37 protein-coding genes and 1 pseudogene (1 of these 38 cut by a window edge) are annotated in these 41,633 nt (G+C 64.6%); 14 read left to right on the forward strand and 24 right to left on the reverse strand.

All coding sequences use genetic code 11. From position 1 onward, the window contains the following. The 5 genes from clpB to rluD all read right to left on the reverse strand — a co-directional run. On the reverse strand, positions 1–1,987 hold the 5' portion of the coding sequence (gene clpB, locus AB7849_RS12855) for an ATP-dependent chaperone ClpB (protein WP_092703045.1). 611 nt of this gene lie to the left of the window's left edge; only the first 1,987 of its 2,598 coding nucleotides appear in the window; the start codon lies at positions 1,985–1,987; its stop codon lies beyond the left edge, outside the window. A 274-nt stretch (positions 1,988–2,261) separates the two neighbouring features. Then, positions 2,262–2,756, reverse strand: coding sequence for a hypothetical protein (locus tag AB7849_RS12860; protein ID WP_008210994.1), 495 nt, complete (start codon positions 2,754–2,756; stop codon positions 2,262–2,264). A 1-nt stretch (position 2,757) separates the two neighbouring features. Continuing rightward, positions 2,758–3,330: a hypothetical protein gene (locus tag AB7849_RS12865; RefSeq protein ID WP_008210992.1), complete on the reverse strand. Its 573-nt coding sequence runs from the start codon at positions 3,328–3,330 to the stop codon at positions 2,758–2,760. A 552-nt stretch (positions 3,331–3,882) separates the two neighbouring features. Beyond that, positions 3,883–4,632 carry a peptidoglycan editing factor PgeF gene (pgeF, locus tag AB7849_RS12870; protein ID WP_008210990.1) on the reverse strand — a complete coding sequence of 250 codons (750 nt, stop codon included), beginning with the start codon at positions 4,630–4,632 and terminating at the stop codon, positions 3,883–3,885. Positions 4,633–4,648: 16 nt separating this feature from the next. Continuing rightward, positions 4,649–5,623 carry a 23S rRNA pseudouridine(1911/1915/1917) synthase RluD gene (gene rluD / locus AB7849_RS12875; protein ID WP_008210989.1) on the reverse strand — a complete coding sequence of 325 codons (975 nt, stop codon included), beginning with the start codon at positions 5,621–5,623 and terminating at the stop codon, positions 4,649–4,651. A 71-nt stretch (positions 5,624–5,694) separates the two neighbouring features. On the opposite strand from rluD, the gene AB7849_RS12880 reads away from it, so the two are divergent. Next, on the forward strand, positions 5,695–6,546 hold the full coding sequence (locus tag AB7849_RS12880) for an outer membrane protein assembly factor BamD (protein WP_092702792.1): 852 nt from the start codon (positions 5,695–5,697) through the stop codon (positions 6,544–6,546). Positions 6,547–7,029: 483 nt separating this feature from the next. Here AB7849_RS12880 and AB7849_RS12885 read toward each other — a convergent pair whose 3' ends face one another. The 5 genes from AB7849_RS12885 to AB7849_RS12905 all read right to left on the reverse strand — a co-directional run bounded on the left by AB7849_RS12885 (position 7,030) and on the right by AB7849_RS12905 (position 12,722). Beyond that, positions 7,030–8,655, reverse strand: a complete 1,626-nt coding sequence (locus AB7849_RS12885) for an NAD+ synthase (protein WP_008211355.1) — start codon at positions 8,653–8,655, stop codon at positions 7,030–7,032. A 135-nt stretch (positions 8,656–8,790) separates the two neighbouring features. Then, a complete protein-coding gene (gene bioA, locus AB7849_RS12890) occupies positions 8,791–10,086 on the reverse strand; it encodes an adenosylmethionine--8-amino-7-oxononanoate transaminase (RefSeq protein WP_008211357.1) in 1,296 nt (431 codons plus the stop codon). Between the two features lie 233 nt (positions 10,087–10,319). Further along, on the reverse strand, positions 10,320–11,192 hold the full coding sequence (sucD, locus tag AB7849_RS12895) for a succinate--CoA ligase subunit alpha (RefSeq protein WP_008211359.1): 873 nt from the start codon (positions 11,190–11,192) through the stop codon (positions 10,320–10,322). Positions 11,193–11,206: 14 nt separating this feature from the next. Next, a complete protein-coding gene (gene sucC, locus AB7849_RS12900; protein ID WP_008211361.1) occupies positions 11,207–12,367 on the reverse strand; it encodes an ADP-forming succinate--CoA ligase subunit beta in 1,161 nt (386 codons plus the stop codon). 175 nt (positions 12,368–12,542) lie between these two features. Then, entirely contained in the window at positions 12,543–12,722 is a 180-nt protein-coding gene (locus AB7849_RS12905; protein ID WP_037099745.1) for a hypothetical protein, read from the reverse strand. Between AB7849_RS12905 and AB7849_RS12910 the strand changes: the two genes are divergently transcribed. Continuing rightward, entirely contained in the window at positions 12,721–14,310 is a 1,590-nt protein-coding gene (locus AB7849_RS12910; RefSeq protein WP_008211365.1) for a sensor histidine kinase, read from the forward strand. The genes AB7849_RS12905 and AB7849_RS12910 overlap by 2 nt on opposite strands. A 795-nt stretch (positions 14,311–15,105) precedes the next feature. Here AB7849_RS12910 and AB7849_RS12915 read toward each other — a convergent pair. After that, the gene (locus AB7849_RS12915; RefSeq protein ID WP_008211367.1) at positions 15,106–16,494 is read right to left on the reverse strand and encodes a sugar porter family MFS transporter; all 1,389 of its coding nucleotides are present in this window, start codon (positions 16,492–16,494) and stop codon (positions 15,106–15,108) included. Between the two features lie 50 nt (positions 16,495–16,544). Here AB7849_RS12915 and AB7849_RS12920 point away from each other — a divergent pair, with 50 nt between their 5' ends. Further along, positions 16,545–16,748, forward strand: coding sequence for a hypothetical protein (locus tag AB7849_RS12920; protein WP_157618076.1), 204 nt, complete (start codon positions 16,545–16,547; stop codon positions 16,746–16,748). A gap of 68 nt (positions 16,749–16,816) precedes the next feature. Here the strand turns inward: AB7849_RS12920 and AB7849_RS12925 are convergent, their stop codons facing one another. Then, entirely contained in the window at positions 16,817–19,387 is a 2,571-nt protein-coding gene (locus AB7849_RS12925; RefSeq protein WP_008211369.1) for a glycoside hydrolase family 3 protein, read from the reverse strand. A 139-nt stretch (positions 19,388–19,526) separates the two neighbouring features. Further along, a complete protein-coding gene (locus tag AB7849_RS12930; protein WP_008211371.1) occupies positions 19,527–20,555 on the reverse strand; it encodes a LacI family DNA-binding transcriptional regulator in 1,029 nt (342 codons plus the stop codon). Positions 20,556–20,881: 326 nt separating this feature from the next. Between AB7849_RS12930 and AB7849_RS12935 the strand changes: the two genes are divergently transcribed. The 3 genes from AB7849_RS12935 to tsaA all read left to right on the forward strand — a co-directional run bounded on the left by AB7849_RS12935 (position 20,882) and on the right by tsaA (position 25,041). After that, positions 20,882–23,314 (forward strand): TonB-dependent receptor, encoded by a 2,433-nt coding sequence (locus tag AB7849_RS12935; RefSeq protein WP_369501130.1) that lies wholly within the window; start codon positions 20,882–20,884, stop codon positions 23,312–23,314. 299 nt (positions 23,315–23,613) lie between these two features. Continuing rightward, positions 23,614–24,405 (forward strand): META and DUF4377 domain-containing protein, encoded by a 792-nt coding sequence (locus AB7849_RS12940; RefSeq protein ID WP_008211377.1) that lies wholly within the window; start codon positions 23,614–23,616, stop codon positions 24,403–24,405. Positions 24,406–24,459: 54 nt separating this feature from the next. Then, on the forward strand, positions 24,460–25,041 hold the full coding sequence (tsaA, locus tag AB7849_RS12945; protein ID WP_369501131.1) for a tRNA (N6-threonylcarbamoyladenosine(37)-N6)-methyltransferase TrmO: 582 nt from the start codon (positions 24,460–24,462) through the stop codon (positions 25,039–25,041). Between the two features lie 17 nt (positions 25,042–25,058). Here tsaA and AB7849_RS12950 read toward each other — a convergent pair whose 3' ends face one another. Further along, positions 25,059–25,439, reverse strand: coding sequence for a YciI family protein (locus AB7849_RS12950; RefSeq protein ID WP_008210401.1), 381 nt, complete (start codon positions 25,437–25,439; stop codon positions 25,059–25,061). Positions 25,440–25,593: 154 nt separating this feature from the next. Next, entirely contained in the window at positions 25,594–26,427 is an 834-nt protein-coding gene (gene rsgA / locus AB7849_RS12955; protein ID WP_008210402.1) for a GTPase RsgA, read from the reverse strand. Positions 26,428–26,730: 303 nt separating this feature from the next. Here rsgA and AB7849_RS12960 point away from each other — a divergent pair, with 303 nt between their 5' ends. Further along, on the forward strand, positions 26,731–27,222 hold the full coding sequence (locus tag AB7849_RS12960; protein WP_008210403.1) for a low molecular weight protein-tyrosine-phosphatase: 492 nt from the start codon (positions 26,731–26,733) through the stop codon (positions 27,220–27,222). A gap of 46 nt (positions 27,223–27,268) precedes the next feature. On the opposite strand, the gene AB7849_RS12965 is transcribed toward AB7849_RS12960, so the two are convergent. Beyond that, entirely contained in the window at positions 27,269–28,195 is a 927-nt protein-coding gene (locus AB7849_RS12965; protein ID WP_008207473.1) for a M14 family metallopeptidase, read from the reverse strand. 382 nt (positions 28,196–28,577) lie between these two features. On the opposite strand from AB7849_RS12965, the gene AB7849_RS12970 reads away from it, so the two are divergent. After that, a complete protein-coding gene (locus tag AB7849_RS12970) occupies positions 28,578–29,333 on the forward strand; it encodes a TetR/AcrR family transcriptional regulator (RefSeq protein ID WP_008207471.1) in 756 nt (251 codons plus the stop codon). Between the two features lie 139 nt (positions 29,334–29,472). After that, the gene (locus tag AB7849_RS12975) at positions 29,473–30,855 is read left to right on the forward strand and encodes an outer membrane protein transport protein (RefSeq protein ID WP_008207469.1); all 1,383 of its coding nucleotides are present in this window, start codon (positions 29,473–29,475) and stop codon (positions 30,853–30,855) included. A gap of 114 nt (positions 30,856–30,969) precedes the next feature. Here the strand turns inward: AB7849_RS12975 and AB7849_RS12980 are convergent, their stop codons facing one another. Beyond that, a complete protein-coding gene (locus AB7849_RS12980; protein WP_008207467.1) occupies positions 30,970–31,581 on the reverse strand; it encodes an OmpH family outer membrane protein in 612 nt (203 codons plus the stop codon). Between the two features lie 174 nt (positions 31,582–31,755). Then, positions 31,756–32,244: a hypothetical protein gene (locus AB7849_RS12985; RefSeq protein WP_037097833.1), complete on the reverse strand. Its 489-nt coding sequence runs from the start codon at positions 32,242–32,244 to the stop codon at positions 31,756–31,758. 162 nt (positions 32,245–32,406) lie between these two features. Between AB7849_RS12985 and AB7849_RS12990 the strand changes: the two genes are divergently transcribed. Next, the gene (locus AB7849_RS12990) at positions 32,407–32,688 is read left to right on the forward strand and encodes a helix-turn-helix domain-containing protein (protein WP_008207462.1); all 282 of its coding nucleotides are present in this window, start codon (positions 32,407–32,409) and stop codon (positions 32,686–32,688) included. 42 nt (positions 32,689–32,730) lie between these two features. After that, positions 32,731–33,630: an SDR family oxidoreductase gene (locus tag AB7849_RS12995; RefSeq protein WP_008207459.1), complete on the forward strand. Its 900-nt coding sequence runs from the start codon at positions 32,731–32,733 to the stop codon at positions 33,628–33,630. Positions 33,631–33,760: 130 nt separating this feature from the next. On the opposite strand, the gene AB7849_RS13000 is transcribed toward AB7849_RS12995, so the two are convergent. Then, positions 33,761–34,504 carry an SDR family oxidoreductase gene (locus AB7849_RS13000; RefSeq protein ID WP_008207456.1) on the reverse strand — a complete coding sequence of 248 codons (744 nt, stop codon included), beginning with the start codon at positions 34,502–34,504 and terminating at the stop codon, positions 33,761–33,763. Between the two features lie 102 nt (positions 34,505–34,606). Between AB7849_RS13000 and AB7849_RS13005 the strand changes: the two genes are divergently transcribed. After that, positions 34,607–35,509 (forward strand): AraC family transcriptional regulator, encoded by a 903-nt coding sequence (locus AB7849_RS13005; protein WP_008207455.1) that lies wholly within the window; start codon positions 34,607–34,609, stop codon positions 35,507–35,509. A 125-nt stretch (positions 35,510–35,634) separates the two neighbouring features. Beyond that, positions 35,635–36,174, forward strand: coding sequence for a hypothetical protein (locus AB7849_RS13010; protein ID WP_369501133.1), 540 nt, complete (start codon positions 35,635–35,637; stop codon positions 36,172–36,174). A gap of 112 nt (positions 36,175–36,286) precedes the next feature. On the opposite strand, the gene AB7849_RS13015 is transcribed toward AB7849_RS13010, so the two are convergent. The 3 genes from AB7849_RS13015 to AB7849_RS13025 all read right to left on the reverse strand — a co-directional run bounded on the left by AB7849_RS13015 (position 36,287) and on the right by AB7849_RS13025 (position 39,942). Continuing rightward, positions 36,287–37,249 (reverse strand): hypothetical protein, encoded by a 963-nt coding sequence (locus AB7849_RS13015; RefSeq protein ID WP_369501134.1) that lies wholly within the window; start codon positions 37,247–37,249, stop codon positions 36,287–36,289. A 186-nt stretch (positions 37,250–37,435) separates the two neighbouring features. Then, a complete protein-coding gene (locus tag AB7849_RS13020) occupies positions 37,436–37,651 on the reverse strand; it encodes a DUF4287 domain-containing protein (protein ID WP_008207449.1) in 216 nt (71 codons plus the stop codon). 80 nt (positions 37,652–37,731) lie between these two features. After that, positions 37,732–39,942 (reverse strand): M3 family metallopeptidase, encoded by a 2,211-nt coding sequence (locus AB7849_RS13025; RefSeq protein ID WP_369501135.1) that lies wholly within the window; start codon positions 39,940–39,942, stop codon positions 37,732–37,734. 231 nt (positions 39,943–40,173) lie between these two features. On the opposite strand from AB7849_RS13025, the gene AB7849_RS13030 reads away from it, so the two are divergent. After that, the gene (locus AB7849_RS13030) at positions 40,174–40,365 is read left to right on the forward strand and encodes a CsbD family protein (RefSeq protein WP_008207441.1); all 192 of its coding nucleotides are present in this window, start codon (positions 40,174–40,176) and stop codon (positions 40,363–40,365) included. Between the two features lie 106 nt (positions 40,366–40,471). On the opposite strand, the gene AB7849_RS13035 is transcribed toward AB7849_RS13030, so the two are convergent. Both AB7849_RS13035 and AB7849_RS13040 read right to left on the reverse strand, forming a co-directional pair. Then, positions 40,472–41,320, reverse strand: a complete 849-nt coding sequence (locus AB7849_RS13035; protein ID WP_139201706.1) for a hypothetical protein — start codon at positions 41,318–41,320, stop codon at positions 40,472–40,474. A 93-nt stretch (positions 41,321–41,413) separates the two neighbouring features. Then, a pseudogene (locus AB7849_RS13040) lies at positions 41,414–41,633 on the reverse strand (hypothetical protein); the annotation flags it as partial.

Consider the following 41,633-nt stretch of genomic DNA (forward strand, 5'->3'; position numbering starts at 1 on the left):
TCAGGTAGCCGCCTTCCTCGTAGCCGACATAGCCCGGAGGCGCGCCGACCAGACGGCTCACCGAGTGCTTCTCCATGAATTCGCTCATGTCGATGCGCACCATCGCGTCGGTGGTGTCGAACATGAATTCGGCCAGCGCCTTGCACAGCTCGGTCTTGCCCACGCCGGTGGGGCCGAGGAACAGGAACGAGCCGTTGGGCCGGTTCGGATCGGACAGGCCCGCGCGCGAGCGGCGGATCGCGTCGGAGACGGCCTTCACCGCCTCGTCCTGGCCGACCACGCGCTTGTGCAGTTCGTCCTCCATCTTCAGCAGTTTCTCGCGCTCGCCTTCCAGCATCTTGCTGACCGGAATCCCGGTCCAGCGCGCGACCACCTCGGCAATTTCCTCGGCGGTGACGCGGGTCTGGACCAGCTTGAAATCCTGCGTCTCGGCCGCCTGCGCCGCGGCAAGCTGCTTCTCCAGTTCCGGCAGCTTGCCGTACTGGATCTCGCTCATCTTGGCGTAGTCCTGCCGGCGCTGCGCGGCTTCCAGGTCCTGCCGCGCCTGCTCGATCTGCTCCTTCACCTTGGTGGTGCCCTGCAGCGCGGCCTTCTCCGATTTCCACACCTCGTTCAAGTCGGAGAACTCGCGTTCCAGCTTGGCGATATCGGCTTCCAGGTCGGCCAGGCGCTTCTTCGAGGCTTCGTCGGTTTCCTTCTTCAGCATCTCGCGCTGGATCTTCAGCTGGATCAACCGGCGCTCCAGCCGATCGAGTTCCTCCGGCTTGGAATCGATCTCCATGCGGATGCGCGAGGCGGCCTCGTCCATCAGGTCGATCGCCTTGTCCGGCAACTGGCGATCGGCGATGTAACGGTTGGACAAGGTGGCCGCGGCGACGATCGCCGGGTCGGTGATCTCCACGCCGTGATGCAACGCGTAGCGCTCCTTCAGCCCGCGCAGGATGGCGATGGTGTCCTCCACGCTCGGCTCGCCCACGAACACCTTCTGGAAGCGGCGTTCCAGCGCGGCATCCTTCTCGATGTACTGGCGGTACTCGTCCAGCGTGGTGGCGCCGATGCAGTGCAGCTCGCCACGCGCCAGCGCCGGCTTGAGCATGTTGCCCGCGTCCATCGCGCCCTCGCCCTTGCCGGCACCGACCATGGTGTGCAGTTCATCGATGAACAGGATCACCCGGCCTTCCTGCTTGGAAAGGTCGTTGAGCACCGCCTTCAGGCGCTCCTCAAACTCGCCGCGGAACTTGGCGCCGGCGATCAGCGCGCCCATGTCCAGCGCCAGCACGCGGCGGTCACGCAGGCCTTCCGGCACCTCGCCCTTGACGATGCGCTGGGCCAGGCCCTCGACGATGGCGGTCTTGCCCACGCCGGGCTCGCCGATCAACACCGGGTTGTTCTTGGTGCGCCGCTGCAACACCTGGATGGTGCGGCGGATTTCCTCGTCGCGGCCGATCACTGGATCGAGCTTGCTCGACTCGGCGCGTGCGGTGAGGTCGATGCAGTATTTCTCCAGCGCCTGGCGCTGTTCCTCGGCACCTTCGCTCTGCACCTTCTCGCCGCCGCGCAGCTTGTCGATGGCCGCTTCGAGGTTTGCCTTGTTCGCACCCGCCGACTTCAGCGCCGCGCCCAGCTCGCCCTTGTCGTCCAGCGCCGCCAGCACGAACAACTCGCTGGCGATGAACTGGTCGCCGCGCTGCTGCGCCAGCTTGTCGGTGAGGTTGAGCAGCCGATTGAGGTCATTGCCCAGGTTGATGTTGCCCTCCTGCCCGCTGACCCGCGGCAGGCGCTCAAGCAACTCGTTCACGCGCTGCGTCAGCATCGGCACGTTGACCTGCGCCTGCGCCAGCAGCGGCCCGGTGGAGCCACCCTGCTGCGCCAGCAACGCCGCCATCACGTGCACCGGTTCGAGCATGTTGTTGTCGCGGCCCACGGCCAGCGACTGCGCGTCGGCCAGCGCCTGTTGGAAACGCGAGGTAAGTTTGTCCATCCGCATGTCTTCGATCCCCACAATGGATTTGGCGGACGCGCCGCCACTGCCAGCAAAGATGCGGACGACGCTTGATGATTCAAGCAGAGTGGGTGACCTTGAAATGTCAAGGCTGCGGTTTCAGCGGCGCGAACACCCTGCGCAGCTTGCAGGGCGCCTTGAAGATCCCTCAATCTGCGCCATTCTGGTGAGCATCGATCTCACGAGCAAACGCTGGTTGACGTGCTCTTGCAAGGCTCACGACCGGTGCGCTGCAGCCTCGTCTACGGTCCTGCCTCCGCTATTGATCGTCAGGTCGGGCACAAGTCGTTTCGACGTCATACCCGAGATAGTAGTAGCCGCTCCACACCAAATGGCTGCCACGCGTCACCGTGAAACGAATGCCTTCACTGGTCGTGCAATGGCCGAACGAAAGGGGCTCCGCCGGGACCCTGCCGACGATACCAATACCCAGATCGGAGGGCGAATCGAGCTTCACGACGTAAAATGCATTGCCGCTTGCGGCATTCACATCACGCCGATCAGGCAGCAACGCCGGGCAATGATCCTGACCCACGGCCTTGCGCAGCACGATGCCATGGATACGCTGCTGGCCATGTTCGAAATCCACCAGCGAAAAATCGCGCGGCGCGTGGACGCCATGGTCAGGAAGTGCAAGACAGTTCCCCACAAGCCACCCGTATATGGGCATGGCTTCGGCCGCAGGAGCTTCGTGCGACAGGCACGCACAAGAGGCGAGCAGGGCAGCAGCCAGGATCAAAAATACGCTTTTCATGTCACTTCCCGTTATACGACCAGTGAGGCCGGTCGGTTTTCAGTTTTTTGACCCCGTAGGATGCACCCACTTCCTGCAACAGGGTGTTTGTGTCGGGATTTGACTGATAAGGCACATCGATCACGGTTCCGTCCTTTTTCCGAATCCTGATCGTACCCGTCCAGGTGATGGTCATATCGATCGCTTGACCATTGATGTGATTACTGATCAAGGATGGCGGATTGAAACTGGCCGGGGGAACGGCCAACCCGAAACCATCGACCATTTCCTTGGCACCGGCCTTGCTGCGCTTCAAATCGCCGTGATCCCACTCGATGTCCACACCTTGCATGGGGGCAGGATCGCCCGGTGCGCACTTCCCTTGGGAAATCATCCATGCCCAATGGAACAGATACGCCCGCTTCGGGTTCCGTCTGATGGCCGCGATGATTACCGTGGCGCCGGCAGCCTTCAACGCCTGGATGAAAGCCTCGACTTTCGCCTTGAAGTCGGCATCGAGAGCATTGACGTCTGCGCTGTTCGTGGCATGTGCGTTGGCCCACGCCACCCAATAACGTCCGCTTTTTTGCGCCATGTGTTTGCCTCCATGCGTCGAGCACTGAATGAATGATCCCTTCGGATTCATGCCTTTGGCGGAGCACGCAAGATCCTGCTGCGAGCCCGTCGATACCGTATGGAATGTAGCGGAGCAAACGCACAAGAGCCGAGAACACCGTCAGGGTCTGCAACCTGCTCCCGAATTTTCACGGCAATGGGTCGCGGTAGCGGCTTAGCCGCAAGCACAACCTACCTGGGGTTATGCCCTTCCGGCAGCAAGCGCACTGCTGCTGAACCCCATGAGCAGCCATGAAGCGTGGACGACAGGACCACACAGAAAGGCCACGCAAAGTAAAGATGGCTCGGCCACCGGCAAGCGGACGAAACCGCTTTGCCGCTGGCGAAAGCGTCCGAGCTGTACCAACCAGTTCAAACCACGAAGTCACTGGATGACCCGCTGCGCCCGCCCCTTCGGGGCCGCCTGCTTCGCAGGCGTTCTACGCGCCTCTCCGGTCTTCGCCGGAAGGACGAGCCAGGCTCGTTGTTTTCGTGATGCACCACGGCTACACAAAACCGCATCAAGCGATGACTATGCGTCCGCGAGCCAGATCAAACTGGCAAAGCGCCCACTGCGCGCGCCCTCGCGTCGATACGAATAAAACCGTTCATCGGCCAGCGTATCGAAGCCGCCGCCATGCATTCGCGTGATGCCAGCCGCTGCCAGCCGTTGCCGCGCCAGCGCAGCCAGGTCGCAATGCCAGTGTCCCGGGCGTGTCGCCACGAAACAGGCGGAAGCGGCGGCTTCGTGGTCGACGAAGGCGGCGCGCACTTCCTCGCCCACTTCATACGAAGTCGTGCCGATGCACGGCCCCAGCCACGCCAGCAATCGCGCGGGTGCCACCTGCATCTGCTCGATGGTGGCCTCCAGTACGCCGGCGGCCAAGCCGCGCCAGCCGGCATGCGCGGCACCAATGGTGCTGCCGTCGTCGGCGCAGAACAGTACCGGCAGGCAGTCGGCAGTGAGGATGCTCAGCACCGTGCCGGGGATGCGCGAGACCGCGGCGTCGGCTTGCGGCGGTTCGGCGCTGGGCAGCGGGCCAAGTTCGGCCACCGTGGTGCCGTGCACCTGCTGCAGCCAGCGTGGCGCAGCCGGCAGGCCCAGTGCCTGCTGCAGCACGTCGCGATTGCTGCTCACCGCGTCCGGGCGATCGCCGCTGTTGCGACCGAGGTTGAAGCGGCCGAATGGCGGGTCCGATACGCCGGGGCCATCGCGCGTGGTCACCGCCGCGTGCACCTGGCGTGGCGCGGGCCAGTCGGGGAACAGCCAGGCATCCGTCATGGCAGGCATCGGCACATCAATCCTCGTCGGCGCCGTTGGCGGCCAGGTCGTCGCGCAAGGCGACCATCAACGCCTCGAAATCGGCCGGAGGCGCCGCTTCGAACGACAGCAGTTCGCCGCTCACCGGATGGGTGAATGACAGCCGCTCCGCATGCAACGCCTGGCGGCGGAATCCACGCAGCGCGTCGGTCAATTCCGGCGTGGCGCGCTTGGGCAGGCGCAAGCCGCCGCCGTACAGCGGATCGCCCACCAGCGGGTGGTGGATATGCGCCATGTGCACGCGAATCTGGTGGGTTCGGCCGGTTTCCAGATTGCACTGAAGCAACGTGTGCGCCCGGAAACGCTCGCGCAGCCGGTAATGGGTGACGGCGCGCTTGCCGTCCTCCTCGTCGCGCACGGCCTGGCGCAGCCGATCGCCCATGTGACGGCCGATCGGTTCGTCCACCGTGCCGCCGGCCACCAGGGTGCCCAGCACCACCGCCGCGTACTGCCGCTCCACGTCGTGGCGCGACAGCATGTCGACCAGCGCGGTCATCGCCGGCAGCGTCTTGGCCACCACCATCAGGCCGGAGGTGTCCTTGTCGAGCCGATGCACGATGCCGGCGCGCGGCAGTTCGGCCAGTATCGGGTCGTGGTGCAGCAGAGCGTTGAGCAGGGTACCGGTCGGGTTGCCGGCGCCCGGGTGCACGACCAGGCCGGCCGGCTTGTCCAGCACCAGCACGTGCTCGTCCTCGTGCACGATGGTCAGCGCGATGGCTTCCGGCTGGCTGGCCACCTCGGCCTCCAGCTCCGCCTCCAGGCGCACCTGTTCGCCGCCGTGCAGCAACTGGCGGGGGGGCGCTACCGCGCCATCCAGCGTCACCGCCCCGGCCTTGACCCACGCGGTAAGGCGCGAGCGCGAGTAATCGGGGAACATCTCGGCCAGGGTCTGGTCGAATCTCCGACCCGCGGCCGACAGGGGCACCTCTGCCTCGTGACGGATGACGGTCATGCCCGCCTCCCCGGCTCACGGCCGGTTTCGGCTATCATCCCTTTTCGATCAAACATCTGAATACCTTACTCATGCGCGTAACCAAGCTGTCGGCCACTCTGCGGCCCGCCCTGAAAGTGCTCGTGATGCTCATTCTCGTGATGGGAATGAGCGGATGTGCGATGTTCCGCCACAAGCAGACCATTGACACGATGTCGCTGCCGCAGCTTTATGCCAAATCGCACAATGCGCTTGAGCACGGCGACTACGGCGCGGCCGAGAAAGACTACCAGCGTCTGATCGCCCGTTTCCCGTCCGGCCCGTACAACGAGCAGGCCCAGCTCGACCTGGCCTATGCACAGTACAAGGACAACCAGCCGGACGACGCCTATTCCACGGTCGACCGCTTCATCAAGACCTTCCCCATGCACAAGCATGTGGATTATGCCTATTACCTGCGCGGCCTGATCAATTTCGACCGCACCGGTGGCGTGGTCGAGCGCTGGTTCGGCCGCAACGGCGCGCAGTCGCGTCGTGACCAGGGCTACAACCTGAAGTCGTTCGACGATTTCGCCGAGTTGACCCGCCGTTTCCCCGACAGCGCCTACGCCGCCGACGCCCGTCAGCGCATGATCTACCTGCGCAACGTGCTGGCGAAGTTCGAAATCAACGTGGCCGAGTTCTACCTGCGCCACAAGGCCTTCGTGGCCTCGGCCGACCGCGCCCAGTACGTGATCGAGCATTACCAGCAGTCGCCGCAGGCCGGCGATGCCCTGGCCATCCTGTGCCGCAGCTACCTGATGCTGGGCCAGAAAGCGCAGGCCGAGCAGGTGCGCAAGGTGCTGGCGATGAACTATCCGGATCACCCGTACCTGACGGACCCGAAGTGGCCGCATGCCCCGTCCACGCTGCGCAAGATGATTCCGTTCTCCGGGCATCATTGACGCTCCATTCCGTTCAGGAATCAACCACAAAAAGCCGGCGAAACATCGCCGGCTTTTTTGTGGCTTATCGGATCCCTCCACACGACAAGGCCCTGTAGCGAATCTCGAAAAATTCCGGGGGTACGTCATTCCGGCGAAAGTTCACTGCTGTCCGGAACAATTTTGCGAAGGCATGACGGCAGCCGAATCCGTCATTCCAGCGAAAGCTGGAATCCAGTCGAACATGCGTGCGAAGCACACAAAAACAAGAAGTTGAGTGTGCTTCGCACAGCATCTTAACTGGATCCCAGCTTTCGCTGGGATGACGAGACGGGGTGTGGCCGATAACTCTGAAATTTGAGTCTCATGCGAACTCAATGGTTGCAAAGTTGTACGGCTCGGGGCTTTCTACGCATGGCGCATTTTTATTCCGGACAGCAGTGAGCGAAAGCTGGAATGACGTAGATCGAGAGGTTTTTCGAGATGCCCTGCCCCGCTGCCCGGCTAGCGCCAGCCGGAGGTGATGGGATAGCGCCGCTCGCGCCCGAACGCGCGGGTGGTGACGCGGGGGCCCGGCGCCGACTGGCGGCGCTTGAACTCGTTGACCAGCACCAGCCGCACCACACGATGCACCGTCTCGGCAGCAAAGCCGGCGGCGATGATCTCCGCCTGCGATTGCTCGGTTTCGATGAAACGGCCGAGGATCGCGTCCAGCTCGTCGTAGGGCGGCAGCGAGTCCTGGTCGGTCTGGTCTGCACGCAGTTCGGCCGAGGGCGGGCGTTCGATCACCGCGACCGGAATCGCCTCCACCCCGCCCGGCTGCGCATTGCGCCAACGCGAGAGCCTGTATACCGCGGTCTTGTAGACATCCTTCAGCGGTGCATAGGCACCGCACATGTCACCGTACAGCGTGCAGTAGCCCACCGCCATCTCGCTCTTGTTGCCGGTGGCCAACAGCAGCTTGCCGTGCTTGTTCGACAGCGCCATCAGCATCGTGCCGCGGGTGCGTGACTGCAGGTTTTCCTCGGTGGTGTCCGCGCCCTTGCCGGCAAAAGCCGGGGTCAACGCACCGATGAAGGCATCGACGGTCGGCTCGATGTCGATGACGTGGTAATCCACACCCAGATCTTCGGCCTGCTTGCGTGCGCCATCCAGCGACAATTTCGAGGTGTAGCGCGTCGGCATCATCACCGCGGTGACACGCTCGGCGCCCAACGCATCCACCGCCAGCGCCAGGGTCAGCGCCGAGTCGATGCCGCCGGACAGGCCCAGCAGCACGCCGGGAAAACCGTTCTTGTCGATGTAGTCGCGGGTGCCGCGCACCAGCGCGGCGTACAGGACTGCCTCGCGCGACGTATCGGCAGCCTCCGGCCAGCCTTCGGCCTGCAGCGTGCACGTGGCCGGATCGAAGCTGGCCCACAACAGCGCATCGACGAAGGCCGGCGCGCGTGCGGCGATGGAGCCGTCGCCATTCACCAACAGCGAAGCCCCGTCGTAGACCACCTCGTCCTGACCGCCGACTAGGTTGAGATAGGCGATCGCACAGCCGGTCTCCTTCGCGCGCGAGCTCAGGATCGCCTCGCGCTCGTCCTGCTTGGTATCGTCCCAGGGCGACGCGTTGATGACCACAATCAACTCCGCGCCGGCCCGCGCCACCGCGGCAGCCGGTTCGGAACGCCACACGTCCTCGCAGATCAGCAGGCCGATGCGAACGTCATTCAACGTGGTCACCGCGCTGGCGTGGCCCGGGCGGAAATAGCGCTTGTCGTCGAACACGCCGTAATTGGGCAGCGCCTGCTTGTGCGCAATCTGCGCCACGCGCCCCTCGCGCAACAGCGCGGCGGCGTTGAACACCTCGCCTTCGCTGTGCGGAAAACCGACCAGCGCAGCCAGGCCGTTCGTGCTCGCGGCCAGGCCATCGAGTTCATGCTGGCAGGCGGCGAGGAAGCTGGGTCGCAGCAGCAGGTCTTCCGGCGGGTAACCGCTCAGGGTCAGCTCGGGAAAGGCGACCAGCGCCGCACCACCGGCGCGTGCCTCGTCCATCAATTCGCGTGCCCTGGCCGCGTTCGCGGCAACGGCGCCGACCGGAAAATCGTGTTGTGCCAGCGCGAAGCGAAAGGTGTTTGCCATGGGGGACAAGGGGGATGGAAGAGGAAGCCCATTCTAATCGCGCCATCGCGCGTGTGGAGCCCGCCCGCGGGCGAGGCTTTTGCCATGGCGCTGCTGCGAGCAGAAAGCACAAAGCATCGCTCGCAAGCGGGCTTCCTACAGCACGCGCAGGTCGTCGGGCTGCAGACTGGCCACCACGGCGAGCATGCCGTCGCACAACTGTTGCAATTCGTCATCGCTGATGACATACGGCGGCATCACGTACACCAGCTTGCCGAACGGGCGAATCCAGATCCCCTGCGCCAGCATGCGCTGCTGGATGCGTTCCAGTCGCACCGGCGCGCGCAGCTCGATCACGCCGATGGCGCCGAGCACGCGCACGTCGGCAACCTGCGACAGCTCGCGCGCCGGGGCGAGGCGCTCGGCCAGCAGGCGCTCGATCCGCCCAACCTGCTGCTGCCAATCGCCAGCCAGCAACAGGCGGGTCGAGGCCAGCGCCACCGCACAAGCCAGCGGATTGGCCATGAAGGTGGGACCGTGCATGAACACGCCGGGCTCGCCCGCACCGATCGTCTCGGCGATATCGCGCCGGGTCAGCGTGGCGGCCAGGGTCATGTAACCGCCGGTGAGCGCCTTGCCCAGGCACAGGACGTCCGGCGTGATACCGGCCCACTCGCTGGCGAACAGCTTGCCGCTGCGACCGAAGCCGGTGGCGATCTCGTCGCAGATCAGCAGCACCTCATACTCGCGGCACAGCCGCGCCAGCTCCGCCAGGTATTGCGGATGGTAGAAGCGCATGCCGCCCGCGCCCTGCACCACCGGCTCGATGATGAAGGCGGCCAACTCGTCGGCGCGCTCGGCGAACAGGCGCTCCAGCGGGACGATGTCGGCCGCGTCCCACGTCGCGCCAAACGGCGTGCGCGGCGCCGGCACGAACAGGCGTTGTGGCAGTGCGGAGCCAAACAGCCCATGCATGCCGGTCACCGGATCGCATACCGACATCGCGTTCCAGGTGTCGCCGTGATAACCCGAGCGCACGGTGGCGATATTGCCTTTGCCCGAACGTCCCTTGGCGACCCAATACTGGACCGCCATCTTCAGCGCCACTTCGACCGATACCGAACCGGAATCGGCATAGAAGACCGCATCCAGCCCCTGCGGCACGATATCCAGCAACAACTTGCCCAGCGCGATCGCCGGCTCATGGGTGAGCCCGCCGAACATCACGTGCGACATGTTGCCAAGCTGGTCGGTCACCGCCTGGTTCAGCACGGGATGGTTGTAGCCGTGGATTGCGCACCACCACGAGGCCATGCCATCGATCAGGCGGGTGCCATCGGCCAGTTCCAGCATCACGCCCTCGGCACGCGTGACCTTGAGCGCCGGCACCGGGTTGGGCAATGCGCTGTACGGGTGCCAGAGATGAGTTTGGTCGAAGGGGTCGGTGAGCATCGATATTCCTCAACCACAGGCAAGCTTTTCCCTTCTCCCTCCGGCGACCTTGGGAGTCCCCTTGTGGGTGAGAAGGTGCTGGCAGGCGGATGAGGGTACGGACGAAGCGATCACGACGAACGTCGGCGCAAGCCCGAACCCTCACCCCAACCCCTCTCCCAAAGGGAGAGGGGCTTCAAACAAAGGCCGCGACGGAGCGCGGCCTTTGTCTCCAGCGCAATGAATCGCGCCGCTTACTTCATCAGCTTGGCAAGCGTCTTGCCCAGATCGGCCGGCGACTTCACCGTGGTGACACCGGCCTTCTCCAGCGCGGCGAACTTGGCTTCCGCCGTGCCCTTGCCCCCGGAGATGATCGCACCGGCATGGCCCATGCGCTTGCCGGCCGGAGCCGAGGCACCGGCGATGAACGAGACCACCGGCTTCTTCACGTACTCGGAAATGAATTCCGCCGCGTCTTCCTCGGCCGAACCACCGATCTCGCCGACCATGATGATGCCTTCGGTCTGCGGGTCGTCCTGGAACAGCTTCAGGCAGTCGATGAAGTTCAGGCCGTTGATCGGATCGCCACCGATGCCGATGCAGGTGGACTGGCCCAGGCCTTCGTTGGTGGTCTGGAACACGGCTTCATAGGTCAGCGTGCCCGAACGCGACACGATGCCGACCTTGCCCGGCTTGTGGATGTGGCCCGGCATGATGCCGATCTTGCATTCGCCCGGGGTGATCACGCCGGGGCAGTTCGGCCCGATCAGCACGGTTTCCGGATGCTGCTGCAGCACATTCTTCACGCGCAGCATGTCCAGCACCGGAATGCCCTCGGTGATCGCCACGATCACCTTGATGCCGGCATCGATGGCTTCGAGGATGGAGTCGGCCGCGAACGGCGGCGGCACGAAGATGACCGAGGCGTCGGCGCCGGTCTCGGCGACGGCTTCGGCGACTTCGTTGAAGACCGGCAGGCCGATGTGCTGGCTGCCGCCCTTGCCCGGCGTGACGCCACCGACGACCTGGGTGCCGTAATCCAGCGCCTGCTGCGCGTGGAAGGTGCCCTGCTGGCCGGTGAAGCCCTGCACCAGCACCTTGGTGTTCTTGTTGATGAGAACTGACATGACTTAGTAGCTCCTCACTTCGCGGCGGCCACGGCTTTCTGCGCCGCGTCGTTGAGATCGTCGGCTGGCGTGATCGCCAGGCCGGAATTGGCCAGCAGCTCGCGCCCCTGATCGACATTGGTGCCCTGCAGGCGCACCACCACCGGAATGGTCAGGCCCACTTCCTTCACCGCGGCGATGATGCCTTCGGCGATCAGGTCGCAGCGCACGATGCCACCGAAGATGTTCACCAGAATGCACTTCACCTTGTCCGAGGACAGGATCAGCTTGAACGCCTCGGTCACGCGCTCCTTGGTGGCGCCGCCGCCCACGTCGAGGAAGTTGGCCGGCTCGCCGCCCGCCAGCTTGATCACGTCCATGGTGGCCATGGCCAGGCCCGCGCCGTTGACCATGCAGCCGATGCTGCCGTCCATCGTCACGTAGTTGAGGTTGTTCTGCACCGCCGCGGCTTCGGCCGCGTCTTCCTGGGTCAGGTCGCGCATCGCGGCCAGGTCGGCGTGGCGGAACTCGGCGTTGTCGTCGGAGTTCACCTTGCCGTCCAGCGCGGCGAGGCTGCCGTCGGCGAGGATCGCCAGCGGGTTCAGCTCGACCAGCGACAGGTCCTTCTCGTTGAACAGCTTGTACAGGCCCAGCATGATTTTGGTCAGCTGGTTCACCTGCTTCGGGTTCAGGTCCATCGCGAAGCCGAGCTGGCGGCACTGGTACGGCTGCAAACCTTCGACGAAATCCACCACGACGGTGTGGATGTCTTCCGGGGTTTCCCTGGCGACCTGCTCGATGTCCACGCCGCCGTGCTTGGAGGCGATGAACGAGACGGCCTTGGAATCGCGGTCGACCAGCACCGACAGGTACAGCTCCTTGGCGATGTCGGTGGCGTCGGTCACCAGCACCAGGTTCACCGGCAGCGCGCGGCCGGCCGACTGGTAGGTGGCCATGCGGGTGCCCAGCATGCCCTTGGCGGCGGCGTGCACTTCGTCGAAGCTCTTGCAGAACTTGACGCCGCCGGCCTTGCCGCGGCCACCGGCGTGGATCTGCGCCTTGACCATCCATTGGGAACCGCCCAGCGCCTTGGCGGCGTCGACGGCGGCGTCGGGGGAGTTGGCGACCTTGCCCGGCGGTACGGTGATGCCGTACTGCGCGAACAATTCTTTGGCCTGGTACTCGTGGAAATTCATTCGATACCTCGAGCGAACGGGGGAAAGGGACGGCCTCGCGCAAATGACGCACGGCGCGGGCTGGGAAATCGGACGGCGGTTCGAGACGCGCTGCCGGCGTGCAATGCGCCGCAGCCATGAGTCAACATGACGGGAACCGCGCAATACGGCCGCCTATTTTCGTGGAAGTGGGCCGTTATGGAAAGGGGCCATAGGTCGAAAGCGCCGTTTTGCCCCCGAAACGGGCCTGCCCCATGGCTTCGGGCCGGCGCATGGCGGCCGTGGCGCCGCTGCCGATACACTCGGCCACGACCTTGCCACCGAGTGCGCCATCCGTGTCCAGCCGCACGCCGCCCGACCCGACCAGCCCAGCCATGACCGGCACGGTCCGGCACGAATGGCTGTTCCTCAACTATTTCCGGCTGGCGCAGGCACTGGTCTACGTGGGCCTGTCCTTCAGCCCGCCCGGCATGGGCTGGCCACGCCTGGAAACCCCGGGCATCGCGCGGATCGTGGCATTGGCCTATCTCGGCTTTGCCGTGCTGGCACTGCTGTCGGCGCGCCGCAACTCGCCGCGCATGCAATGGATGGTCTCGGTTGCGCTGGCGGTGGACGTGGCCGCCGCGCTGCTGGCGCTGAGCACCATGAGCAACGCGCGCATCGGCATCGAGATGATGCTGGCGGTAAACCTGGCCACCGGCGCCCTGCTGCTGCCGCTGCGGCTGGCCGCGTTCTTCGCTGCCCTCGCCACGCTGGGGCTGCTCGGCCATACCCTGCTGGAACTGCCCCACGGCAGCGGCACCAACGACTTCCACCTGCTCGAATCCAGCCTGTTCGGACTGGCCTACTTCGCCATCGTCGCGCTCTGCCACGTGCTCAGCCGCCAGTTGCAGGCCACCGAGGCGCTGGCCGAGCAGCGCAGCATCGACCTGGCCAACCTGGCCCAGGTCAACGAGCTGATCATCCGCCGCATGAAGACCGGCGTGCTGCTGGTGGACGATGCCAACCGCATTCACCAGATCAACGAATCGGCCTGGATGCTGCTGGGCAACCCCTCCGCCGACCAGCGCGACCTGGGCCGGCTGGCGCCGGAGCTGTCGCGCCGGCTGTACCACTGGATGACCTCGGGCAAGCTCGACGAAACCGCCACCCAACTGGCCGACGGCGTGCCCGAGGTGGTGCCGCGCTTCACCCGGCTGGCGCCGAACGACGACTCGCTGGTGCTGATCTTCCTCGACGACACCTCGCTGGTCTCGCGCCGCGCCGAGGAGCTCACGCTCAGCTCGCTGGGCCGGCTGTCCGCCTCGATCGCCCACGAAATCCGCAACCCGTTGGCGGCGATCCGCTATTCGGCGCAATTGCTCGCCGAATCGGACGACATGAACGCCACCGACCAGCGCATGGTGGAAATCATCAACAACCACTGCGTGCGACTGAACGAGATCATCGAGAACATCCTGCAACTGTCACGGCGTGAGCGCTCTCGCCCGGAGACGCTGGATCTGGGCCACTGGGCCAGCGACTTCGTGGCCGAGTACCTGCAGGGCAACGACATCGGCAGCGACTCGCTGCGCGCGATCAACAGCAGCGGCCAGGTCATCGCCGTGGCCGACCCGCAGCAACTGCAGCAGGTGGCATGGAACCTGGTGCAGAACGCGTTGCGCTACGGCCGCATGCCAGGCGAACCGGCGCGGGTGATGGTGGTGGCCCGGCTGGGCGAACACGGCGTGCCGATCCTGGAAGTCATCGACCGCGGCCCCGGCATCCCGCCAAAAGTCGCCGCGCAGATCTTCGAACCGTTCTACACCACCCACGAATACGGCACCGGCCTGGGCCTCTACCTCGCCCGCCAGATGAGCGAAGCCAACCAGGCCGGACTGGAATACGTGCGCGTCGCCGGCGGCGGCAGCTGCTTCCGGCTGGTGCTTACGCCGCCGGCGCGGGTGGGCGAAACCGCGGCGTAGGTGCTCTCGCGCTCGTCATTCCTGCGCAGGCAGGAATCGCTTTGGCAACCACATCGCCTTCACCGAAATGCCCTCGGTAACGTTCCGCCACCTGCGGTACCGGGGATTCCGTCCGCCTGCCGGCGGCCGGGTTCGTTTTCTCGCTTGTCCGAGAAAGCGGAACCAAAAGAGGGACACCCTGCGGGCCTGATCCTTCGCCGTGCGCCGCTCTCGAAGGGGATGAAAGAGCCGCACACCCAAGCGTCGAGTTCAATCCCACGAGCCTGCCCTTCCTAGCCCTCAGTTATCGGTGACGGCGCGGCGTGGCCGCTGGTGTAACAGGAAGAGCCACCTCTATTCCAAAAAGCCTCGACCGATCAGGCTTGTAGGGTCGGCGGGTCCCATCAGGCCATTTCTCTGGGTTACGTCTCTTGACTCCGGGCATCCTGCCCTACGCCCTTCGGGCCAGCTTCGCTGTTCGCCACTGCTCCTGCAGTGGCGTGGGCCAGCAAAGAGAGGTAACTCGGGCGCCGGCAGGCGTCCGAAAGCCCGCCGCAGGCGAGCCAGCCATCGACTACGCAGGTACGAGCGAGAGCCCGCCCCAGGCGAGCACAGTGACGATCACGCCAGTACGAGCGAAAGTCCACCGCAGGCGAGCCAGTTTGCGACTACGCAAATTCGAAGCCGACCCGAGTCAGTACAACAATCCAAACGAGAAATGAACCCGCCCGTCGGCTGCGTGGACAGAACCCTCGGCACCCGAGGTGACGGCACGTAACCAAAGGCATTTCAGTCAAGGCGATCCGCCCAAAAGATCTACCGCCCGATGCGCCGCAGGCGCTTCCCCGCCATCAGGTTGCGCTCGATCTGCTCCAGCGTGACGCCGCGCGTCTCCGGCACCAGCCAGAACGTGAACAGCAGGAACACCCCGTTCAAGCCGGCATACAGCCAGAACGTGCGCGCGTCGCCGATGCCGTTGAGCAGGCTCAGGAAGGTGGCGCCCACGATCATGTTCGCCACCCAGTTGGTGAAGGTGGAGACGGCGATGCCGAAGTCGCGCCCCTTCAGCGGCTGTACTTCCGAGCACAGCGTCCAGATCAGCGGGCCGGCCGACATCGCGAAGCCGGCGATGAATACCAGCAGCATCGCCACGGTGAACAACTGCTCGCCGTGCGTGGCGATGCCCAGATGCATCATGGTGCCGACCACGCCCAGCCCCAGCGCCATGGTGGCGAAACCCGCATACAGAATCGGCTTGCGCCCCAGCCGGTCGACCAGGCCAAAGGCAATGAAGGTGGCCAGCACGTTGACCAGGCCCACCACCGCGGTAAACCACATCTGCGCCTCGGTGTCGTAACCCATGCCCTGGAAAATCCGTGGCGCGTAGTACATCACCACGTTCATGCCGGTGAACTGCTGCACCACTTGCAGCAACACGCCCAGGCCGACGGAACGGCGGAAATTGGCGTTCTGGAAAAACATGTGCCAGCCGCGCTGCGGGTTCTTCAGCTGCTCCTCGATGTCGGCCACTTCGCGTGCCACGTGATCATCATCGCCACGCAAGCGCCGCAGCACCTCCACGGCCTCGTCGCGCCGGCCGCGCATCATCAGCCAGCGCGGGCTGCACGGCAGCAGGAACAGGCCCAGCAGGAACAGCACGCCGGGAATCGCGATGATGCCCAGCATCCAGCGCCAGTTGCCGCTGTAGCTGAGTGCGGTATCGGACAGGAACGCGACCAGGATGCCGCTGGTGATCATCAGCTGGTACAGCGAGATCATCGCGCCGCGGGTCTTCTCCGGCGCCACTTCGGCCAGATACAGCGGCGCGGTGAACGTCGCCACGCCGATGGCCAGGCCCAGCACCACGCGCGCCGCGATCAGACTGTCCGGCGACCACGCCAGACTGCACAGCAACGAGCCCAGCACGAACAGCACGCCACCCAGGATCAACGAGCGCTTGCGTCCCAGCGTGGCCGACAACCAGCCGGCGCCGAGTGCGCCGATGGCTGCCCCCAGCATCATCGAGCTGACGATCCACTCGACCATCCGGTCGCTGATGCCGAACTCCTTCTGGATGAACGGCGTGGCGCCGGAAATCACCCCGATGTCGAGGCCGAACATCAACCCCGCCAGCGCAGCGAGGATGCAGGTGACGACGACGGTATTGCGTCGTGGCACGACAAGCGGTGCAGCGATGGCGTTCATGGATTCTCCCCAAAGCCGGACGGCATCATGGCCGCCCGTGCGTGTTGTCGATGCGCGATCCGATGATCGCGCCCGTGGCATTCATCAAAGATCCCGGCGTCGTCTCCCGCAACGTCGGGGCCCACGTTCAAAGCGACACCCCTAAGTCAAGCGATTTTCTTGCTCGTCATTCCAGCGAAAGCTGGAATCCAGCGACTCTGACTTTGTGGCGCAAGGCGCTGGATCCCAGCTTTCGCTGGGATGGCGACGCTTAACTTCGGAGCACTCACTGGCGTCCAATACCACCGCGGCACTTCAACCGAAGCACCGGCCTCACGAAAAATCATGACTTCGGACAATGCAGCACGTGGTCCGCATTCGTACCCAACGCCACGTGCGTGATCGAAATCGTGTCGCGTGCGGCCGTTTCCAGGCGGAACGGCACGTCGATGCGGGCCATGTTGGCACCGGCGTCGTGGAAGCATTTCAGCGACATGCCCACGCGCAGCCACTGGCCTTTCGGCAGCGCGGCCAGCGCGGCATCCACCGGCACGCTCGCACCGCATGTCCGGCCGCAATCCATGCCGAGCGTGACGCGTCCTGGCGCCAGCGCATCGATCTTGATCGTGGCCACCAGTTGCACGTCGCCATTGGTCTGGCGATCAAGGTTCAGCGGCTTGATAGCGTGCAATGCGAACGTGGCCGCACCGGTGCCGGACCAGGCGAGGCGCCGCGCATCTTCCTGCCGCTGGTAGTCCTCGGCGGCAACTTTCAGGCTGCCGTCAGGCGTTGCGGCGGGCATGGCCGTCACGTCGACAGGCGAACCACTGGCGCCCGACAGCGTCAACGCCAACCCGCCTGCCGGCTTGCCGCGCTGCAGATACACGCCCGGCGCAGCCACATTGGCGGGCAAGCCGGAAACTTCGGACAGCTTGCCGAGGTCACCATTGTCCTCGTAGGTCAGGCCATAGCCGAACGCGAACTGCGGGTGGTAATCCTTCTGGCCCACGTTGAGCGGCGTCTGCACCGCCGTACGCGGCCAGGAATACGCCAGCTTGCCGTGGAAGTCGTACTGCACCTTGCCACTGGCATTGCGCAGCAACACGTCGGCCACCCCGGCGCCTTCGGAACCGGGTAACCATGCGGCGACGAACGCATTGGAGGCGTTGATTTCCGGGTTCACCCACAGCGGGCGCCCGGACAGAAATACCGACACCACCGGAATGCCCTGCGCACGCAGACGGCGGATCAAATCGAGATCGGTGGGATCGCCCGGCGCGAACGCCAGCGTCGGCACGTCGCCCTGGAATTCGGCGTAGGGATTCTCGCCGTAGACCACGATCGCCACGTCCGGCTTGTGCGTGTACTTGCCGTCCACCGACAGCTCGGCGCTGCCTCCGGCGGCCTTGACCTGGGCGTCGATGCCGCTCCAGATCGATTCGCCATGCGGGAAGTCGGCATTGGTGGTGCCGGTGCCCTGCCAGGTCAGCGTCCAGCCGCCGCTTTGCTTGGGAATGCTGTTCGCGCCATCGCCGGCCACCAGGATGTGCTGCTTCGGATCCAGCGGCAGCAGGTGGTGTTCGTTCTTCAGCAGTACCAGCGACTCGCGCACCGCGCGACGCGCCAGCGCGCGATGTGCCGCACTGCCGATCAGGTTGAACTTGCCGCCCAGCGGCTGCGCCGACGGCGCGCCCTGGTCGAACAGGCCGAGCCGGAACTTCACCCGCAGGATGCGCGCGACCGCATCGTCCAGCCGCGCCATCGGAATCACGCCAGACTTCACTTCCGCCAGCGTGTGTTCGTACAGGCCGCGCCAGCTGTCCGGCGCCATGTACATGTCCAGGCCGGCATTGATCGCCTGCGGGCAATCGACGTTGCTGCATCCGGGAATCTGGCCATGACCGTTCCAGTCGCCGACGACGAAGCCCTGGAAATCCATCCGATCCTTCAGCACGTCGGTGAGCAACGCCTTGTTGCCGGTCATCTTCACGCCGTTCCAGCTCGAGAACGATGCCATCACCGTCTGCACGCCCGCGGTAATCGCCGGCGGATAGCCGGCGTTGGCCACATCGCGCAAGGTCTTCTCGCTGATCTCGGCGTCGCCCTGGTCCTTGCCATCCTTGGTGGAACCATCGCCAAGAAAATGTTTGGCGGTGGCGATGACATGCGAACTGTCCAGAAACTGCGGCGTGCCCGGCTTGCCCTGCAGCCCTTCGACGGCGGCGCCGGCGTAACTGGCAACGACTTTCGGGCTCTCCGAATAGCCTTCGTAGGTGCGGCCCCAACGGTCATCCCGCGGCACCGTGATGGTGGGCGCGAAGGTCCAGTTGATGCCTGCCGCGCGTGCTTCCTGCGCGGTCGCCGTACCGATCTCGCGCACCAGTTCGGGATCGCGCGTGGCGCCCATCGCGGAGTTCTGCGGGAAAATGGTGGAGCCGAGCACGTCGTTGTCGCCATGCACCGCATCGACGCCGAACAGCACCGGGATGGCCACGCCACCGTGGCTGGTATCCATCGAGGCGCGATAGTACGCATCGGACAGCGCCAGCCATTTCGCCGGGCCGGCCAGCCGTGCGCCGCTAGGCTTGGAATTGCCACCGGCGAGGATCGAACCGAGCCGGTACTTGCGCACGTCGTCCGGCGTCACGCTGCCGATGTCGGCCTGGATCACCTGGCCGACCTTGTCGCGCAACGACATCTTCGAAAGCAGCGTTTGCACCCGCTGCTCCAGCGCGGCATCGCGCGCCAGCGGCCAGCGCACCTTCGGCCACAGCGCCGGATGCACCGTGGTATCGAACCTGACCACCTGCCGCGCGGCATCGGCATGGGCCAGGCCCAGCACGCCAGCCGACAAACCCACGACCAGCGCCACGGCACATAGCGGCACGCCCGCATCACGAAAGACAAACCGCACGGCAACTCTCCTCACAAACTTGTGCACGACGGCGCAGGCGAGCGCCGATACGAAGGGTGATGATCGAGTATTCGCAGAAAATGACAGCGCTGTCAAATTGACGGGAAATCGATCACCGAAGGACGCCAACCGCATGTCGTCACGCCTTGCGTGCACGGGCGCGCAGCGGCGCCGCGCCGGTCGAGCGACGCAATTGCAGGGTGAACGGCACCGACACCATGTCGCCTTCGGCATCGTTGTCGATCGTGCGCAACAACTGTTGCGTGGCGATGCGCCCCATGTCCTGACTGGGCTGGCATACCGTGGTCAGCGCCGGCCAGACCTGGCGCGACAGCGGCGTGTCATCGAAGCCGCAGACCGATACGTCGCCCGGTATCGACAGGCCATGCTCTGCCGCCGCCCACATCACGCCGGCCGCGGTATCGTCGTTGCCGGCAAACACCGCCGTCGGCCGACGCCGCAGCGCGAACAACTGGCGCGCCGCGACCACGCCGGAATCGAACGAGAACAGGCCCTCGACCACCAGTGCCGGGTCGAACGGCAGCCCCGCCTGCTCCAGCCCGTCGCGATAGCCCAGCAGACGCCAGCTGCTGGCCCCGTGCGAATGATGGCCGGTGATGTGCGCGATGCGCCGGTGCCCCAACGTCACCAGATGCCGCACCATTTCGCGCGCCGCCGAACGCTCGTCCAGCGTGGCGCCCACGCCCCGGCTGCGGCTCTTCGGCGAGATGCGCGCATGCGGCGTGCCGCGTGACTGCAGCAGCGCCAGCAACTTCGCGTGATCGGCGATCGGCGGTGTCAGCACCAGGCCGTCCGGACGGAACTGCGAGACCAGTGCATCCACCCGCTCCAGGAAGTCCGGCGCGCTGGACAACAGCGGTCGTACCATCATGCTGTAGCGATGCTCGTCGCAGGCATCGAGCACGCCGTTCTGCACCTCCATCACGTAGTATGGCGACGGGTTGTCGTACAGCAGCGCGATCAGGAACGACCGATTGCTGGCCAGGCTGCGCGCCGACGGATTGGGCCGGTAACCCAGCGCCCTCACCGCGGCCAGGGTCCGCTCGCGCAAGGCCTCGCGCACGTTCGGCTCGTTGTTGAGCACCCGCGATACCGTCTTTGGCGAAACCCCCGCCTGGCGTGCCACATCCTCGATGCGTGTCCTCATGGAACTCCCGTATTGTCCTGCCGGCCCTGCCCGGGCCGATGATCATCAATGCCTCGCTGGCCGGGCCCCTTCGGCGCCGCGAGGGGTTTCACGCCGGCCCGCCGTCACCCGCGTCCACGACATCCGGCACTGACGCCGGGACTTATGCCCAAATATCCTCAGCGCCCGGCCCGCGCCATCGCTGACGAAAATGACAGCGCTATCAATTTAAATTGACAGCGCTGTCATCTTGCGGTAAACCGGCATCGTCGGCAACTGATTCCGACGTGCCAACATCGGCACCACCAGTTTCATTACCAATTTCATTCCATGGGGAGAGACCTGAAATGAAGTACCGTTACTCAGCGCTTTGCGGCGCCATTCTCGCTGTGCTCGCGACAGGCAACGTGCTTGCCGGCGAGCCGGCGACGACCGCCCAGCAGGACCCTGCTGCGCCAGCCACCCAGGCTGGCCAGAAGACCATCAAGAACCTCGGCGCGATCGAAGTCACCGCAACCAAGCGCACGACTCCGCTCGAGAAAACCCCCATCGCGATCAGCGCCATCGGCGCCGACACGCTGGACAAGAGCCGCGTGATGACCGTGCAGGACATCACCCAGATGGTGCCCGGCCTGGCCGCCACCACCGAGGGTGACCATGGCGTCATCACGCTCACCCTTCGCGGCATCGGCAACGACAGCGCCAAGACTGAATACGCCGATCCGGAAGTGGCCACCTTCGTCGACGGCGTCTACGCGCCACGCGCCGAAGCCGCCGCCAGCCTGTTGCTGGACATCGACCACGTCGACGTGATGCGCGGTCCGCAGGGCACCTTGTGGGGGCGCAACTCCACCGTCGGCGCGATCAACTTCGTGACCACCAAACCCGATCTCACCGGCGGCTTCTACGGCAATGCCGAAATGAGTGCCGGCAACTACAACCAGATCGGCACGCGCGCCGCGGTGAACCTGCCGATCAGCAGCACCTTCGCCCTGCGCGTGGCGGTGGCCCAGCAACAGCACGACGGTTACGAGAACTACCAGAACCCGGTCGGGCAGATTCCGTCGGTGGCCCAGCAGCAGGCCAACTACATCGCCAGCGGCGGCAGTGCGGCGACGTTCCAGCCGATCAACACCAACCTGTACATCACCCGCGGCCAGAAGTACGGCGCGCAGGACCAGTCCGCTGCCCGCGTCAGCGCGTTGTGGCAACCCAATGCCGACTTCACCTGGAACCTCTCGTACGAGTACTTCCGTGATCGCGGCACGCCTAGCATGAACCTGATGCAGAATCCGCGTCCCGGCCAGGAATTCTGGTCGGCGCTGATCGACACCGCACCGTATCTCGATCGCACCTCCAGCACGGTGCGCAGCCACATCGACTGGAACCTCAGCGACTACCTGACCCTGAGCTACGTGGCCGGCTACAGCAAATACAGCGGCAAGAGCGACTATGACCAGGATGCCGGCGCCGTACTGCCCACCAGTTTCAGCAGTGGCGGCATCTTCCAGGAAGACCGCACCAACTCGTCCAACTACCGCAACAGCAGTCAGGAAATCGACCTGAAGTCGCGCGGCGAGCACACCATCGACTGGATCCTGGGCCTGTACTACGCGCAGGAAAACAACAACATCCGTTTCGACATCCCGCAAATGCACGGGACCGAACTCGGCAGCGTGAACTGGCAGGGTTCGTTCATCCAGCCGAAGGAAACGGTGAAGTCCGACGCCGTCTTCGGGCAGGCCACCTGGCACATCACCGATTCGCTGCGCTTCACCGCCGGCGCGCGTTACAGCAAGGACAAGAAAACCAACCAGGGCGGCGTCAACTGGGGCTGGGCCTACGACCCCAGCGTGCCGCAATTGCCGATTTCCACCGGTGACGTTCCCGCACCGCCGGCATGGGCCATCTCGCAGCACAACGACGGCAAATACAACAAGGGTCATGCCACCTGGCTGGGCCGACTGGACCTCGACGTCGGCCAGCACGGGCTGCTGTACGCCAGCGTGTCCACCGGCTACAAGTCCGGCGGTCTGCAGGATGGTGGCACGCCGTATGCAGCCGAGACACTGACCAACTACGAAGTCGGTTCAAAGTTCTCGTTCCTCGACGGCCACGTCACCTGGAACAGCGCGATCTACTACGAGCGGTTCAAGAACTTCCAGCTCTCCGCGCCGATCACCTACCCGGACGGCAACCAGGGCCTGGGCTTCTCCAACGTCAAGGGCACCACCAAGGTATTCGGCATCGAATCCGAGCTGGCTGCGCGGATCGGCGACAACGACCGCTTCGACCTGGTGTTCTCCGCGATCCCGAAGAAGAAGCTCGGCACCCTGCTCTACGCCGGCAGCAACGACTACGCCGGCTTGCCTGCCTGTGCGCCTGCATCGGGCATCAGCAACTGCATCGACATCACCGGCAACACGCTGGCACACGCCCCGAGCGTGGACGTGACCGCGGTGTACGAACATGATTTCCACCTCGGCAACGGCGGCACCCTCACACCACGCCTGAGCGTGCACCATGAAAGCATGAGCTGGCTCAGCCCGTTGAACCTGGGTGAAGGCGACCAGCAGAAGGCGTATACCCGCGGCGACTTCACGCTGCGTTACGAGGAGCCGCAGGACAAGTGGTGGGTGGGCCTGTACGTGCAGAACATCGCCAACGACAAGGTGCGCACCAACGCCGCCCGGTTCATCGGCAACGACGGCAAGTTTGTCTATGTCTCGCAGTACCTCGCGCCGCGTACCTACGGCGTGAACCTGGGCATCTGGTTCTGATCGGAAGCCCCGATGTTCGACCCGCGCGGGGCAACCCGCGCGGCATCACGGGAAGCCCCCTCCCCTCCCTTGGCTTCCCGCGATACCGGACCGGCCCCCGCCGGTCCGTCCCGCCGATCGTCGACCTGCCGGGAACCCCGCCCGCAAAAGTCGCCATCGGCACCCCGCATGCCCATGGGCACGCACTGGCCCCCACCTCGGTGGGGGCTTTTTTTTCATGCGTCGCGCTCACCTCGCGTTCGGCCAGCAGCAACGTTGGCAGCGTATGCTGTTCGCCTGCGCCGAATGGAGGATGTGCCATGACCCGTCGCCTGACCTGGCTGCCGCTGGCCGTGCTGGCCTGCCTGCCGATGTTCGCCCACGCTGCTCGTGCCACTGATCCCGCACGCACGCTTGGCCAGTATCACTGGCAACTGAGCGCCGCCACCGATCACGCCGGCCAACGCCTCGACGCCTTGTTCGCGCATCCGCAAAAACCGCTGCAACTGGACTTCGCCGATGGCCGCATGCGCATCAGCCATGCCTGCAACGCGATCAGCGGCAGCTACCATGTCGACGGCAACAAGCTCGACATCGGCCCGCTCACCCACACCATGATGTTCTGCGCCGACAAGCCGCTGATGGCGATGGAGCGCGATGCCAGCCAGCGCCTGCACGGCGAGCTTTCGTTCAAGCTGCAACGCGCCGGCGCACAACCGCAATTGAACCTGACCACTGCCGCTGGCGACACGCTGTCGTTCACCGGCCAGCCCACGCCGGAAACCCGCTACGGCAGCAGCGGCACCACCGAATTCCTGGAAGTGGCGCCGCAGACGGTGCCGTGCGCCAGCCAGGCCATGGCCGGCAAGCAGTGCCTGTCGGTGCGCGAACGCCACTACGCCAGCAATGGCCTGAAAGCCGGCACGCCCGGCCCATGGCATCCGCTGGAACAACCCATCGACGGCTATACCCACCACGCCGGCGTGCGCAACGTGTTGCGCGTGAAGCGCTATGCGATCAAGCATCCGGCAGCAGGCGCCCCGAGCAGCGCCTACGTGCTGGACATGGTAGTGGAATCGGCGCTGCCGACGGCAGATGCCGCGAAACACTGAAGGCCGGCTCACGATCCGCCACAGCCGCACTCGCAGGTGGGGCCCGATAAACGCATGCCGCAACGCGACGCTGCGACAATGACGGCTTCCGAACCACCGCCGCATACCATGCCCGATCCCGCCGACGCCCTCAGCTGCCACCCCATCGCCTTCGCCCGCTCGCCCTATGCGCGGCGCATCGATGCGCCACACCAACCCACGGTGGTGCAAGGTACGGAGACCGGCCACGCCGCCGATGCGCTGATCGTTTTCGTCGACGGCATCCCGACCGAAGCCTTCCGCGACCTGGCCGGTTTCGAGCGCATCTGGCTGCTGTTCGCCTTCCACCGCAGCGAAGGCTGGAAGGCCGAAGTGAAACCGCCGCGCGGTGGCGGCAAGCGCAGCGTGCTGGCCACGCGTTCACCGCACCGGCCCAACGCCATCGGCCTGTCCGCCGTGGAACTGGTGGCGGTGGAAGAGCGTGCACTGCGCGTGCGCGGCATGGACCTGCTCGACGGCACGCCGATCCTCGACATCAAACCGTACGTGCCCTACGCCGATGCGTTCCCGCAATCGCGCGCCGGCTGGATCGACGCCATCGACGCCACGCAAGGCCGGCAATCCGCGCCCGGTCCGCGGCGACCGCGCACGCGCTGAGCGCCGGCAGCGAGTCGTTACCTGGCTGCGCCCACGCGCTGGCGCACCGCATCCATGTCGCGTATCGGCCGCAGTTCGATGCAGCCGGTGCGTGCCCACGGAAATTCCAGCGCCATGCGCATCGCTTCGTCCATGTCCGCCGCCTCGATCAGGTTGAAGCCGGCCAGGTATTCCTTGGTCTCGGCGAACGGTCCGTCGGTGATTTGGGTGCGTTCGCCGCGCACGCGCACGGACCGCGCGGTGGACGCCGGCTCCAGTTGCTGCGAATCGTGCAATTGCCCCTGCCCGCGCAACTCGTCGGCATGCGCCAGGCAACCGCGCATGCGTGTGTCGAATTCACCCGCAGGTAGCGCCTCCAGCAAACTGTCGTCGACGTAGATCATCATCAGGAATTTCATGGTGTCTGCCTGCCTCGCACGAAAAGCGTTCTGCTCGATACACCGCCATGCCCCGACAGAATCGCCGAGGGCCCCCAAGGATACGACGCACGCAGGCGGTCGCACGCACGCAGGACGCAAATACGGAAGAAACGTTCACACTCGGCATCACCATTCAGCATCCATCCATGGCCCGCATCGTGACAAGACCGGCCGCGTCCGTTTGCATGGGCGCATCCACGGCCCGGTAAAGCGCGTGCATGGCAAGGGTGTCGATGATCCATGCGCCCGAACGGGTGGAAAGCATCGACGCCGCGGCACCTGCGTGTCGTTGCCGTGCCATCTGTTGCGGGAGTGCCGCAGTCGCATCGTCAAGCCAATGGCGCATCAATGCCGCCTTGCCCACGCCAGGCGACCCGACCATCGTCAAGGTGTTGCCCGGCGCCAGCCACGCATCGAGCTGCGCCACGCTCGCCGGCTCGGTAGCATTCACCAGCACTACGGACGCCTGAGGCAACAGGCGTTGCGCGGTGGCCAGCCAGGCCGATGCATCGGGACAGCGATCGGCCTTGGTCATCACCACCACCGGAGTCACGCCCGCGGCGAACGCCCGCGCGAGATGGCGTTCCACGCGCATCACATTGAAATCCTCGTCGCACGAAGTGACCACGAGCAATGTGTCGAGGTTCGCTACCACCGGATTACCAGGGCCTGCATCGCCAAACAACGCATGGGCGAACAGGGACTGGCGTGGCAGTACGCGCAGCAGGCGGCCACTGTGGTGTTCAAGCAACAGCCAGTCGCCGATGATCACGTGCAACTCGCCACCAGGCGAATGCCGTGGCCGTGGCATGTCCTGCCGTCCGCACGAGGACGCCACTACGAAGTGGTCGCCGTACTCGGCTACCACCCGCGCCGGGTAGCCGGCCTCGAAATCGTCCAGGTTCAGATCGTGCGCATAGCGCGGCTGCCAGCCAAGCTGGTGGAGGGAACATATCGGAAAAGGCATGAAAACACCCGGATGCAGACAGTGAAGCGACGGCCAATGCATGGCCGCACAAGGCGCCGGGGTGCGAGACAAACTTGAGGAAGCGCGCCAGCATGAAGCTGGCAGAGCGATCAGGCGCGCGTCGACCCGGCGGAGGTGGCTGCTACAACATTCATGGCTGTATTCCTCCTTCTGGCTGGGTGAACGGGATGCGCAGGTTAACCGTGCCGGCAACTGCACGCAAGCACATGTGACCGCTGGAAACCGGGCTTCGAGAAAACCCTGGCTTGCTGCTAGCGTGCAGGTTTTCCGCAGCACGGCTCCATGCGCATGCCCATCGACACGCACCCGCCCTCGGTATTGTTCGTCTGCACCGGCAACATCTGTCGCTCGCCGACGGCCCACGCGCTGCTGCTGCACAAGGCCGCCGCGCGCGGCATGCACGTGCACGCGGACAGCGCGGCGATCAGCGACGAGGAACTGGGCAACCCGCCGGACCGGCGTGCACTGGCCGAACTGCGCCGCCGCGGCGTGAGCATGCCGCAGCATCGTGCGCGCAAGGTGAAGCCGGACGACTTCTTGCGCTTCGATCTGCTGCTGGGCATGACGTCGACCCATGTGCGCGCACTCAGGCAACTGTTGCCGCAGCATGCGGACAAGGCCGACCTGCTGATGCGCTACGCCGACGGCCACGAGGCGATCGACGTGCCCGATCCCTGGTACGGCGGCACGCAGGATTTCATTGCCGCTTTCGACATGATCGACGCCGGCGTGGAGGGCTTGCTCGCACACTGGGCAGCGACGCGCGCCGGCTGAGTACCGGTCGCGCGCGGCCGCCCCTGCGGGGCTTTCGCCGGCCCCGTCAGGCCCGCCGATGCGCCAGCGCGAAGTCGATCGCCGCACACACCGCCGCCACCTGCGCGGCGTTGCATTGTTCCGGCGTGGCATGGGGGCTGTCGGGATAGACCTCGGTGGTGGTCTTGTAGCGTGCCGCGGTAATGCTGGCGCAAAGTCCGAGTGAGGTCAGCGCGTATTTGATCACGCCCGGTGCCACCACCGGCGAACCGATGATCTCGCCATGCGCATCGGCCGGCGCGATGTGGGTGACTTTCGCCACCGCCTCGATCACCGCCTGCTGGAACGCCGGCTGCGGGTGTTCGCTGTCGTCGACCAGGTAGAAACCGTCGGGAATCTCGCCCGGCTCGTACGCCACGCCATCGCGCGCAGCCAATGCCGGACGGAATTCGGTCTCGTCGGTGTCGGTGGTCTCGTGCAGGTCGATATGCATCAGCACGCGATCGCGGAACGGGGCGACCAGACGCATCAGTGATGCCGATTCCTGCGCCGGGCTGTCGGCGTGGAACGAACGGTTCGGGTCCAGCGCGTCCGGATTCCAGCGGTGGACGCGCTCGTAACCCCATGGGCTCACACACGGCACCATCAGCAAATTCGCCTTGCCCGCATAGTCGGCCGCATGCCGATCGATGAACTGCAGCGCGCCGTGCACGCCACTGGTTTCGTAACCGTGTACGCCGCCGGTTACCAGCATGATCGGCAACGCGTCGTCCCAGTGACGGCTCTTCAGCGCGAATTGCGGGTAGCTGTCGGGCGCGTAATCCAGACGACCGTATTCCACCACGTCGAAGCGCGCACTCAGGCCGTCGATCGCACCCAGCACATCGTCGGCGTAGCTGCGTTGACGGTGCTGGCGCGAACGCCAGGCGGCCACTTCCGCCGCGCCCCAGGGAATACCGGGCGTGCCGATCGGATAGGGGGCTTGGGTCGTCATCGTGTCACCTCGCTTCAGAGTCTTGGCATCAATCAAACGTGGCACTTTAACACCGGCCTCCGCTCACGCCGGGGCATCCGCGCTCGCCCGCAGCCACCCCTGCGTATTGCCATGCAGCAAAAAAGCGCAAATACCCGCGCTTTTCCGTTGCCGCTCCGAAAACATGCCGTATTTCCATGCCTTGCAGGGAGCGGCTTTGCGCGCGAGACCTGCCGTTTTTGCTTATCCAGCGTGTTTCAGATGCATCGATCGTGCGCTGCAGATTGCACTCACATGGATGTAACACTAGCTTCATACATGCGTTTCAACTGTTGATTTGAAAAGATCCATTTGAAACCGTTTTGCGCCTCACGGCGTCCCTTGGGCGAACCTGGTGCTTTTCATGCGCGGCAGCCAGTCTTCCAGCAGCCACACCCGGCAACGCTTGCTCGAAGCGGCCGAAGTCCTGTTTGTCGAACAGGGCTACGACACGATGTCGCTGCGCCAGATCACCGCCCTCGCTCACGCCAACCTTGCCGCAGTGAACTATCACTACGGCGGCAAGGAAGCGCTGATGCACGAGTTGCTCACGCTGCGCCTGTCCAGCCTCAACGAGGCGCGGCTGAAGCTGCTCACCGCTTGCGAACGCGAATGGCACGAGCGGCCCGATGCCGCGTCCATCCTCGGCACGCTGTTCGTGCCGGCGCTGCGGCTGAGCCGTGACCCCGCCGGCGGCCCCTGTTTCATGCGCCTGCTGGGCCGCGTCTACAGCGATCCGTCGCCGTTCATCCGCAACTATCTGCAGGAACATTACCGGCCCATTTTCGAGCGCTTTTTCGAAGCGTTCTCGGCCGCGCTTCCGGGCTTGCCGCGCAATGAACTGGGCCTGCGCCTGCACTTCGGCCTGAAGGCCCTTGCCGGCATGCTTGCCGGCGAAGATTTCGACCAGCTCGCCGCCACGCTCAGCATGGGCCAGGACATCGACGACGCCGAATTACTGGCCCGACTGATTTCACTGATCACGCCCACCCTGGCAGGTCCCTTCGGTACCGCCGAACAGGTCCATGCCATCGAACGCGTGCTTGCCGTTGCAGACACGCAGGCTGTCACACCGTCGCCCGCAAGGACCGGGCGACCACGCAGGGGGAAAGACCCATGATCCAACGACCGCTCCGCCACCGAACGGTGCCGTACCTCATGCCGCCTTTCGGAGCATCCACGTTCCCGACGTTGTCACGGTCACCGGCTTCATGGCCGCTGGCCGACATGCGAACCGCCGCCCTACCAGGAGAACTGCCATGAAACGCCTGAAGCATCGCCCCACCATCCATCCTTCGATCAAGGCCGGTCTGGCACTTTCCATCGCCACCGCCCTGGCCGTGCCGCTGACGGCACACGCTGCCTCGTTCCAGTTGCCCACCACCTCGGCGGCCGGCTGGGGACGCGTCTCGGCCGGCGGCTCGTTGTATCCCAACGATCCCACCGCTGCCTTCAACAACCCCGCGGCCATGGTGTTCTTCGGCGCACCGACGCTGCAGGTCACCGCCACCGGCATCCGGCCCAGCGCCGAATTCCGCGGCAGCTTCCGCGACCAGCAGGGCAAGCCAGTCAGCGGCAACAATCCGAACGGCTTCGGCAAGTTCGAGCCGTTCCCGAACATCGCCTTCGTCGCGCCGATCAACGACCGCTTCGCACTGGGTGCCAGCCTCAGCGTGCCATACGGGCTGGTCAGCAAGTACAACCCCACCTGGCAAGGGCGCTACTTCGGCACCAAGACCAGCCTGCAATCGGTGGCGCTGAGCTTCTCCGCGGCCTTCAAGGTCAACGACGAGTTCTCGCTGGGCCTGGGCATCATGGGGCAGCGCACCAAGGCGCAGCTGAACTCGATCATCGACACCACCGGCGCAGCCAATACGATCGTCGGTGCGCCCCTGTTCGTCCCCCAGACCGCCGACGAGCAGCTGAACGTCAACGTCAAGAAGAAGTTCGCCTTCGGCTATTTCGGCGGCCTGGTCTGGAAGCCCACGCAGTGGGACACGTTCGACCTGACCTATCACTCGCGCGTCAAGAACAACATGACGGGCAACTACCAGATCTATGGCGGCGACGAGGGCAAGAGCCTGATCGGGCTAGCCCCGGTGCTGGATCCCTCGCTGCCGACGATCAAGACCGACGGCCCCGCCAGTGCCAGCGCGCGCCTGGATTCACCGGCCTACGCCAGCGTGGACTGGGTCCACGTCGTCAACTCGCGCTTCACCCTAAGCGCCACCGCGCAATGGACCGACTGGTCGAGCTTCGGCGTGCTCACGCTCAAGTCCGGCAGCGAGACGCTGGTATCGCTGCCGCAGAAATACAAGGACAGCTGGTTCTATTCGCTGGGCGGCGAATACCACATCAACCCGGCCTGGACGTTGCGCGCAGGTATCGGTTATGACCAGACCCCGACGAACATCGTCAGCCGCGATCCACGCATTCCCGATGGCACGCGCAGAATCGTCGGCGTGGGCGTCGGCTATCGCGCCAGCAAGGCGATGAGCTTCGACTTCGCCTACCAGCACCAGTTCGTGAAGGACACGCCGGTGCACATGAAGAACCAGAACCTGCTCGGCGCTGGCACCATGGATGGCGTATTTCAGGACCATGGCGATGTGCTCAGCCTGGCCGGCACGTATCAGTTCTGAGCAACACGCGGCGGCTGTCCGCCCACGAAAAAGCCGCGCCGGGAGGCGCGGCTTTTTCGTATCCGGGGTTATCCGGCCGACCGGCACCAGGCTGGTCAGGCCCCGGCGAAGTGCTTACTTGCCGCTCTGCTTCGGCAGCGGCTCCAGGTTGAAGCTCATCGTGGTGATCTTGCGATCCAGGCCCTGGATGACCTCCGCAGTGAGATCGTTCTGCACGTTGCCACCCAGCACCGAATCGCGGTTCAGCAGCAAGCCGCAGTGATGGCTCTTGTAGGCGCTGGCGACGACCGGCTCGGCGTCCTGGCCGATGCGCTCCATCACCTTGGAACGGGTCAGCTGGATACGGTCATTGAGTTCGCTCGCCTGGGTCTGGAACGCTTCCATCCGCTGCTGCAGGGCCTGACCCTGTTGCTTGCGCTGGGCTTCGCTGAGCGACTGAGCCTTCTGCTGGAAAGCCTGCACGTCCTTCTGCAACGGCGCGCGCTGGGTATCCAACTGCGATTTGGCCTGATCCGCCAATTGCTTCAAATGCCGGCTTGCAGCCTGGCCGACCTTGGCGTTGGCAAACACCGCCTCGCGCGAAAGCATGCATACGCCCGGCACCGGGTTGCCGCCCAGCGCATCCGCACCTTGCGCAGGCGCCGCCTGCACCGGAGCCACGGGAGTAACGGCAAGCCCGGCCGCGGCAAGCAGCGAGACGACAAGCAGGGGGCGACGCAAATTCATGGGAACACTCCGATTTCCTGGGCACATGGTAGGTGTGGACCGCACGCAAGCGCGGCGGTTCCCCAGCATACTCGCGCGCGCGCCGCCGATGAATGCCCGGCGCAGCCATGGTTCAGGCACGTCATCGCCCTTCCGGGCACCCTCGGAATGGCCAGAATCCTGATCCGGCCCCGGCTACTGCCCGGGCCCCGGGTTCTCGCTCTCGGGCCACTCGCCAATCGAGCGCGCCCAGCTCACGTAGCAATGGGCGACATCGCCGGCCACCCGCTGGTTTTCGAGCAAGCCGGCGGCATTCTCGGCCAGTTCCCTCCAGCGCTCGACCGCGTGCAACTGGACATGGAAATGCCAGGCCACGTCGGCCAGCACCGGCATGGACAGCTCGTCCCGCGGGTGTTCCAGCGCGACCCCCAGTACCAGCGACATGGCCTGCAAGCCGTGCAGGCATTCCAGCGACTGCGCCTCGGCGCCATGCTTGATGACCGCCAGCCGTTGCTGGCAAAAGCGCGACAAGCCGGCATCGGCCTGGATGCGTGCCCCGCCGCCCAGCAAGTGATCGAGCAACTCGCCGAGGCTGGTAGCCGCGGCGTGATCGCCGCCAAAAATCTCTGCAGAAATGAAAGCGCCATCATTGGCCGTCGGCGCCACATGTGATCCCGTCAACATGATCCACCCCCTGATTCCATGCACCTCGCCTGGAATGCCTTACATCACATAATGAAACTCATAGCTCATAGAGCGTGTAACTATTGGGCAAGCCACTATATGCGCGCCCATGAAGGGGCGCAAATACCTAAAAATCGCATAAATAATCAAATAGTTGCATTCATGGAATACGACCCCCGGAAATTGTTCGGCCAGCACCTGGCCCGACTGCGAAAAACGCTCGGCTGGTCGCAGGAAAAGCTCGCGCTGGAAAGCGGCCTGGCACGCTCTTACGTCAGCGGCATCGAGCGCGGAGTACGCAATGTCGCCCTGTGCAACATCTGTCTGCTGGCGCCCACGCTCCAAGGTAATGCTGGACTTTTTCTGAGCCCGATATCGGCCCGCATCGCATGTCGATCCTGTTGGTTTCCATACCCCGATAACGCCACTACTTTTCCCGCGTGACGGCGTGACGCATCGTGGAATACCCCTCATCGGAGATTCCCCATGCGCATCTTCCTTACCGGCGCAACCGGTTTCATCGGCTCGCGGATCGTGCCCGAGCTGCTTGGTGCCGGTCACCAGGTTCTCGGCATGACCCGCTCGGATGCCGGCGCCCGGGCGCTCGCCGCCGCCGGTGCCGAGGTGCATCGCGGCCAGCTCGAAGACCTGGAAAGCCTGCGCAGCGGTGCGGCGCAGGCAGACGCGGTGATCCACACCGCCTTCGATCACGACTTCTCGAACTTCGTCGCGAACTGCGAAAAGGATCGCCAGGCGATCAAGGCGCTGGGCTCGGCGCTGATCGGCACAAACCGGCCATTGCTGATCACCTCCGGCACGGGCATGGGCAGTCCCGGCGACGGACAGGCCGCCATCGAAAGCGTCGTCAACACGGATAATCCGAATCCCCGCTCCGCCTCCGAGCTGGCGGGGATAGAGCTGTCGGCAGCCGGTGTCGCCGTATCGGTAATGCGACTGCCGCAGGTGCACGACACGGTCAAGCAGGGGCTCATCACACCGTTGGTGGCCATCGCCCGCGCGAAAGGCGTCTCGGCCTACGTCGGCGAAGGACGCAACCGCTGGCCGAGTGCGCATGTGCTCGATGTCGCGCGGCTCTATCGCCTGGCCATCGAGCGCCGCGAACCGGCGCGCTATCACGCCGTTGCCGAAGAAGGCATTCCAGTGCGCGCCATCGCCGAAGTCATCGGCGCCGGCCTCGGCGTACCCGTGAAACCGATTTCCGCCGAAGACGCGGCTGGGCATTTCGGCTCGATGGGCATGTTTGCCGCCATGGACCTGCTCGCATCGAGTACATGGACCCGCAAGGTGCTCGGCTGGCATCCCACCGGCCCGGACCTGATCACCGACCTCAAGCACATGGATTACTCCGGCGTCGCCGCAAGCTGAGGCATCGCTGTCTTCCGGGCTGCTGGCGGAAACCGTCGAATGGCATGGCCCAGCTTCCGGCAACCGCTTTCGAACAGGCCAGGGCCACGCGTGCCCTGCCCTGTTCGCGTTGGAGCGGAGCCCGCGACGATCAGCCCGCAGCCCAGGCCACCGCGTCTTCGCCGGCGGGAATGCGCATGGGCGACGACGGATCGGTCACCGCGCGCCACACGGCCTGTGCGACATCCGTCGAATACGTGAGCGGGCCGGACGTATCGCGCATCCGCGCCAGCACGTCTTCGACCAACTCGGCGTAGGCCGGGTGGTCCATGCCATGCATGTGTGATCGCGCGTTGTCGCCGAAGCGGGTTTCGGGCGAACGCCCCGGCAACACCAGCCGCACGCGCACGCCGAAAGGTTCGAGTTCCAGCACCATGGATTCGGTGAAGGCGTTCACCGCGGCCTTGCTCGCGGTGTACACGCCAACCAGCGGCAGAGCCCTCAAGGTCACGCTAGAGGTCACGTTCACCACGACGCCGGCCTTGCGTTGCCGGAACTGCGGTACCACTGCCTGGGTCAGCGCCATCGTGCCGAACAGGTTGGTTTCGAACACATCGCGTGCCGTCGTCATCGGCGTCAGCTCGAAGGGTGCCCCGGCGCCGATGCCGGCGTTGTTCACCAGCGCATCGGTCGGTCCTGCCGCCTCGACGGCTTGCCGGATACTCGCTGGATCGGTGACATCGAGCGCGAGCACGCGCAGGCGTTCGGAACGCGGCAACACGTCCTCGCGCGGCGTGCGCATGGTGGCGATCACCCGCCAGTCGCGGTCGAGAAAATGGCGGGCGATCTCCAGGCCGAAGCCGGACGAACAACCGGTGATCAGGATGGTCTGCATGGGGATTCCTCAGGTACGGGTGGATGGGGAAACCCGACGATAGGCCGCCATCGCCGTACTCACTACAATCGAACGTCCATGTTTCTTTGGCGAGAGTCCGGCATGATCGATCCACTGACCGACGTAGTCACGCTGCTGCAGCCGAGCGCCCGGTTTTCGAAAGCGGTCGTCGGCGCCGGTCGCTGGCACATCCGTCGTTCGGATGCAGGACAACCGTTCTACTGCGTGGTGCTGGAAGGCGGCTGTCGCGCCACGATCGACGGACACGCGACGATCGAACTGCAGGCGGGCGACTTCGCGCTGGTCCCTGCCTCCCACGGCGTGGCGATGTCCAGCCTCGAACCGCCGGCGGCAGGCATCGAATCCACGCCCGTCGCACGGGGCCATGGCCTGTTCCGCATCGGCACGCAGGAGGGCCCGACCGACATGCACATGCTGGTGGGTCATTGCAGCTTCGACTCGCCCGATGCCGACCTGCTGGTGTCGCTGCTGCCGCAGCTCGTCCACGTGCGTGGCGAGCGACGGCTGGCGTTGCTGGTGAAGCTGGTGGGTGAAGAATCGCGCGCGCAACGCCCGGCCCGTGATGTGGTGCTGGCGCGGCTGCTGGAAGTGCTGCTGATCGAAGCCATGCGCTCCGCTGACGGTACCAGCGCCTCACCCGGACTGGTACGCGGGCTGGCCGACACGCGACTGGCGCTGGCGTTGCGTGCCATGCACGAACAGCCGACCCGCGCATGGACGGTCGAGCAACTGGCGCGGGAAGCCGCACTGTCGCGCTCGGCTTTCTTCGAGCGCTTCAGCCGCACCGTCGGCGTCGCCCCGATGGCCTACCTGCTCGCCTGGCGCATGGCGCTGGCCAAGCAACTGCTGCGCAAGAGCGAAGACGCCATCGCCGACATCGCCGAACGCGTCGGCTACAGCTCGGCCAGCACCTTCAGTACCGCCTTCACCCGCCACGTCGGCCTGTCGCCATCGCGTTACGCACGCGAATATGCCAATGCATAGCTTCCGCCTATAAAATTCATCGAGACAATCCATTGGACGAATGATGGGGTCGGACCGGCTAATGGGGTGGCCGCTGCTCCCCGCAAGACGCCGTCTTGCCAGCCGCATGCCAATGGAGAAAACCCATGATGTATCGCCCACTTCAGGTTCTGCCGATGCAAGCTGCCCTGCCGGCTTCTTCCCGGCCTCGACCGCTTCCCGACGCGTTGGCCGAATCGGACTCCGCGACGCTTCTCATGACGGACTTCCGCGACACCATGCCCGCATCCATCGCATCCGGCAAACGCCTGGACGATGCCCTGATCGAAATGCACCATGCGGCAACCCATACCCTGTTGGCGACCGAAGGCGAGCACATTGCCGGAATCATCACGCTGCACGACATCCATGGGCCGCGCCCCGTGCAATTTCTGCATGACGCCGGTTGCCATCTGAACTGTCGCCACGGCAACGTCACCGTGGCCGATGTCATGACGCCCATCCAGCGTGTTCCGGCGCTGCGTCTTTCCGACGTACAGCGCTCGCGCATCGGCGATATCCGCAAGACATTCGAAGGTTCGACGATGGGCCATCTGCTCGTGCTGGATGCTGACGCCAGCACGGACCTCGGCGTGATTTGCGGCATCTTCGAGCGGGAACGGATCGAACGCGAAATCCACGCTTGACCACGGCTCCCGGCGCGCCAACATGCTGCCGGGTTCCATGAAGCATGCGCGCCAGCCGGGACAACAGGCGCGGCTTGCGCAGGCACGTGGCCCTCGCAACGCCATTCCGGAATCAGAAACGCAACCAGGTCCTTATCCATGGCCACACCAGCAGCAATGCCATGGCCATCAGCATGATGGCAATACCGTAGCGATGACGGTTCAGCAGGCGCTTCTGTTCACGCTGCAAAAATTGCATATCGCGATCAAACAGTTCCTGATCCTGAGCCACCTCTCGTGGATCGCGCAAGGTCTGCCCACTCATCCTTTCGCTGATCTCGCCCAGCCGCCCCAGCGCCTTGTTGTAGGCCTCCGGCAGCAGCGGGTTCCACGTATCGTTGCGACCCGTCGCCTCGGTCCACAACTGTCGTGCCGCGGCATATATCGCTTGCGGGTGATGCTCCGCGTTGGGCAATGCAACACTCACCACACCCTTGGCCAGCGCACCTTGATGGAACGCCGCGAACAGACGATCGGTCCAATGAATACGCGGTGCCGCACGAGCGAACGAGTTCACCCGGAACCTGATCCAGTAGCTTTCGGTTCCACCACGTCCGGTGATCGTGTGCAGGCAGATACCGGAAACATGGCACCAGGCGATCCTGCCATTCAGTGGCGTGGCAAAGCCGAGTGCCGTCAACTCGAGCGCGGGATGTCCAATACTGGGCACGGCGCGTGCCAGCAGCAGCAAACCAAGCGGAAGGGCCACGATACCGATGAAAGGCATCGCATCCAGTTTTGTTTCCGTCAGTCCCACGTACAACAACCCGGCGCCCGTCACGGTGACAAGCACAGCAGCCAGTATGGGGCGAGCCCCTGCGCGCACCTGCAACGACTCCCCCGCACCCCACGAACGCCGGGACATCTCGGCCACGCTGCGCTGGATGACGGCACGCTTGCGTGCATCCCGACGTTGCTCGCGGCGACGGTCGCTGACATACGCCAACACCACCATTGCCACACCAGACGCCAGCGACAGCAATGCCACCACCGGAGCATCGCGCCATGTGGCAAGACCGATGCCGATGCCGATCACACCGAAGATCACGAGGAATAGGTTGATCAGCTGCTGCATGATCTGCGCGGCATCGCTCCCTGACGAAGCCGGAATTGTGACGGGCGCGCGCAACGAGTCGCAATAACTTTCGGCGACATTCATCGCCTTGATGCACGGCCCCTCGGTGTCACGTCTTTGCCGGCAGGCTCGCGCAACGAACTTTGGTCAGCCGTCGCGCTGCGCGCGATGGTGGGCTACCAGCGCATTGGCGTGGCCATGGCCCATCTTGTGCTCGGTCTTGAGAAATGCGACTTGCTCCATGTGCTTCCTGTCGGAAACACCGTCCAGCAGCTTGAACCAGTGCGCCACCGGTTTTCCATAGGTCTTCTCGATGGAAGGAAAATAGGATGCGGGTCCCTTCGTCGTTGCAGCAATGGCCATCTGAAAGTGCTCCGTGATGTCTTTCCGGCTCCGCAGTGCCGCCACTCGCCACCCGAACCGGACGGCGAGTGGCGAAACCATCAATCCACCGTCGCGGCATCCAGTCCACGGCGCTCCAGCAGCGGCTGGATTTGCGGTTCGTGGCCGGCGAAATCGCTGAACAGTTGCATCGCGTCCTTGCTGCCGCCTTGCGACAGCAAGGCCTGGCGGAAGCGGTCGCCGTTGGCGCGGGTCAGGCCGCCGTGGGCCTTGATCCATTCCACCGTGTTCGCGTCCAGCACTTCGGACCAGATGTAGGCGTAATAGCCGGCCGCGTATCCGCCCATGATGTGGCTGAAGTACGGCGTGCGGTAACGCGGCGGCACGGCGGCGTAGTCGGTGCCGTTGGCTTTCAGCGCGGCGGCCTCGAACGCCATCACGCCATCGGCTTCGGGGATCTTGTCCGCACCGACCTGGTGCCAGCTCTGGTCTAGCATGGCCGAGCCGAGATACTCGGTGGTGGCGAAGCCCTGGTTGAACTTCGAGCTGGCCAGCACCTTGTCCAGCAGTGCCTTGGGCATCGCCTCACCAGTCTGGTAGTGCTTGGCATAGTTGGCCAGCACGCTCGGCCAATCAGCCCACATTTCGTTGACCTGCGAGGGGAATTCGACAAAGTCGCGCGGCACGCTGGTGCCGCTGAAGTACGGGTACTTCACGTTGGAGAACATGCCGTGCAACGCGTGGCCGAATTCGTGGAACGCGGTGGTCACTTCGTCCCAGGTCAGCAGGGTCGGGCCACTGGCTGGCTTGGTGATGTTGAGATGATTCGCCACGATCGGCAGGTTGCCGGTCAGCGCGGATTGCTCGACATAGGAATTCATCCACGCGCCACCGCGCTTGGATGGCCGCGCATACATGTCGGCGATGAAGATCGCCAGTTGGCTGCCATCGGCGTTGTAGACGTCGTACACCAGCACGTCGGGGTTGTAGACCGGCAGGTCGGTGCGCTGCTTGAAACTCAGCCCGTAGAGCTGGCCGGCGGCGTAGAACACGCCGTTCTCCAGCACGTTCTTCATCTCGAAGTACGGCTTCAGCTGGCTTTCGTCGAAATCGTATTTCTCGGCGCGTACCTTCTCGGCGTAATACGCCCAATCCCACGCTTCGAGCGGGAACGTGGGCTGGCTCTTGGCGGCCTGTTCCTTGTCGATCATCGCCTGCAGCACCGCGCCTTCGCGCCTGGCATTGGCCACGGCCGGCGGTGCCAACTGGGTCAGCATGGCATTGACCGCCTCCGGCGTCTTGGCGGTTTCATCCGCCAGCACGTAAGCCGCGTAAGTGGGATAGCCGAGCATCTTCGCCTTCTCCGCGCGCAGCTTCAGTACCTGCGACACGATGGCGGTGTTGTCGTACGCGTTGCCGCGGCTGCCGCGCGCCACCGAAGCCCGGTACAGGCGTTCGCGCACGGCGCGATCCTGCAGTTGCGCCTCGGGCGGCTGGCCGGTGGTGTTGAGCAGCGCGATCACGTATTTGCCGTCCAACCCGCGCGCCTTGGCGGCTTCGGCGGCGGCGCCGATCTGTTCGTCGGTCAGGCCGGCCAACTGTTCCTTCGTATCCACCACCACGGCCGAATCGTTCACCTCGGCCAGCACGTTCTGGCTGAACCTAGCGCCCAGTTTCGCAAGCGTGCCGTTGATCTCCTTCAAGTGCGTCTTGTCGGCATCCGAAAGCCTGGCGCCGGCGCGCACGTAATCGGTGTGGTAACGCTCGATCAAACGCACGCTTTCGGCATCCAGGCCCAGCTGATTGCGCGTGTCGTACAAGGTCTGGATGCGCGCGAACAGCTGCGGATTCAGCATCACCGCATCGCGATGCGCCGCCAGCTTCGGTGCGTACTCGGCCTGAATCGCCTTGCGCGCATCGTTGGTATCCACGCCCACCTGGTTGAAGAACACGGTGGACGTGCGATGCAGGATCTGCCCGGATTTCTCCAGCGCCAGGATGGTGTTGTCGAAGCTAGGCGCCGCATCGTTGTCGGCAATGGCGGTCACTTCCTTCAGGTGATCGGCCATGCCGCGATCGAAGGCCGGCGCGAAATCGCCATCCTTGATCTTGTCGAACTGCGGGTAATGCAGCGGCAGCGGACTTTCCACGAAGAACGGATTGCCGGCTTCCGCGGCAGCGGCGCCGGCTTGCGCCAGCGGTTGCGTGGCGCGGCTTTTGCCGGCATCGGCATCCGTGTCGGTGGCATCGGTACAGGCAGACATGGAACCGGCAAGGACCATGACCATGGCGAGAGCGAGGGAATGTTTCATCAGTGCGGACTCGTCGGTAGGCGAACCCCGATCCTAACCAATTGACGCGCGAGGGACCCATGACCAAAGCCATGGTCGCGACGATGCGTGTCCCCCTCCACGATGAATACGCGCCGGATGAACGCCAACATGTCAACGTGCTGCGCACACCTGCATCACGAGGTGGCTACCGGTATCTGCGTAAAACGGAAAGCGTCTGCGATGACGCAGTCGAACCCCCGGAGAATACGCGTGGACAAGAATCGTACCGAAGGCACGAAGCACGAAGTCAAAGGCGCCATCAAGGAGACGGTGGGCAAGGTCACCGGCAATATCGGCAAGCAGGTCGAAGGCAACATCGAGAAGAATGCCGGCAAGCTGCAGCATGCCGTGGGCAAGGCCGCCGACAAGCAGCGCGAGGCGGAGAAAAAGCACAAGCATTGAGTATGCCGGAAGGTCGTACCGCAAGGCTGTGCCGCGAATGGCGTCCCTCCATAGTATTGGCGTCATTCGCGGCGACGATGGAGAATCCGATTGCCTGTAGGCGTCGCTACGACGAAGTCGCTCCGGCGGGCTCGTTCGGAGTCAACGGGCTCGCCCCAACCGGGGCCAATCCTGCCTTGGCTGTCACGGTGGCCAGCAAATGCCGCACGGCGTCTTCATTCGCCCTCACGTCCCGGTACACACGCTTGAAGATACCGCGTAGGGCCGATTTCAAATGAAATAACGTTTCGCTTGGATCGATACCCTGCAGGACGGAAAAAATGGCGTGCGCGTGCAGCACCTCAACATCTGTCAGATAGCCTTGTTGCCGCCAGCGCCAACCTTCCGCCTTGCCGTGACGGAAGTGCTGAAAGTTGAAGCACGAGTTGGCGAGAAAGATCCCGAAGCCATGAAATACGGCGGCAAGATCAGTGGCTGGCTCCCAAACCTCCCAACCGCCGGGTGGCGGCTCCGGAAGCCCCACCGTGCGGTAATGCGCCAACTCATGCGCCAAGGTGGCGACCAGCGACATGGGATCGCGTAACTGCTCGGGGTTATAGGTAATCAGGGCCCCACCTTCCTTCAACGCACGAAATGTCCCGGCCGGTGATGCCGGCGCTCCCTGCACGAATGCCTGTGATGACACTATGGTGTTGGGGTCGGCTTGCTGGTACTGCAGCACGCATGGCCAATCCGCCATGCCCGCATGCATCTTCACCCGATTGAAAATCATTTCTGCAAACGCATGCCCGCTCGAGCCATCGTGAGGAAAGAACTGCGGCGTGGGCAAGATCAGTGGTCGCCGCCAAGAGCTACCACTGGCGGTGGAGTGTTGAAGCAGCCACTCAAAGCAGTCGAACTGCCATTGGCTCAATTCGGTGTCGAGTAACGGCCCCTTGCGAAATAGCCCGAACATGACTCCCCCATCCATGTGTCCGTTGCCAGCGGGCATTAGACAACTTGTACCCCTCGCTTTGGTAGCCCCTGGCGTCCGCTCCACCGGCTACCGCTAACCTGATGCCAGGCCAGCGGATCCAGTCTTGTCATGGCCGATCCAATCCGCGCATTCCGGAATCAGGGCCGACAGGTCGGTGACGCCGACATCGATGCCCAACTGGCTGAACAAGGTGGTGACCTGTCCGCGATGATGGGGGCTCTCTCGCGTTTGGTGTGGTTGACGTCCGCCGCCGGATCTTGCAGTGGACGGTGTGTTGAGGGCAGGCTTGTCC

The sequence above is a fragment of the Rhodanobacter sp. FW021-MT20 genome, assembly GCF_041107475.1.
In the GTDB taxonomy this organism is placed as follows: Bacteria; Pseudomonadota; Gammaproteobacteria; order Xanthomonadales; family Rhodanobacteraceae; genus Rhodanobacter_A; species Rhodanobacter_A glycinis.

Excerpts from the sequence above, each read along its gene's own strand:
- sucC (WP_008211361.1), bottom strand. The coding sequence starts at position 12,367 with ATGAATTTCCACGAGTACCAGGCCAAAGAATTGTTCGCGCAGTACGGC.
- AB7849_RS12940 (WP_008211377.1), top strand. The coding sequence starts at position 23,614 with ATGACCCGTCGCCTGACCTGGCTGCCGCTGGCCGTGCTGGCCTGCCTG.
- AB7849_RS12990 (WP_008207462.1), top strand. The coding sequence starts at position 32,407 with ATGGAATACGACCCCCGGAAATTGTTCGGCCAGCACCTGGCCCGACTG.
- AB7849_RS12985 (WP_037097833.1), bottom strand. The coding sequence starts at position 32,244 with ATGTTGACGGGATCACATGTGGCGCCGACGGCCAATGATGGCGCTTTC.
- AB7849_RS12965 (WP_008207473.1), bottom strand. The coding sequence starts at position 28,195 with ATGACGACCCAAGCCCCCTATCCGATCGGCACGCCCGGTATTCCCTGG.
- AB7849_RS12865 (WP_008210992.1), bottom strand. The coding sequence starts at position 3,330 with ATGGCGCAAAAAAGCGGACGTTATTGGGTGGCGTGGGCCAACGCACAT.
- AB7849_RS12960 (WP_008210403.1), top strand. The coding sequence starts at position 26,731 with ATGCGCATGCCCATCGACACGCACCCGCCCTCGGTATTGTTCGTCTGC.
- rluD (WP_008210989.1), bottom strand. The coding sequence starts at position 5,623 with ATGACCGTCATCCGTCACGAGGCAGAGGTGCCCCTGTCGGCCGCGGGT.
- AB7849_RS13000 (WP_008207456.1), bottom strand. The coding sequence starts at position 34,504 with ATGCAGACCATCCTGATCACCGGTTGTTCGTCCGGCTTCGGCCTGGAG.
- bioA (WP_008211357.1), bottom strand. The coding sequence starts at position 10,086 with ATGCTCACCGACCCCTTCGACCAAACTCATCTCTGGCACCCGTACAGC.
- AB7849_RS12995 (WP_008207459.1), top strand. The coding sequence starts at position 32,731 with ATGCGCATCTTCCTTACCGGCGCAACCGGTTTCATCGGCTCGCGGATC.
- AB7849_RS12915 (WP_008211367.1), bottom strand. The coding sequence starts at position 16,494 with ATGAACGCCATCGCTGCACCGCTTGTCGTGCCACGACGCAATACCGTC.
- tsaA (WP_369501131.1), top strand. The coding sequence starts at position 24,460 with ATGCCGCAACGCGACGCTGCGACAATGACGGCTTCCGAACCACCGCCG.
- AB7849_RS13010 (WP_369501133.1), top strand. The coding sequence starts at position 35,635 with ATGATGTATCGCCCACTTCAGGTTCTGCCGATGCAAGCTGCCCTGCCG.
- AB7849_RS13005 (WP_008207455.1), top strand. The coding sequence starts at position 34,607 with ATGATCGATCCACTGACCGACGTAGTCACGCTGCTGCAGCCGAGCGCC.
- sucD (WP_008211359.1), bottom strand. The coding sequence starts at position 11,192 with ATGTCAGTTCTCATCAACAAGAACACCAAGGTGCTGGTGCAGGGCTTC.
- AB7849_RS12975 (WP_008207469.1), top strand. The coding sequence starts at position 29,473 with ATGAAACGCCTGAAGCATCGCCCCACCATCCATCCTTCGATCAAGGCC.
- AB7849_RS12980 (WP_008207467.1), bottom strand. The coding sequence starts at position 31,581 with ATGAATTTGCGTCGCCCCCTGCTTGTCGTCTCGCTGCTTGCCGCGGCC.
- AB7849_RS13020 (WP_008207449.1), bottom strand. The coding sequence starts at position 37,651 with ATGGCCATTGCTGCAACGACGAAGGGACCCGCATCCTATTTTCCTTCC.
- AB7849_RS12910 (WP_008211365.1), top strand. The coding sequence starts at position 12,721 with ATGACCGGCACGGTCCGGCACGAATGGCTGTTCCTCAACTATTTCCGG.
- AB7849_RS13025 (WP_369501135.1), bottom strand. The coding sequence starts at position 39,942 with ATGAAACATTCCCTCGCTCTCGCCATGGTCATGGTCCTTGCCGGTTCC.
- pgeF (WP_008210990.1), bottom strand. The coding sequence starts at position 4,632 with ATGACGGATGCCTGGCTGTTCCCCGACTGGCCCGCGCCACGCCAGGTG.
- AB7849_RS12970 (WP_008207471.1), top strand. The coding sequence starts at position 28,578 with ATGCGCGGCAGCCAGTCTTCCAGCAGCCACACCCGGCAACGCTTGCTC.
- AB7849_RS12920 (WP_157618076.1), top strand. The coding sequence starts at position 16,545 with ATGCGCGATCCGATGATCGCGCCCGTGGCATTCATCAAAGATCCCGGC.
- AB7849_RS12885 (WP_008211355.1), bottom strand. The coding sequence starts at position 8,655 with ATGGCAAACACCTTTCGCTTCGCGCTGGCACAACACGATTTTCCGGTC.
- AB7849_RS13035 (WP_139201706.1), bottom strand. The coding sequence starts at position 41,320 with ATGTTCGGGCTATTTCGCAAGGGGCCGTTACTCGACACCGAATTGAGC.
- AB7849_RS12930 (WP_008211371.1), bottom strand. The coding sequence starts at position 20,555 with ATGAGGACACGCATCGAGGATGTGGCACGCCAGGCGGGGGTTTCGCCA.
- AB7849_RS12950 (WP_008210401.1), bottom strand. The coding sequence starts at position 25,439 with ATGAAATTCCTGATGATGATCTACGTCGACGACAGTTTGCTGGAGGCG.
- rsgA (WP_008210402.1), bottom strand. The coding sequence starts at position 26,427 with ATGCCTTTTCCGATATGTTCCCTCCACCAGCTTGGCTGGCAGCCGCGC.
- AB7849_RS12860 (WP_008210994.1), bottom strand. The coding sequence starts at position 2,756 with ATGAAAAGCGTATTTTTGATCCTGGCTGCTGCCCTGCTCGCCTCTTGT.
- AB7849_RS12905 (WP_037099745.1), bottom strand. The coding sequence starts at position 12,722 with ATGGCTGGGCTGGTCGGGTCGGGCGGCGTGCGGCTGGACACGGATGGC.
- AB7849_RS12880 (WP_092702792.1), top strand. The coding sequence starts at position 5,695 with ATGCGCGTAACCAAGCTGTCGGCCACTCTGCGGCCCGCCCTGAAAGTG.
- AB7849_RS12935 (WP_369501130.1), top strand. The coding sequence starts at position 20,882 with ATGAAGTACCGTTACTCAGCGCTTTGCGGCGCCATTCTCGCTGTGCTC.